At 63.6% G+C, this 46,279-nt stretch carries 44 protein-coding genes and 1 pseudogene; 11 read left to right on the top strand and 34 right to left on the bottom strand.

Annotation, left to right across the window (positions count from 1 at the left end):
* Together AB0323_RS22030 and AB0323_RS22025 are read left to right on the top strand one after the other, a co-directional pair.
* A pseudogene (locus AB0323_RS22030) lies at nucleotides 1–176 on the top strand (lipoyl synthase); the annotation flags it as partial.
* Between the two features lie 89 nt (nucleotides 177–265).
* A complete protein-coding gene (locus AB0323_RS22025; RefSeq protein WP_364538231.1) occupies nucleotides 266–1,030 on the top strand; it encodes a DUF4191 domain-containing protein in 765 nt (254 codons plus the stop codon).
* Nucleotides 1,031–1,094: 64 nt separating this feature from the next.
* Here AB0323_RS22025 and AB0323_RS22020 read toward each other — a convergent pair whose 3' ends face one another.
* On the bottom strand, nucleotides 1,095–1,532 hold the full coding sequence (locus tag AB0323_RS22020) for an RDD family protein (protein WP_236816955.1): 438 nt from the start codon (nucleotides 1,530–1,532) through the stop codon (nucleotides 1,095–1,097).
* Between the two features lie 318 nt (nucleotides 1,533–1,850).
* Between AB0323_RS22020 and glnA the strand changes: the two genes are divergently transcribed.
* Together glnA and AB0323_RS22010 are read left to right on the top strand one after the other, a co-directional pair.
* On the top strand, nucleotides 1,851–3,275 hold the full coding sequence (glnA, locus tag AB0323_RS22015; RefSeq protein WP_364538227.1) for a type I glutamate--ammonia ligase: 1,425 nt from the start codon (nucleotides 1,851–1,853) through the stop codon (nucleotides 3,273–3,275).
* A gap of 214 nt (nucleotides 3,276–3,489) precedes the next feature.
* Nucleotides 3,490–3,762 carry a hypothetical protein gene (locus AB0323_RS22010; RefSeq protein WP_366179227.1) on the top strand — a complete coding sequence of 91 codons (273 nt, stop codon included), beginning with the start codon at nucleotides 3,490–3,492 and terminating at the stop codon, nucleotides 3,760–3,762.
* 151 nt (nucleotides 3,763–3,913) lie between these two features.
* On the opposite strand, the gene AB0323_RS22005 is transcribed toward AB0323_RS22010, so the two are convergent.
* Both AB0323_RS22005 and AB0323_RS22000 read right to left on the bottom strand, forming a co-directional pair.
* Nucleotides 3,914–4,078, bottom strand: a complete 165-nt coding sequence (locus AB0323_RS22005) for a DUF2207 domain-containing protein (RefSeq protein WP_148667595.1) — start codon at nucleotides 4,076–4,078, stop codon at nucleotides 3,914–3,916.
* 92 nt (nucleotides 4,079–4,170) lie between these two features.
* Nucleotides 4,171–5,565, bottom strand: a complete 1,395-nt coding sequence (locus AB0323_RS22000) for a GAF domain-containing serine/threonine-protein kinase (RefSeq protein ID WP_366179226.1) — start codon at nucleotides 5,563–5,565, stop codon at nucleotides 4,171–4,173.
* Between the two features lie 181 nt (nucleotides 5,566–5,746).
* Between AB0323_RS22000 and AB0323_RS21995 the strand changes: the two genes are divergently transcribed.
* Complete coding sequence (locus AB0323_RS21995; RefSeq protein ID WP_364538221.1) at nucleotides 5,747–6,007, top strand: hypothetical protein; 261 nt, start codon at nucleotides 5,747–5,749, stop codon at nucleotides 6,005–6,007.
* A gap of 7 nt (nucleotides 6,008–6,014) precedes the next feature.
* On the opposite strand, the gene AB0323_RS21990 is transcribed toward AB0323_RS21995, so the two are convergent.
* The 3 genes from AB0323_RS21990 to AB0323_RS21980 form a co-directional block, all read right to left on the bottom strand.
* The gene (locus AB0323_RS21990; RefSeq protein ID WP_366179225.1) at nucleotides 6,015–6,536 is read right to left on the bottom strand and encodes a GNAT family N-acetyltransferase; all 522 of its coding nucleotides are present in this window, start codon (nucleotides 6,534–6,536) and stop codon (nucleotides 6,015–6,017) included.
* A 66-nt stretch (nucleotides 6,537–6,602) separates the two neighbouring features.
* On the bottom strand, nucleotides 6,603–9,614 hold the full coding sequence (locus AB0323_RS21985) for a bifunctional [glutamine synthetase] adenylyltransferase/[glutamine synthetase]-adenylyl-L-tyrosine phosphorylase (RefSeq protein ID WP_366179224.1): 3,012 nt from the start codon (nucleotides 9,612–9,614) through the stop codon (nucleotides 6,603–6,605).
* 9 nt (nucleotides 9,615–9,623) lie between these two features.
* Nucleotides 9,624–10,964: a glutamine synthetase family protein gene (locus tag AB0323_RS21980; RefSeq protein ID WP_284751784.1), complete on the bottom strand. Its 1,341-nt coding sequence runs from the start codon at nucleotides 10,962–10,964 to the stop codon at nucleotides 9,624–9,626.
* Between the two features lie 190 nt (nucleotides 10,965–11,154).
* Here AB0323_RS21980 and panB point away from each other — a divergent pair, with 190 nt between their 5' ends.
* Complete coding sequence (gene panB / locus AB0323_RS21975; RefSeq protein WP_364538215.1) at nucleotides 11,155–12,066, top strand: 3-methyl-2-oxobutanoate hydroxymethyltransferase; 912 nt, start codon at nucleotides 11,155–11,157, stop codon at nucleotides 12,064–12,066.
* Nucleotides 12,067–12,078: 12 nt separating this feature from the next.
* On the opposite strand, the gene AB0323_RS21970 is transcribed toward panB, so the two are convergent.
* On the bottom strand, nucleotides 12,079–12,243 hold the full coding sequence (locus tag AB0323_RS21970) for an SPOR domain-containing protein (protein WP_234753867.1): 165 nt from the start codon (nucleotides 12,241–12,243) through the stop codon (nucleotides 12,079–12,081).
* A 115-nt stretch (nucleotides 12,244–12,358) separates the two neighbouring features.
* Here AB0323_RS21970 and map point away from each other — a divergent pair, with 115 nt between their 5' ends.
* Together map and ppgK are read left to right on the top strand one after the other, a co-directional pair.
* Complete coding sequence (gene map / locus AB0323_RS21965) at nucleotides 12,359–13,237, top strand: type I methionyl aminopeptidase (protein ID WP_364538213.1); 879 nt, start codon at nucleotides 12,359–12,361, stop codon at nucleotides 13,235–13,237.
* A gap of 72 nt (nucleotides 13,238–13,309) precedes the next feature.
* Nucleotides 13,310–14,113 carry a polyphosphate--glucose phosphotransferase gene (gene ppgK, locus AB0323_RS21960; protein WP_364538321.1) on the top strand — a complete coding sequence of 268 codons (804 nt, stop codon included), beginning with the start codon at nucleotides 13,310–13,312 and terminating at the stop codon, nucleotides 14,111–14,113.
* Between the two features lie 65 nt (nucleotides 14,114–14,178).
* Here ppgK and nrdR read toward each other — a convergent pair whose 3' ends face one another.
* From nrdR to AB0323_RS21945, 3 genes are all read right to left on the bottom strand, one after another.
* A complete protein-coding gene (gene nrdR / locus AB0323_RS21955; RefSeq protein ID WP_364538211.1) occupies nucleotides 14,179–14,691 on the bottom strand; it encodes a transcriptional regulator NrdR in 513 nt (170 codons plus the stop codon).
* A 165-nt stretch (nucleotides 14,692–14,856) separates the two neighbouring features.
* Nucleotides 14,857–16,230, bottom strand: coding sequence for a histidinol dehydrogenase (gene hisD, locus AB0323_RS21950; RefSeq protein ID WP_366179223.1), 1,374 nt, complete (start codon nucleotides 16,228–16,230; stop codon nucleotides 14,857–14,859).
* A 9-nt stretch (nucleotides 16,231–16,239) separates the two neighbouring features.
* Nucleotides 16,240–16,785, bottom strand: a complete 546-nt coding sequence (locus tag AB0323_RS21945) for a hypothetical protein (RefSeq protein ID WP_366179222.1) — start codon at nucleotides 16,783–16,785, stop codon at nucleotides 16,240–16,242.
* Between the two features lie 116 nt (nucleotides 16,786–16,901).
* Between AB0323_RS21945 and AB0323_RS21940 the strand changes: the two genes are divergently transcribed.
* Nucleotides 16,902–17,402 (top strand): flavin reductase family protein, encoded by a 501-nt coding sequence (locus AB0323_RS21940; RefSeq protein WP_364538205.1) that lies wholly within the window; start codon nucleotides 16,902–16,904, stop codon nucleotides 17,400–17,402.
* Between the two features lie 22 nt (nucleotides 17,403–17,424).
* Here AB0323_RS21940 and dnaE read toward each other — a convergent pair whose 3' ends face one another.
* From dnaE to AB0323_RS21820, 24 genes are all read right to left on the bottom strand, one after another.
* On the bottom strand, nucleotides 17,425–20,982 hold the full coding sequence (gene dnaE, locus AB0323_RS21935) for a DNA polymerase III subunit alpha (RefSeq protein WP_366179221.1): 3,558 nt from the start codon (nucleotides 20,980–20,982) through the stop codon (nucleotides 17,425–17,427).
* A gap of 60 nt (nucleotides 20,983–21,042) precedes the next feature.
* Nucleotides 21,043–21,969 carry an RluA family pseudouridine synthase gene (locus tag AB0323_RS21930; RefSeq protein ID WP_364538201.1) on the bottom strand — a complete coding sequence of 309 codons (927 nt, stop codon included), beginning with the start codon at nucleotides 21,967–21,969 and terminating at the stop codon, nucleotides 21,043–21,045.
* Nucleotides 21,962–22,564, bottom strand: a complete 603-nt coding sequence (gene lspA / locus AB0323_RS21925) for a signal peptidase II (RefSeq protein ID WP_366179220.1) — start codon at nucleotides 22,562–22,564, stop codon at nucleotides 21,962–21,964. The genes AB0323_RS21930 and lspA overlap by 8 nt, the downstream gene beginning before the upstream one ends.
* A gap of 93 nt (nucleotides 22,565–22,657) precedes the next feature.
* A complete protein-coding gene (locus tag AB0323_RS21920; RefSeq protein ID WP_366179219.1) occupies nucleotides 22,658–23,335 on the bottom strand; it encodes a DivIVA domain-containing protein in 678 nt (225 codons plus the stop codon).
* Between the two features lie 166 nt (nucleotides 23,336–23,501).
* Entirely contained in the window at nucleotides 23,502–23,789 is a 288-nt protein-coding gene (locus AB0323_RS21915) for a YggT family protein (protein ID WP_284983860.1), read from the bottom strand.
* A 103-nt stretch (nucleotides 23,790–23,892) separates the two neighbouring features.
* Entirely contained in the window at nucleotides 23,893–24,423 is a 531-nt protein-coding gene (gene sepF, locus AB0323_RS21910; RefSeq protein WP_366179218.1) for a cell division protein SepF, read from the bottom strand.
* A gap of 88 nt (nucleotides 24,424–24,511) precedes the next feature.
* The gene (locus AB0323_RS21905; RefSeq protein WP_366179217.1) at nucleotides 24,512–25,261 is read right to left on the bottom strand and encodes a YggS family pyridoxal phosphate-dependent enzyme; all 750 of its coding nucleotides are present in this window, start codon (nucleotides 25,259–25,261) and stop codon (nucleotides 24,512–24,514) included.
* Complete coding sequence (locus AB0323_RS21900) at nucleotides 25,254–25,949, bottom strand: polyphenol oxidase family protein (RefSeq protein WP_366179216.1); 696 nt, start codon at nucleotides 25,947–25,949, stop codon at nucleotides 25,254–25,256. Before AB0323_RS21900 ends, AB0323_RS21905 begins: the two co-directional genes overlap by 8 nt.
* Nucleotides 25,950–25,988: 39 nt before the next feature.
* The gene (gene ftsZ / locus AB0323_RS21895; protein ID WP_366179215.1) at nucleotides 25,989–27,221 is read right to left on the bottom strand and encodes a cell division protein FtsZ; all 1,233 of its coding nucleotides are present in this window, start codon (nucleotides 27,219–27,221) and stop codon (nucleotides 25,989–25,991) included.
* 215 nt (nucleotides 27,222–27,436) lie between these two features.
* Entirely contained in the window at nucleotides 27,437–28,276 is an 840-nt protein-coding gene (locus AB0323_RS21890; RefSeq protein ID WP_366179214.1) for a cell division protein FtsQ/DivIB, read from the bottom strand.
* Nucleotides 28,269–29,642 carry a UDP-N-acetylmuramate--L-alanine ligase gene (murC, locus tag AB0323_RS21885; protein ID WP_366179213.1) on the bottom strand — a complete coding sequence of 458 codons (1,374 nt, stop codon included), beginning with the start codon at nucleotides 29,640–29,642 and terminating at the stop codon, nucleotides 28,269–28,271. Before murC ends, AB0323_RS21890 begins: the two co-directional genes overlap by 8 nt.
* Nucleotides 29,639–30,745, bottom strand: coding sequence for an undecaprenyldiphospho-muramoylpentapeptide beta-N-acetylglucosaminyltransferase (gene murG / locus AB0323_RS21880; RefSeq protein WP_366179212.1), 1,107 nt, complete (start codon nucleotides 30,743–30,745; stop codon nucleotides 29,639–29,641). The genes murC and murG overlap by 4 nt, the downstream gene beginning before the upstream one ends.
* Before the next feature lie 6 nt (nucleotides 30,746–30,751).
* The gene (gene ftsW / locus AB0323_RS21875; RefSeq protein ID WP_366179211.1) at nucleotides 30,752–32,056 is read right to left on the bottom strand and encodes a putative lipid II flippase FtsW; all 1,305 of its coding nucleotides are present in this window, start codon (nucleotides 32,054–32,056) and stop codon (nucleotides 30,752–30,754) included.
* A gap of 2 nt (nucleotides 32,057–32,058) precedes the next feature.
* On the bottom strand, nucleotides 32,059–33,660 hold the full coding sequence (gene murD / locus AB0323_RS21870; RefSeq protein ID WP_366179210.1) for a UDP-N-acetylmuramoyl-L-alanine--D-glutamate ligase: 1,602 nt from the start codon (nucleotides 33,658–33,660) through the stop codon (nucleotides 32,059–32,061).
* On the bottom strand, nucleotides 33,642–34,751 hold the full coding sequence (mraY, locus tag AB0323_RS21865) for a phospho-N-acetylmuramoyl-pentapeptide-transferase (RefSeq protein ID WP_364538177.1): 1,110 nt from the start codon (nucleotides 34,749–34,751) through the stop codon (nucleotides 33,642–33,644). Before mraY ends, murD begins: the two co-directional genes overlap by 19 nt.
* A complete protein-coding gene (murF, locus tag AB0323_RS21860) occupies nucleotides 34,748–36,238 on the bottom strand; it encodes a UDP-N-acetylmuramoyl-tripeptide--D-alanyl-D-alanine ligase (protein WP_366179209.1) in 1,491 nt (496 codons plus the stop codon). Before murF ends, mraY begins: the two co-directional genes overlap by 4 nt.
* 6 nt (nucleotides 36,239–36,244) lie before the next feature.
* Nucleotides 36,245–37,861, bottom strand: a complete 1,617-nt coding sequence (locus AB0323_RS21855; RefSeq protein WP_366179208.1) for a UDP-N-acetylmuramoyl-L-alanyl-D-glutamate--2,6-diaminopimelate ligase — start codon at nucleotides 37,859–37,861, stop codon at nucleotides 36,245–36,247.
* Between the two features lie 162 nt (nucleotides 37,862–38,023).
* Nucleotides 38,024–39,826, bottom strand: coding sequence for a penicillin-binding protein 2 (locus AB0323_RS21850; RefSeq protein ID WP_366179207.1), 1,803 nt, complete (start codon nucleotides 39,824–39,826; stop codon nucleotides 38,024–38,026).
* A gap of 54 nt (nucleotides 39,827–39,880) precedes the next feature.
* Nucleotides 39,881–40,546, bottom strand: a complete 666-nt coding sequence (locus tag AB0323_RS21845; RefSeq protein WP_366179206.1) for a hypothetical protein — start codon at nucleotides 40,544–40,546, stop codon at nucleotides 39,881–39,883.
* Complete coding sequence (gene rsmH, locus AB0323_RS21840) at nucleotides 40,543–41,541, bottom strand: 16S rRNA (cytosine(1402)-N(4))-methyltransferase RsmH (protein WP_366179205.1); 999 nt, start codon at nucleotides 41,539–41,541, stop codon at nucleotides 40,543–40,545. The genes AB0323_RS21845 and rsmH overlap by 4 nt, the downstream gene beginning before the upstream one ends.
* Before the next feature lie 185 nt (nucleotides 41,542–41,726).
* Nucleotides 41,727–42,158, bottom strand: coding sequence for a division/cell wall cluster transcriptional repressor MraZ (gene mraZ, locus AB0323_RS21835; RefSeq protein ID WP_059389147.1), 432 nt, complete (start codon nucleotides 42,156–42,158; stop codon nucleotides 41,727–41,729).
* Nucleotides 42,159–42,535: 377 nt separating this feature from the next.
* Nucleotides 42,536–42,901, bottom strand: a complete 366-nt coding sequence (locus AB0323_RS21830) for a DUF3040 domain-containing protein (RefSeq protein WP_364538166.1) — start codon at nucleotides 42,899–42,901, stop codon at nucleotides 42,536–42,538.
* Nucleotides 42,902–43,069: 168 nt separating this feature from the next.
* The gene (gene dinB / locus AB0323_RS21825; protein WP_366179228.1) at nucleotides 43,070–44,338 is read right to left on the bottom strand and encodes a DNA polymerase IV; all 1,269 of its coding nucleotides are present in this window, start codon (nucleotides 44,336–44,338) and stop codon (nucleotides 43,070–43,072) included.
* Between the two features lie 182 nt (nucleotides 44,339–44,520).
* Nucleotides 44,521–44,784 (bottom strand): hypothetical protein, encoded by a 264-nt coding sequence (locus AB0323_RS21820; RefSeq protein ID WP_366179204.1) that lies wholly within the window; start codon nucleotides 44,782–44,784, stop codon nucleotides 44,521–44,523.
* On the opposite strand from AB0323_RS21820, the gene AB0323_RS21815 reads away from it, so the two are divergent.
* A complete protein-coding gene (locus AB0323_RS21815; protein WP_366179203.1) occupies nucleotides 44,762–45,034 on the top strand; it encodes a hypothetical protein in 273 nt (90 codons plus the stop codon). The two genes, AB0323_RS21820 and AB0323_RS21815, sit on opposite strands and share 23 nt — an antisense overlap.
* Nucleotides 45,031–46,122 (top strand): polyprenyl synthetase family protein, encoded by a 1,092-nt coding sequence (locus AB0323_RS21810; RefSeq protein WP_366179202.1) that lies wholly within the window; start codon nucleotides 45,031–45,033, stop codon nucleotides 46,120–46,122. The genes AB0323_RS21815 and AB0323_RS21810 overlap by 4 nt, the downstream gene beginning before the upstream one ends.
* Nucleotides 46,123–46,279: the final 157 nt, after the last annotated feature.

The following is a 46,279-nucleotide window of genomic DNA, read 5'->3' as shown; positions in this document are numbered from 1 at the left end:
GCGTCATGTCCGGCCCCCTGGTCCGCTCCTCCTACCGCGCCGGACGCCTCTGGGCCACCGCGATGCGCAAGAAAGGCCGCGAAATCCCCGCGCACCTGGCCCACATCGCCGAAGGCATCCAGGACTCCGGCACCACCCGCCAGGAAGCCCGCACCCTCCTCGCACACCACGCATAGCACGTCGGCTAAAGCACGGTCAAAGGACCGGACCCCGGACAAGTCCGGCGTCCGGTCCTTTGGCATAAATCACGTAGAATTAAGGCACTATGGCGAAATCCCCTGATTCCAGCAACTCGACAACATCGGCTGCCGACGCTCCTAAGCGCGGCTTGTTTTCCCGCAAGCCCAAGGAAGCCAAGGCCAAGAAGCCGAGCCAGCTGAAGCAGATCGGCGAGGTCTTCAAGATGACCCGCCGCAATGACCCCATCGTCGTGTGGCTCATGCTGTTGGCGTTCTTTGGCGTCGTTGCTGTCAGCCTCGTCGTTGGGCTCCTCCTGAACAACTGGGTCACAGGCCTGATCATCGGCATCCCCTTGGGCCTGCTGGCAGCTGTCTTCATCCTCTCGCGCCGCGCGGAACGGGCTGCCTTCGCGCAGATCGAGAACCAGCCCGGAGCTTCCGGTGCGGCTTTGGGAACCCTGCGCCGCGGCTGGATCACTGAGGACCAGCCGGTCGCCGTCAACCCGCGTACCCAGGACGCTGTCTTCCGCGCCATCGGCCGTCCCGGCGTCGTGCTGGTCAGCGAAGGACCGTCGCACCGCGTCAAGCCGCTGGTCGACGCGGAGCGCAAGAAGCTCGCCCGCATCCTGCCGAACGTCACCATTCACGTGATCGAAAGCGGTCGCGGCGAAGGCCAAGTGCCCATCAGCCAAATCGCAAAGACCATGAACAAATACAAGAACGAGCTCACCAAGGTTGAGGTAGGAGCGGTCAGCAAGCGGATCTCTTCGCTAGGCAACCGCCTGCCGATCCCCAAGGGCATCGACCCCTACAAGGCACGCCCTGACCGCAAGGCAGCACGCGGACGCTAACCAACACGACAGCCGCCCGTTCCTGGACTTCCAGGAACGGGCGGCTTTTTTGTCCGCGTAAAAGTTACATCCGGATGAGGATGGTGTTCATGGCCCTGTCGTGGAGGCCACGCTGGTCGGGATCGAAAACAACCGCAGGAATCACCAGGCACAGGAGGATCGTCCTGACCAAGGCAGCCAAGGGTCCAGCCTGTGCTCCTCCGAGCCGCACCACGTGGATGCCGGCGACCCGGTGTCCGATGCTGTAGCCCAGCGTGCCGATGAGAAGGATCTGTTCCACCGCGAAGACGGCGAGCGTCGCCCACTGGTTGCCGCCGAAGGCAAAGTTGCTGATCACCAAGGCAATGACCCAGTCGATGCAGATTGCCAGGATGCGGCGGCCGGCCCGGGCCATGGAGCCGGGGCCGGACTCGGGCAGGCCGAGCCGCGCTCCCGGGTACTTGGAAATTCCGGACGTGTCCGGCCCTGTGAGCCATGAACCAATATCTTTGCGATCAACCACGCTTCAAGCTTACGGCTTCACCATCGGATGGTTGGCGGCGATGGTCGCAGGCAGTGGAACGTTCACAGTGTTCACAAGGAAACAGACACATAGGCGTAAGACATAGACTGGCACTGCAGTAGACCAGTAGCGTTTACACGGCAGGCAGTTCTGTAACCTGCCCGAAACAATACTGACACTCCGGGGAAATCCCATTTCCCTATGGTTGGAGAAGTTGCTAGCCGCCGCATCAGGGATACTTTTTTGTTTCCCTGCTTTCGGTTTGCGCTGGACCAGACGGCCCGAGGGCCTGTTACCTGTTATGCGTTAGGAGCATAGATGTTCAAGACTGCGGACGAAGTCCTCAAGTTCATCAAAGACGAAGACGTTAAATTCGTCGATATCCGCTTCACCGATCTTCCGGGCGTCCAGCAGCACTTCAATGTGCCGGCGAAGAGCGTTGACGCTGACTTTTTTGTCAACGGCCAGCTCTTTGACGGATCTTCCATCCGCGGTTTCCAGGGCATCGCCGAGTCCGACATGCAGCTTATTCCGGACGTCACCACGGCCTTCATCGACGCCTTCCGCGTCGAGAAGACCCTCGCGCTGAACTTCTCCATCGTGAACCCCCGCACGGGTGACCCCTACCACCGCGACCCGCGCGGCGTTGCCGAAAAGGCCGAAGCTTACCTGGCCTCCACTGGCATTGCTGACACGGCATTCTTTGCTCCCGAAGCCGAATTCTACGTCTTCGACAACGTCCAGTTCGAATCCTCCCCGCAGGGTTCCTTCTACAAGGTCGACTCGATTGAAGCCCCTTGGAACACGAGCAGCGAAGAAGAAGGCGGAAACCTCGGTTACAAGACCCCCTTCAAGGGCGGCTACTTCCCGGTATCCCCGGTTGACCACCAGGCCGACCTCCGCGACGCCATGTGCCTCGCCCTGGACGAAGCAGGCCTCGAAGTCGAGCGCTCGCACCACGAAGTCGGCGCCGCAGGCCAGGCTGAGATCAACTACAAGTTCACCACGCTGGTGCACGCTGCCGACGACCTGCAGAAGTTCAAGTACGTCATCAAAAACACCGCGTGGGAGTACGGCAAGTCCGTTACCTTCATGCCGAAGCCGATTTTCGGTGACAATGGCTCCGGTATGCACTGCCACCAGTCCCTCTGGAGCAACGGTGACCCGCTGTTCTACGACGAGAAGGGCTACGCCGGCCTGTCCGACACCGCGCGCTGGTACATCGGCGGCCTGCTGAAGCACTCCTCTGCCGTGCTCGCCTTCACCAACCCGACGGTCAACTCCTACCGCCGACTGGTCAAGGGCTTCGAAGCTCCGGTCAACATGGTCTACTCGCAGGGCAACCGCTCCGCCGGCATCCGCATCCCGATCACGGGCTCCAACCCGAAGGCCAAGCGCATCGAGTTCCGCGCTCCGGACGCCGCCTCCAACCCGTACCTGGCGTTCTCCGCCCAGCTCATGGCCGGTATCGACGGCATCCGCAACCGCATCGAGCCCCCGGCTCCGATCGACAAGGACCTGTACGAACTGCCTGCCGAGGAAGCCAAGGACATCCCCAAGGCTCCGGGCTCGCTTGAGGAAGCACTCGAGGCCCTGCGCGAGGACAACGAGTTCCTGCAGGCCGGCGGCGTCTTCACCCAGGACCTGATCGACACCTGGATCGAGTACAAGTACGAGAACGAGATCCGTCCGCTGTCGCTGCGCCCGAACCCGTACGAGTTCGAGCTCTACTACGGCGTCTAGCTGGATTGCAGGGCTAAACCGCCCTGGGCGCAAAGCGCCCCCTGCCCTTTCACCGGGCAGGGGGCGCTTGCGCTTTTAACCGCACCTCGCAATTGTGCGCGCCGCTGGGGGCCGTTGAAAGTTCGAGGCTCCCAGCCTCCGCAAAGGAGAATCCGACGCAGTTTTGACGCAACTGGGTCAGGTTTAAGAAATGAGGCTTTGGAAAAGACCCGTAGTGCACGCAATGGCGGCCCTCGCAGTGGTGCTCCTGGGCGCGGCCGGCGCATCGGGAGTTGACCGGATGGCAGCAGCCAACATACCTGCCCCTGCTTCGATCGGTTCGTCGGTTCCCGCGGCAGACGGACAGCCACCCTTGCGCCGCCTTGTCCTCCGCGGCCTCGCCGAGGGCTCGCTTCCCGGAGGCTTACCGTACGACGAACTTCGGGAAGAAGCGTACAACGAGAAACATCAAGAAAAAGACCACGTTGAGCCGGCCATCCTGGCCTAGCACTGATGCGCGCGGACCTCAACGCCGTCTGTTTACCGAATCGGAAATGTCCGCAGTAAAGTCCCGCACAAAAAAGAACGGCTGTGTCCGTTAAGACACAGCCGTCCTTTTGCAAAGGCCCCGGATCGCCGGGGCCGGACCCCCAATTTTCCTACACCCGCCGGCGCCCGCTAATCAACCTGAAGAGGAAGACGATAATCGCCAAGACGATCAGTATCGGGGCGATCCACAGAAGGAATCCAAGGGCCTTGACAGTTCCGCCAATGATAAAGAAAAGGATCGCGATGACCGCGACGATTCCGAGGATGACATTCATGATGTACCTTCCGTTTCAGTCGTAAACATTCTGATGATTGCCTTTATCGTTGTGCAAACCTGAGTAACCATACTGTAAGTAGGCTTACTAATCTAATCGACGTCGACCGGCACGCGCCCGGCTTGTGCCGAAAGCCGGATTTCGAGCCGAAGTTCCAGGTCGTTCATGACTACCGCGGCCAGGTCCTGCAGTGTGTCGATCTCCGCTGCGGACATCTTTCGCGGAGCGAAGTCGAGGATGCACAGGGTCCCTAGGTTGTAGCCCTCGCGGGTAGTCAGCGGGGCTCCCGCGTAGAAGCCGAGTCCGAACTCCCCCGCCACCAGCGGGTTCGAGAGCGCGCGGGGATCCTCAGGGGCGTTCTCGACAACCCACGTCCCTCCCTGAAGGATGGCCGAGGCGCAGAGACCGGGGTCCCTGTCGATCTGTTCCACCGCAGTTCCGTGGTGGGACTTGAACCATATCCGGTCATGGTCCACGACGCTGACGATTGCTATGGGAACATCGAATAGCCGGGCCGCCAGTGCGGTGATCCTGTCGAAGGCGCCGTCCGGCGGCGTATCGAGGATTTGGTATTGGTGCACCGCCGCCATTCTCTCGGCTTCGTCCGCCGGAATGATGGAACTGTCTACTTTGTGCTTGCCCCGGTCGGAGTGGGCCTGCTCGTACAGGGCCTCGGATATGTCCCGCGCTGTCGGTCGGGCTTGGGGATCGGCCGCCGTCATCGCGCCCAAGAGAGTCCGCCAGAACTCGTCAAGGTCGGCGGGGATCGGCGGGTCCTGGATCAGCCGGGCAAGCGCGCTTTGCAGGGGATCTCCGGGGAAAGCGATCCGCCCTGTAAGGCACTCCAGCAGCACCAGGCCGAGGGAGTACACGTCACTGGCCGGGCTCAAAGGCTCGGAACGCGCCTGCTCTGGGCTCAGGTATGCCGCTGTCCCGAAGACGCCGCCATCAGGCCCCTGCGGGGCTTCCGAGATCAGGGCGATGCCAAAGTCCGTCAGCTTCGCGCGCATCCTCGCCGAGCCCTGCTTGTAGTCGAAGAGCATGATGTTGCTTGGCTTCACATCCCTGTGAATGACGCCACTGCGATGGATGTATTCCAAAGCGTCCGCGAGATCATGGCCAAGGAGGGCCGCGTCTCGCGAAACAACGGGACCATCGGCCAGCCGCTGTTTCAAGTCCGGCCCCTCAACCAGCTCCATCACCAGGTAAACCTTGGGTCCTCCGGGCCCCTCCCGGTCGACACCGGCGTCAAGGAGGGTCACCAGGCCGGGATGACTCATGCGGGCGAGGATGGCCACCTCATCGTCCAGAGCGACGGGTCCGTCTGCGCTTGCGGGCCTGTTGATGATCTTGACCGCGACGTCGCGTCCGAGATACTCGTCCGAGGCCCGGTAGACGGTGGCCATGGAGCCGGAGGCGATGCGCTCGTGCACACGGTACCTGCCGCCAAGGAGAGTATCTGCAGGGCCTTCGTCCGGTCTATTCATTCAGTAAGCTTACTTTCTCGCTGGGCGAGAGCGATGCAGCACGATGAGCTTGTCGGGCAACCACCTCGAAAGCCTGTCGCCGCAGTGGACGCCGTGGTACGTTCAGCGTGATCAGGATGCTTGGAAGCGAGTCCTCATCCCGTCCGGCTCCTGGCGCAACTTCTGAAAGCGGAGGCATACGATGACAACCTTGATGATCTTCCATGAGGTCGACGACGTTGAGCACTGGCTCAGCTCACCAAAACGGGAAGAAATCTTCGGACCCATGGGCATTACGGTCCGAACGTTCGCAGACCCGGCAAAAACCAACCGTGTCGGCCTGATCGTCGAAGTCCCGGACATGGAAACATTCCAGCGGATCATGGAGTCCGAAGTTGCGGCCGACGCCATGAAATACGACGGCGTGCGCCCGGAAACAATCCTGACGCTCGTCGAGTCCTAGATACGGCCTAGCGGCCGAACCTCCGGTACATCGTCCATTGCGGACCGGAGGAACCACCCAGGTACCTGCCCGTCTGGAGAAAACCCGCCTTTGCGTACGCCGCCTGGGCGGCGGGATTGCGTTCGTTAACTGAGAGTACGACGCCGTCCTGGCCGCCACCCAGCTTCCCTGTCAGTTTCTGCGCTTCCCGGGCCGCAGCTGCAGCCGACAAGGAGCCCAGGCCCCTCCCCTGGCTCGTCTGGTCGATCAGGAACCCGCGCAGGAGCCACGCGGAATCGTCGTCGGGCCATCCCGCCAAGGTCGCGGCCCCGGCCTGCAAGGTGAAGACTCCGACGGCGGCACCGGCCGCTTCGATCACATACGGCAGGCGGCTTTCGTCTTCGAGACCCATGAGCATCATCGTGAACGGATCCCCGACGAAATCCTCCTGCCCCGCGGCCAATTCCATCGCCGCGACGTCGCCGAGCTTGATGGCGCGGGCATCGTCGTCGAGATCCTTCAAGGGAATGAGCCACACGGTTTCCAGCATCCTTCGAGCTTAGCCGCCTCCGCGCTCCGCAGGACGGCGGGACCGCGGGCCGGCAGGAGCGGGAGCTCACTGGCCGTAGAAGTCCTTCTCGAACACAGCCCGGGTCCGCCGGCTCAGGCGCAGATAATCTTCCTCGAACACCGCCGCTTGCCCGGGAGCGTAACCACACCATCTGGCAACTGCCTCGAGATCCCGGCGGGAGGCCGGGAGGAGATCGGAGGCACGTCCGGTGCAGATCACATTCGCCGATCGGATACGGCTCGCGAGCCGCCAGGCTTCGCGTAGCAACACAACGTCACTCCTGTCGATCAGGCCCAACGACTCAATGGCGTCGAGGGCCCGCAGCGTGGACGTCGTCCGGAGTTGCGGATGCTTCCCCGCGTGTTGGAGCTGCAGCAACTGCACAAGCCATTCGACGTCGCTGAGTCCGCCCCTGCCGAGCTTTACATGCCTGGCCGGATCCGCGCCTCTCGGGAGCCGTTCCGATTCGACCCGTGCCTTGACGCGTCGGATTTCGCGCACATCGGTCTCCGCGAGCGATTCCGGGTAGCGGATCGGGTTGATGAGCCTGAGGAACTCCGCGGCCAATTCGTCGTTCCCGGCCATTGGCTGTGCCCGCAACAGCGCCTGGGCTTCCCAGATGAGGGACCACCGCCGGTAATACTCCGCGTATGACTCGAGGGAACGGACCATGGCCCCGTTCTTCCCCTCCGGGCGGAGGTCGGCGTCGACGCTGAGGACCCGCTCCGCCAGGATGGCCGGCTTGAGGGGTTGGGTCAGCAAAGTGGAAATGTGCCCCACGATGGCAAGCGCTTGCTGCTGGGCTTCGGATTCACTCGCGCCGGGAAGAGCGCGATGGACGTACATGACGTCGGCGTCCGAACCGTAGCCGATCTCGCGTCCGCCTTGCCTGCCCATGGCAACCACCAGCACTTGCGTCTTGAGGAGACCCTCGGAAGCCACGATGGTCTCGGCGACGTGCAAGGCGCCCAGAACCGCTGCCCGGTCGGCATCGGCCAGTGCCGCGCCCACCGCGTCTTGTTCCAGGAGGCCGGAACTGTCCGCAATGGCGATCCGGAGGATTTCCCGGCGCCTGATGAGCCGGATGAGCCGCATCGCGTTCGCGGGATCGGCGTGGCGCGACATCTTGGACTGGATTTCCTGCCACTGCGCTTCGAAGCCAAGGGGCGTAAGTTCCTTGTCGGAACCAAGCCACGCAACGGACTCCGGGGAAACCTCCAGGAGATCGGCGATCAAACGTGAATTGGAGAGCACGTGGCAGAGCCGCTCAGCCGCCGCTTGGGAGTCCCGAAGCATCCCGAGATACCAATGGGTGGTCCCGAGGGCTTCGCTGACGCGGCGGAAGGCGAGCAGTCCGGCGTCGGGATCCACGCCTTCGGCGAGCCAGCCGAGAAGGATGGGGAGCAGTTGCCGCTGCAAGGCGGCGCGGCGGCTGACCCCTGCCGTCAGGGCCTCGATGTGGCGCATGGCGCCTTGCGGGTCACGGTAGCCGAGTGCAGCGAGCCGGCCTTGGGCGGCTTCCGGGGTGAGCCGGGCGTCTTCGGTGCTCAGCTTCGCGGCCGTGTTGAGCAGCGGCCGGTAGAAGATCCGGTCGTGTAGTTCGCGAACGGACCGTTTGGTTTTCTGCCAGGTTTCGATCAGGGCGTCCGGATGCGGCCTGCCCGTCGAAAAGGGCCCCAGGACGGCCTTTGCGAGGAAACGCAAGGACTCCTGGCTCGTAGGCATCAGGTGGGTACGGCGCATCTGGAACAACTGGATGCGGTGCTCAAGAACCCGCAGATAGCGGTAGGCGGCGTCGAAGGCCGCGGCGTCCACCCGGCCGATGTAGCCACCGGCGGACAGCGCGGCTATTGCCGACGTCGTATCCCGGCAACGGAGCGTTTCATCGGACTTTCCGTGGACGAGTTGCAGGAGCTGCACAGTGAACTCGACATCGCGCAGGCCGCCGGGACCGAGTTTGATCTGGCGCTGTTCTTCTGCCGGGGCGATGTTGTTCGTCACCCTGCGGCGCATCGCCTGCACCGATTCCACGAATCCTTCCCGGCCGGCCGAAGCCCACACGAGAGGTTGGACGGCCTGCTCGTAACGGGAGCCCAGATCCTTGTCCCCCGCGATCGTCCGGGCCTTGAGGAGCGCCTGGAACTCCCAGCTTTCAGCCCACTTCGCGTAGTAGCTCAAGTGCGAGGGCAACGTCCTGACCAGGGGACCCGATTTCCCCTCAGGCCGCAGATTCGCGTCGACCTCCCACAGCCCGGGTTCGGATCCCGTGGACGAAATGGCACGGGAGATCCCGGCGGCCAAGGCCGTACCGATGGTTGCGGCCTTGGCATCCTCCAGGTTCGGCGCCTCGATCACGTAGATGACGTCGACGTCGGAAATGTAGTTGAGCTCGCGGGCACCGCATTTGCCCATGCCGATGACAGCCAGCCCGACGCCGGCAATATCGGCGGGATCGAAAGTCGCCGCGGCTTCTGCCCTGGCAACCGCCAGGGCCGCTTCTATCGCCGCACCGGCGAGGTCGGCCAGTTCGGCGCCGACCGCCGGCATGAAGTCCTGGGGACTGGCGGCGCAGAGGTCCTTGATGGCCAGTTCGGTCAGCCCGCGCCGGTAAGCCGTCCGCAGGGCGGTGTAGGCGCTGGCTCCCGTCATCCCCGCAACGGGCCGGGGAGAGCTGGGGTCAGCCTTGACCGATCGGAGCAGCTTCGTCCGCAGCACACCGGCGTCGGCGGACAAGGGCTCCGGGCTGACGCGGACATCGAAGACGTCCAGATGTTCCGGGTGCCTGATCAGGAACTCCCCCAAGGCCTCGGATGCGCCCAGCAAACGGTAAAGCGGTTCGCTGCGATCAGGGTCCTCCCCCGCAAGCTCCCTGAGTGAGGGGTGCTTCTCAATCAAACGGACAAGCGACTGGAGCGCGGTGTCCGGGTTGGCGCTCAGGTGCAGGCCGGCAAAGATCGTCTCCTGGTCGATGCCGTCGAGTTCACGCGCGGCAAGGAACCGTTCACCCTTTTCAAGATCACTGAAACCGGCCGAGATGAGCCGGCGGGCCAGGCTCACACTCACAGCCTAGAGAATGCCGAGATTACGCTTGAGCTCGTAGGGCGTGACCTGGAGCCGGTAATCCTGCCATTCCGCACGCTTGTTGCGCAGGAAGTGGTCAAAGACCTGCTCGCCGAGGATGTCCGCGACGAGTTCGGAATCCTCCATGGCGCGGATGGCGTCGTGGAGGCTGGCCGGCAACGGCGTGTGACCCATCGCCTTGCGCTCGGCCGAGGTCAGCGACCAAACGTCGTCTTCCGCCGCGGCTGGAAGGTCGTAGCCTTCCTCGATGCCCTTGAGCCCGGCACCCAGCAACACGGCGTAGGCGAGGTACGGGTTGGTGGCGGAGTCGATCCCGCGGTACTCGATCCGTGCGGACTGGCCCTTGCCCGGCTTGTAGAGCGGCACACGAACCAGGGCGGAACGGTTGTTGTGGCCCCAACTCAGGTAGCTCGGCGCTTCGCCGCCGCCCCAGAGACGCTTGTACGAATTGACGAACTGGTTGGTGACGGCAGTGAATTCCGGCGCGTGCCGCAGGATACCGGCGATGAACTGGCGCGCGGTCTTGGACAACTGGAATTCGGCGCCGGCCTCGTAGAAGGCGTTGGTGTCGCCCTCGAACAGCGAGAAGTGCGTGTGCATGCCTGAACCCGGGTGGTCCGTGAACGGCTTGGGCATGAACGTGGCGTAGGTACCCTGCTGCAGGGCCACTTCCTTGATGACCGTGCGGAACGTCATGATGTTGTCCGCCGTCTGGAGGGCATCCGCGTAGCGGAGATCGATCTCGTTCTGGCCGGGTCCGCCCTCGTGGTGGCTGAACTCGACGGAGATGCCCACGGATTCGAGCATGGTGACGGCCGTGCGGCGGAAGTCCTGTGCCACACCGCCGGGCACGTGGTCGAAATAGCCGCCCTCGTCAACGGGTACAGGAACGCCGTTGGCGTCGAGGTCCTGGGACTTGAGGAGGTAGAACTCGATCTCAGGATGCGTGTAGCACGTGAAGCCCATGTCCGCCGCCTTGGCGAGGGTGCGCTTGAGCACGTTCCGGGGATCGGCAGCCGACGGCTCGCCGTCGGGGGTCAGGATGTCGCAGAACATCCTGGAGGTCTGCTCGGTTTCACCACGCCACGGAAGGATCTGGAACGTGGAGGGGTCCGGCTGGGCCAGCATGTCGGATTCGAAAACCCTGGCGAGGCCCTCGATCGCCGAGCCGTCGAAACCCAGGCCCTCCTCGAAGGCGCCTTCCACTTCTGCCGGTGCAAGTGCCACCGATTTCAGGGAACCGACGACGTCGGTAAACCACAAGCGTACGAAGCGCACATCACGCTCTTCGATAGTCCGCAGAACGAACTCTTGCTGGCGGTCCATGGGGCCTCATTTCCGGGTCAACGTCCATGCCGCGGGTTCGGGGTTCGAAGCCGACGACAACTCAGCATTCACTCTACTAAGCATTGGCCCGGAATGGCTGCACCCCCAGTTCGCGTAACACAGCGTTTACAAATGTGAGGCTCCTCATGCGCCGGTGGCTAGGACGGCCGGTACCGCATACGCTCTATTCATGGCCCCAAGCAACAGTTCCGATTCCAGCATGCCCGCCGAAGTTCCCGCGCCTTATGGAACCGGACCTGCCGCTGCAGGTTCCGGGGCTTCAGCGGAGGCTTCAACGCCGAAGCCCGCCGCCAGGATCCGCACCCATCACCTTCAACAGGCCAAGGCCAAGGGCGAGCGCTTTGCCATGTTGACTGCCTACGAGCAATACACGGCTGAAATCTTCGACCAGGCCGGCATCGAAGTCCTGCTGATAGGCGACTCGGCCTCCAACAACGTCTTCGGCAACGAAACCAGCCTCCCTGTGACCGTCGACGAACTCCTCCCCTTGTGCCGCGCGGTGGCCCGATCCGCCAAGCGTGCCTTGGTGGTGGCAGACCTTCCCTTTGGCAGCTACGAAGTGTCGCCGGAGCAGGCAGTGGCAACAGGTGTCCGCTTCCTGAAGGAAGGCCTGGCGCACGCCGTCAAGATCGAAGGCGGCGCGTTCTACGCGGGAACTGTCCGGGCCATGGTCCAGGCAGGCATACCCGTCATGGCCCACATCGGCTTCACGCCCCAGAGCGAACACTCCCTGGGCGGCTACCGCGTCCAGGGCCGGGGCGATGACGCCGCGCGCCTGGTCGAAGACGCCGTTGCCCTCGCAAATGCCGGAGCGTTCTGCGTGCTCATGGAGATGGTTCCCGCGGAAACCGCAGCCGCCGTCGACGCAGCCATCGACGTTCCGACAATCGGAATCGGTGCAGGCAACGCCACCACGGGACAGGTTCTGGTGTGGCAGGACATGGCCGGACTGCGCGGCGGCAAGATGGCCAAGTTCGTGAAGCAATATGCGGATCTGCGCACCACCTTGGGCGAAGCAGCGAAGGCGTACGCCGACGACGTCAGGTCCGGTCAGTTCCCCGGCCCGGAACACTCTTTCTAGGAGGACACAGCTTCAGTCCTCGTCGTCTTTGTCCCACGCTTCGTTGCGGGCCTTGACCTTTTCGAGGGCATGCTCGGCTTCCTCGCGGGTCTTGTAAGGACCGATCAGCTGGGACCAGTCGGACAACGCGTCCTCTTCGATTTGGTGTGTCTGAACGTTGTACCAGAACTCCGCCACGGTTTCTCCTTTGCGCATCCCGCCGTAACCCCGGCGGGGCCGGTTGCCCTTCGTCCGGGCCGATATTTAGCTACTTAGTTACTTGCGTCTCGTGCGTCCCTTATATGATCAATCTATGCCTTCTCCCGCTCTGACCGCACCCATCGGCACGCTCACCCGTGGAACCGTCAGCCCACAGCTGCCTGTACCGGCGTCCATCCCGCGCCCGGAGTATGTGGGCAAACCGGGACCCGCGAAGTTCACCGGTTCAGAGGTCAAATCGGCGGAAACCATCGAGAAGATCCGCATCGCCAGCAAAATTGCTGCCCAGGCGATCGTCGAAGTCGGCAAGCACGTCGAGCCTGGCGTCACGACGGACCAGTTGGACCGGATCGGCCACGAGTTCATTCTGGACCACCACGCCTACCCGTCAACGCTTGGCTACCGCGGCTTCCCCAAGTCCCTGTGTTCCTCGCTCAACGAGGTCATCTGCCACGGGATTCCCGACAGCACCGTCGTAGAAGACGGCGACATCCTGAACATCGACATCACGGCCTACATCAACGGCGTCCACGGTGACACCAACTACACCTTCCTGGTGGGGGACGTAGACGAAGAGTCCCGGCTCCTGGTTGAACGTACCCGCGAGTCCCTTAACCGGGCCATCAAGGCCGTAGCGCCGGGCCGCGAAATCAACGTGATCGGCCGGGCCATCGAGTCCTACGCGAAACGCTTCGGCTACGGCGTGGTCCGCGACTTCACCGGCCACGGCGTCGGCGAGGCCTTCCACACGGGCTTGATCATCCCCCACTACGACGCCGCGCCGGCCTACAACACCGTGATCGAAGCAGGCATGGTCTTTACGATTGAACCCATGCTCACCCTCGGAACGATCGAATGGGACATGTGGCCCGATGAATGGACGGTAGTCACCCGCGACCACAAGCGGACCGCACAATTCGAACACACCCTGTTGGTCACCGAGACCGGCGCCGAAATCCTGACTCTTCCGTAAGCTCTCCGGAAGGTCACCTGCAGCCGTTCGTGCTGCGACATGCCCACCCCTCCTGCCATGAACGGAAACGCATTGACCAAGAAGGATGAGAAGATCCACAAGAACGGCCCGCTGATCGGCATCGATGTCGGTGGCACCGGTATCAAGGGCGGCATCGTCGATCTCAAGAAGGGCAAGCTGCTCGGGGAGCGCCTCCGTATCCCCACGCCGCAGCCCGCCACCCCCGGAGCCGTCGCCGAAGTGATCGCACAGATCGTCGAAGAATTGTCGGCCCGCGAGGATGCTCCGGCCAAGGGTTCGCCCGTGGGAGTTACCTTCCCCGGAATCATCCAGCACGGCGTGGTCCGCTCTGCTGCCAATGTGGACAAGTCCTGGCTCGACACCGACATTGATACGCTGCTCACCAAGCGGCTGGACCGGCCCGTCGAGGTCATCAACGACGCCGACGCAGCCGGTCTCGCGGAAGCCCGCTACGGCGCAGGCGAAGGCGTCGACGGCACGGTCCTGGTCATCACGCTCGGCACAGGCATCGGCTCAGCCTTCATCTTCAACGGGCACCTCGTGCCCAACGCCGAGCTCGGCCACCTCGAAGTGGACGGCCACGACGCCGAAACGAAGGCATCCGCGGTCGCGCGTGAACGCGACGGCTTGAGCTGGGAAGAGTACAGCGTGCTGCTGCAGCGCTATCTCTCCCACGTCGAGTTCCTCTTCTCCCCCGAACTCTTCATCATCGGCGGCGGTATTTCAAAGCGTTCGGACGAGTACTTCCCGCATCTGAAGCTGCGGACCCGCATCGTCACCGCGGAGCTGAAGAACGACGCCGGAATCGTGGGGGCCGCGCTGGACGTCGCCCTCCACCACAAGCTCGCAAAGTAGCGCAGCAGCCTTCCGGATGGACGACGGCGTGCCCGCGGGTGCGCCGTCGTCTGCCACCGCCGGAGCTAAATAGGGCTCTTCTCGGAGCTCTTGCCCTTGGCGCCCTTTGCTGCACTTTCGGCCGCTGCGCTTTCGGCTTCGTGGCGAAGCAGCGAAATGGCCGACTCGAAGTCCTCAAGCGATTCGAAGGCCTGGTAGACGCTGGCAAACCGCAAGTAGGCGACTTCGTCCAGTTTCTGGAGTGGTCCAAGGATGGCCAGGCCGACCTCGTGGGCGTCGATTTCCGCCGCACCTGAAGAGCGGATGTTTTCCTCGACTTCCTGGGCCAGCATCGCAAGGTCGTCCTCAGTCACGGGACGCCCCTGGCAGGCCTTGCGAACGCCGTTGATGATCTTGATCCGGCTGAAGGGTTCGCCCACGCCTGAACGCTTGATGACGGAAAGGCTGGTGGTCTCCACGGTAGTGAAACGGCGCCCGCATTCGGGGCACTGGCGCCGCCGGCGGATGGCCGAGCCGTCGTCGGCCATCCGGCTGTCCACAACGCGTGAGTCGGGGTTCCGGCAGAACGGACAATACACGCTGGGCCTCCCCTGTTCGGTTCCGACCCCTGTCCTTGCGGCCTCGGCCGGGAACGCAAAAGGTGCCGGAAGTTTGACTTCCGGCACCAGTTTACGGCTACATAAGGCCTAATGACAAGACTGTAATTACTATATGTAGTGGTTGTGACCCATACATGTAGTGGTTCAGGTCTCCGCGAAACGAATCTTGACGGCGTCGCCGTGGCCGGGAAGGTCTTCGGCATCGGCGAGGCTCACGATGTGCCTGCTGACCTGTTCCAAGGCGGCCTTGTCGTAGTTGATCACCTGGACCGCGCGCAGGAATGTTGTCACGTTCAGTCCGGAAGAGAAGGCTGCGGTACCGCTCGTGGGCAATACGTGGTTGGAGCCTGCGCAGTAGTCTCCGAGGCTGACCGGGCTGTAGTCTCCCACGAATATCGCGCCCGCGTTGCGGATCCTTGCGGCGACCGCGGCTGCGGCCTCCGTCATGATTTCCAGGTGCTCTGCCGCGTACGCATCGCAGACCGCGATGCCCTGCTCGATATCGTCCACCAGCACCACGCCTGACTGCGGGCCCGACAATGCCGTGGTGACCCGCTCGCCGTGCTTCGTGGTTCCTGCCTGGACCGCGAGTTCCCGTTGCACGGCCGTGGCGAGTTCCTCGGAGTCGGTGATCAGGACAGATGCCGCCTTGGGGTCGTGCTCTGCCTGGCTGATGAGGTCCGCGGCCACGAGCGCAGGGCGGGCGGAAGCATCAGCCAGGATGGCGATCTCGGTGGTGCCGGCCTCGGAGTCGATCCCCACGACGCCTTTCACAAGCCGCTTGGCGGTGGCCACGAAGATGTTTCCGGGGCCGGTCACAACGTCCACGGGCTCGATGGGCTGATCATCGCCGGCCCCGGGGATGCCGTAGGCAAAGGAAACAATCGCCTGCGCACCTCCGATGGCATAGACCTCGTCGATCCCGAGCAAAGCGGCTGCGGCCAGGATGGTGGGGTGGGGCAAGCCGCCGAAGTCCTTCTGGGGCGGGGAAGCCAAAGCGATCGATGCGACCCCGGCAGCCAGCGCCGGAACAACATTCATGATCACCGAGGACGGGTAGACGGCCAGGCCCCCGGGAACATACAGTCCCACGCGGCCCACGGGTACCCAGTTCTGGCTGACGACGGCGCCGTCCCCCAGTTCCACATCGACGTTCGCGGGCCGTTGGCCATCGGCAAAGCGCCGGGCACGGCTGATGGATTCCTCCAGTGCCGCGCGGACTGACGGGTCCAGGTTTTCAAGGGCTTCGGCAAGTGCGGTGGCGGGCACGCGGGGGTGGGACTGTTCCACGCCGTCGAACGCCAACGCGAACTCCCCAAGCGCCTCGAAGCCGCGCGAACGGACGGCCGCCATGATGTCCAGGACTTTTTGCTCTGCGTCCGCCATGGTCTGATGCTTCGCCCGGGGCACCACGGCGCGCAGTTCCGCCAAGGTCAGGGACCGTCCGCGCAAGTCAATGCGACGGAAGTCCAGGGACTGGGCGGCGGTTTCGGCAGGATTCTCCGGAGAAATGGTCACCAGATCATTTTACGGGGCGAGCGGCGGTGCCTCCGGCTGCTTTCCCATCAAGCTGAAAAGAGTCAGGAGGAATGTCACAAGGGCCGTCGACCCCGGCCACAGCAGGAGTGCCGTCGCCGCCCGCAAGGTGAAGCCTTCACTTCCGTTTGCGGCCGGACCCCACCACTGTGCGGCCAGCAACCCTGTCTGCCAGGCCACCAAAGCCCCTGCCGCTCCACCAAGGACTGCCAGGAACGTGCGGATGCCGTGTCCCGGCTTCCGGACCTTGCTATCGAGCAGGACCGCCGTGAAGCAGCCGGAAAGCAGCAGAAGCGCGGCCAGGACCAAGTCCCTCGGAAGCCGCCCGGCCGAGGCTGCGGGATCGGCGAGGGCAGGTTTTCCGGAGATCACGTTGAGGCCGCCCGGGGCCAGCAGCCACCATGCGAGACCCAGCCCGATGCCCGAGGCTGCAGGCACGGCGAGCCACAGCCACCATGTGCGGGCCCGCGTGCCCATGTCCGGGTCCGTGTCCCTCGTGGGACCGGAGTCGAGAAGGTTCGATGTCGGCTTGGTCATGACACAAACATTAACAAACGTTTCTGGACGCTCAACGAGCAAGCGTCCGGGCGAGCAGCGGAATACGCTGAATCCACCAGCGTTATTACCAATAGCTCACGCAGGAGATCGGTAAAGTGGCTTCGGACAATCCGGCTTTTGAAGCAACCTTCAAGCAAATGTTCCGCCGGCATGCCGCCGGCGTGGCCATCATCACTGCCGACCTCCACGGCAAGCCTTTCGGCTTCACTGCGACCTCCGTGGCTTCCCTGTCCGCGGAGCCGCCACGCTTCACGTTCAACATGTCCCGCAGCTCCAGTTCCTGGCCCGCAGTGGCGAATTCGACATATATCGGCCTGCACATGCTCGGCCTTGAGAACCAGGCCCTCGCTGACCGCTTCGCCCGCACCCAGGAACGGTTTGAGGGCGACCACTGGGAACCGGGCCCGTTCGATGTCCCCATCCTCAAGAACGTCGCCGGCTGGTTGATCGGCAAGATCCAGATGCGCCTGTCTTTCGAAAACAACGCGATCGTCGTGGTGGAGGTAGTCGACGGACTGGTCGGCGAGGACGATACTCCCCTGCTTTACCATTCCGGCTCGTACGGCCAGCCCGTCCCGCTTGACTATGAGATCTAGTTAGCTGTCCCGGGAGATCTAGTTAGCTGTCCAGGCAGGTCGGGCCGAGAAGTACCTTGAGGTCACCGAAAAGTGATGGAGTGGGATTCACGCGCATGTGCACGGGCAGGCCCATGACCTCGACCTTGGAGTCGCCCTGCAAGTGGAGCCTGACCTCGGAATTTCCCCGGTGGGTGGTCAAAACATCGCGAAGATCAGTCACGACGGCCTCGGTTGCCTTGTAGGTGGGCATCGTGATGACGAGGGGACCGTTGGTGCTTTCGCTCAGGTCCGGAACCGAGAGCTCCATGCAGTTCAAGGTGACCGCACCGTCGTCGCGCCGCTGCAGGCGGCCCTTGACCACCACGATCAGGTCCTCCGCGAGGACCGAAGCGATGGGGCCGTAGACCTGGCCGAAGAACATGACCTCGATGGAACCGCCCAGGTCTTCGATCTCCGCCCGGGCGTAGGCGTTGCCGCTTGCCTTGGCGATCCTGCGGCTGAGCGAGGTGATCATGCCCGCAATGGTGACGATGGCGCCGTCGTGCGGTCCGTCTTCTCCCAGGATCGACGTGATCGACTGCTCGGCATGCTGGCTCAGCACGCCCTCAAGCCCTTGCAAGGGGTGGTCCGAGACATAGAGTCCAAGCATGTCCCGTTCGAAGGCGAGCTTGTCTTTCTTCTCCCATTCGGGCAGGTCCGGGATCTCCGTGCTGAGTGAGGCCTGCGGCTCCTGGTCCTCGAATCCGGCGAAAAGATCGAACTGGCCGATCGCCTCATTGCGTTTGAGGGTGATGACGGAGTCGATCGCTTCTTCGTGGACCATGGCCAACGCCCGGCGGTGATGGCCGAGGGAGTCGAACGCCCCTGCCTTGATGAGGGACTCGATGGTGCGCTTGTTGCAGACGACCGCCGGAACCTTCATGAGGAAGTCCTTGAAGGAGGTGTAGGCACCCTCGCTCGCCCGGGCCGCCACCATGGCTTCCACCACGTTGACGCCAACGTTGCGGATGGCCCCCATTCCGAAGCGGATATCGGATCCGACCGGGGTGAAGTTGAGGCTTGACTCGTTGACGTCCGGCGGCAGGACAGTAATGCCCATGCGGCGGCATTCGTTGAGGTAGATCGCCGATTTGTCCTTGTCGTCGCCCACGGAAGTGAGCAGGGCGGCCATGTATTCGGGAGCGTAGTGGGCCTTGAGGTAGGCAGTCCAGTAGGAGATGACTCCGTACGCGGCGGAGTGCGCCTTGTTGAAGGCGTAGTCGGAGAACGGGAGCAAGATGTCCCACAAGGTCTTGACGGCATCCATGGAGTAGCCGTTGTCCTGCATGCCTTGGGAGAAGCCGGCGAACTGCTTGTCCAGTTCTGATTTCTTCTTCTTGCCCATGGCCCGGCGCAGGATGTCGGCTTGACCCAGCGAGTAGCCGGCCAGCTTCTGCGCCACGGCCATGACCTGCTCCTGGTACACGATGAGGCCGTACGTTCCGCCGAGGATTTCGGCGAGCGGTTCCTCGAGCTCCGGGTGGATCGGGATGACCTCTTGGATCTTGTTTTTGCGCAGCGCGTAGTCCGTGTGCGCGTTGGCGCCCATGGGACCTGGCCGGTACAGCGCCAACACGGCGGAGATGTCTTCGAAGTTGTCAGGCTTCATGAGCTTGAGCAGCGAGCGCATGGGCCCGCCGTCGAGCTGGAAGACGCCCAAGGTGTCCCCGCGCGCCAGCAGCTCGTACGACGCCGTGTCGTCCAGCGCCAAATGCTCAAGATCGAGGTCGATGCCTCGGTTCATCTTGATGTTCTCCAGGGCGTCGGAAATGATCGTCAGGTTCCTCAGGCCGAGGAAGTCCATCTTGATCAGGCCGAGGCCTTCGGACGTCGGGTAGTCGAACTGCGTGATGACCTGGCCGTCCTGGATGCGGCGCATGACGGGAATGACGTCGATGATGGGGTCCGAAGACATGATGACACCGGCGGCATGCACGCCCCACTGCCGCTTCAGCCCTTCAATGCCCAGCGCGGTCTCGAAGACCTTGGCGGCCTCCGGGTCGGTGCTGATCAGCTGGCGGAAGTCTCCGGCCTCGCCGTAGCGCTTGGCCTCCGGGTTCTGGATGTCCGACAGGGGGATGTCCTTGGCCATCACGGCCGGCGGCAGGGCCTTGGTGAGCTGTTCACCCATGCTGAACGGGTAGCCGAGCACGCGGGAGGAGTCCTTGAGCGCCTGCTTGGTCTTGATGGTGCCGTAGGTGACGATCATGGCCACGCGCTCGTCGCCGTACTTCCGGGTGACGTAGTCGATGACCTCGGAGCGGCGACGATCATCGAAGTCGACGTCGAAGTCGGGCATGGACACACGGTCCGGGTTGAGGAAGCGCTCGAAAATCAGGCCGTGTTCGAGCGGGTCGAGGTCGGTGATGCGCATGGCGTAAGCCACCATGGAGCCCGCACCCGAACCACGCCCCGGGCCTACCCTGATCCCGTTGTTCTTGGCCCAGTTGATGAAGTCGGCCACCACCAGGAAGTATCCGGGGAAGCCCATGGATGTGATGACGTCAAGCTCGTAGTCGGCTTGCTTGCGCACCTTGTCCGGGACGCCGTTAGGGTAGCGGTAATCGAGTCCCGCGGCTACTTCCTTGACGAGCCAGGAGGTCTCGTCCTCGCCGGGAGGGCAGGGGAACCGCGGCATGTAGTTCGCGCCCGTGTTGAAGGACACGTCGCAACGCTCTGCGATCAGCAAGGTGTTGTCGCAGGCTTCGGGATGGTCGCGGAACAGCTCGCGCATCTCCTGCGGGGACTTCAGGTAGTAGCCGCTGCCGGAGAAGGCGAATCGGGAGCCGCCGTTGTCATAGGTGGGCTCGAGCAGGGTGGAGCCCGACTGGATCGCCAACAAGGCCTCATGGGCCTTCGCGTCATGCTCATGCGTGTAGTGGAGGTCGTTGGTGGCCACCAGGGGAAGCTTCAGCTCCTTGGCCAAACGCAGCAGATCGCCGGTGACCCGCCGCTCGATGTCCAGGCCGTGGTCCATGAGTTCGCAGAAGTAGTTTTCCGCTCCGAAGATGTCGCGGAACTCGGAAGCCGCAGCCAGTGCCTCGCGGTATTGCCCGAGCCGAAGGCGGGTCTGGATTTCACCGGAAGGGCACCCGGTGGTGGCGATCAGGCCTTCGGAATAGGTGTTCAGCAGCTCCCGGTCCAAGCGGGGCCATTTGCCGAATACCGAGTCGAGGGAAGCAATCGAGGATGCCCGGAACAGATTGCGCATGCCGACGTTGTTGTAGCTCAACAGCGTCATATGGGTGTAGGAACCACCACCTGAGACGTCATCCTTGCGCTGGCTCTCGTCGCCCCACCGGACGCGTTCCTTGTCGCCGCGCGCCGTGCCCGGCGTGACATAGGCTTCGACGCCGATGATCGGCTTGATGCCTTTGTCCGTGGCCTTCTTCCAGAAATCGAAGGCACCGAACAGGTATCCATGGTCCGTGGTGGCCAACGCGGGCATTCCCAGCCGCTCGGTCTCGTCGAACAACTCGGTGAGACGGGCTGCTCCATCCAGCATGGAGTATTCGGTGTGGGTGTGCAGATGGACGAACGAGTCATTGCTGGAAGTCACCACGACAGTCTACCGGCAGGGCCCGCGCAGTTGCAGTGGCGCGCTGGAGGCGTGGATCCCCTAAGCGTTGCCGCTTTCAAGAAGTTCCAGCGCATACTGCAGGTCCGCCGGGTACTGGCTGGTGACTTCCACCCATTCGCCGGTCCGGGGGTGGTTGAAGCCAAGCCGCCGCGCGTGCAGCCACTGCCGGGTCAGTCCCAGGTTGGCAGCCAGGCGCGGGTCCGCCCCGTAGGTCAGATCGCCCGCACAGGGGTGCCTGAGGGCCGAGAAATGAACCCGGATCTGGTGTGTCCTGCCTGTCTCGAGGTGGATTTCCACGAGGGTCGCCTTGCCGTAGGCCTCGAGGACTTCGTAGTGCGTTACAGAGGGACGGCCATCCTCGATCACCGCGAAACGCCAATCATGCCCCGGGTGGCGCCCGATGGGCGCGTCTATGGTGCCCTCCAAGGGATCCGGCAGGCCCTGGACCACTGCGTGGTACACCTTGTCCACTGTGCGTTCCTTGAAGGCCCGCTTGAGTACCGTGTAGGCCTGCTCGCTCTTGGCCACGACCATGACGCCGGAGGTTCCGACGTCGAGACGGTGGACGATGCCGGCACGTTCAGGCGCGCCGGACGTTGAGATCCGGTATCCCGCGCCGGCAAGGCCACCCACCACGGTAGGGCCGACCCAACCCGGAGACGGGTGCGCCGCCACGCCTACGGGCTTGTCGATGACGACAAAGTCGTCATCGTCCAACAGGATATTCAGGCCTTCCACGACTTCCTCCACGACTTCCAAGGGATCCCTGCGTTCGGGAACGGTGACTTCCAGCACGGACCCGGCAACGAGTTTCGCCGATTTACCCACTGGGTTCGCGGCGATGGTGACGTTGCCCTCGGCGATCAGCAATGCGGCGGCGGAGCGGGAGACGTCCATCAGTTTCGCCAAGCCCGCGTCGGCCCTGGCCCCGCCCAGCTCTTCGGGCACCACGAATTGCTCAGACATCGCCCGGATCCCCGTCCTCCGGCGTGGCGGCCTTGGCCGGCGCGGAACCGGCGGAGTGGTGGCGGGAGCCGTCGAGGCCGATCCCCCGCAAGGTCAGCAGGCAGATGATCACGACGCTGGAAACCACCGCCGAGTCTGCGATGTTGAAAATAGCGAAGTTGGGCAACTGGATGAAGTCCACCACGTGGCCCATGGCGAAGGAAGGTTCGCGGAAGAGGCGGTCCGTGAGGTTTCCTAGTGCGCCGCCCAGCAGCAGGCCGAGTGCCAGCGACCACCAGACCGAGCCCAATCGACGCACTTGGAACAGGATCACCACTGAAACGGCCGCCATGACGATCGTGAAGACCCAGGTGACGTTTTCACCGATGGAGAACGCAGCGCCCGAGTTCCGGATGTAGTACCAGTGCAGGAGCGGAGGAAGGACAGGGATCCGCTCGCCTTCGACCATGGTGCTGGTGACCCAGAGTTTGGTCAGTTGGTCGAAGGCGTACGCGAACGCGGCGAAGCCTGCAAAGACCCAAAGCAGTGCGGGACGCCACGTGTGGGCTTTGATGCGGACCGGCTCCGTGGTGCCGTCAGTTTGTTCGTCGCTCATAGTACTTTCATTCGGTAACCGTTGCTTCTGGCGCCTTAACAGGCGAAAGCCGGCGGCCGAGGAATCCCCAGCCACCGGCTTTCAGAATACTTGCTAGACCTCTGCGGCGGCTTCGCCGACCTCAGGAGCCGCAACTGAGCCGCGGGCATCCAGGTCACGCAGCTGGCCTTCGATGTAGGCCTTCAGGCGGGCGCGGTAGTCGCGCTCGAAGCCGCGGAGCTGCTCGACCTTGCGTTCGAGAACGCTGCGCTGCTGCTCAAGGGCACCGAGGATCTTGCGGGACTTGTCCTGCGCGTCGTTGACGAGGGTGGAGGCTTCGATCTGTGCCTCGGCAATGATCTTTTCCTTCTGCTGCTCACCATCGGCCACGTGCTTGTCGTGCATCTGCTGGGCCATGGCGAGGAGGCCGGCTGCGGACTCGGCGGACGGAGAGCCGGCCGAAGGTGCGGACGGAGCGGCGGCAACGGCCGGCTCCTTCCTCTTCTCGGCTTCGGCAGCTTTCGCTTCGGCTTCTGCCTTGGCCTGCGCGTCCTTGTCAGCCTTCCCCGGGGCGGGCACCTTCTCGACCACGGGTGCCGATGCTGCGTTGGCAGGGACCGGGTTTCCGCTTTCGCTGAGCTTCTTGCGCAGCTCGTCGTTCTCTTGGTTCAAGCGCCTCAGCTCGACGACGATTTCGTCGAGAAAGTCGTCGACCTCGTCCTGGTCGTAGCCTTCGCGGAACTTGGTCGGCTGAAAGCGCTTGTTGACAACGTCTTCTGGCGTCAAAGCCATCTGGTCACCTCGTTGGTCTAGTTAGTCAGTAGGCCTTCCGGCCGTTCAAAACTACGGTACCTAAATATCATCTGATTCCCCCAATTCAACACCATCGTGTTGGGTCGGAGGATTGCAGCCCGCCAGCCGAAGAAAACAGATCGACGGCAAGCGGCCTGCGGAAAAGCTACGCCAGCGTGTAGACGAATCCCATCGCGATGCTGACGACAATAAACACGATCAGAAAGGCCAGGTCAAGGGATACCCCGCCAAGCTGCAGTGGTGGAATCAGCCGGCGGATCCTTTTCAAGGGCGGATCAGTCACGGAATACACCACGTGCGCGGCCACCAAGGCAGCGCCGCGGGGGCGCCACTGGCGCGCGAACATCTGCACCAGGTCGAAGACGAGCCTGATGATGAGGGTGACCAGGAACAGCAGCAATGCAATGTACAAAAGGCCGAAAACTATGCCCACGGGTTAGCTCAGATCTCCTAGTTCGCCACTTTTCTCGGTCAGTCCCTCTATTGCAACACAGATGCCAGGCAGATCGCTCTGCCTGGCATCCTTGGTGACTGTGCTAGCTCTGGTTGAAGAACGTTGCTTGGGCTTCGCTGACCTTCTTGTCGTCGCCCAGGACTTCCACGTACGACGGCGACAACAGGAAAACCTTGCTGGTGACGCGTTCAATGCTGCCATGGAGTCCGAAGACCAACCCGGCGGAAAAGTCGACGAGGCGCTTGGCGTCTCCCTCGCCCATGTCGGTGACGTTCATGATCACGGGGATGCCGTCCCGGAAACTTTCGCCGATGACTTTGGCGTCGTTGTAGGAGCGGGGATGGACGGTGGTGATCTGCCTCAGTCCGGAGGCGTCTTCGCGGCTTGATGCCGCACGCTTGATAGGTGTCACGGGTGCGCGGTATTCCTCTTCGGCGACAGGGGGGACTTCACGGACTACTTCACGTACAGGTGCAGCGACGCGGCGCTCTTCACGATTGTGGTCGACAGACCGTTCCTCGTCCGTGTGCTGCACGTGCTGCTCAGACTCGTAGTGTTCATCGCCATCGGCGAGCCCAAGATAAACCATTGTCTTGCGCAGTGCGCCAGCCATGCTGGACTCCTATCGTGTCTGCAGTAGGCGGGCCGCCCATGACTTGACATCGCTGAAATCCCGGCCCGTCGCTTCCAATACTTTGACGCTACCCCACCCGCGGACGCGAACCGAGAATATCCGAGCCTATCCGCAGGTGTGTCGCGCCAAATTGAACGGCGGCTTCGAGGTCCTGGCTCATCCCCGCGGATATCCCCGCGGCATCCGGATGCAGTCTGCGCAGATCCCGCGATATGGCGGCGAGTTTTTCGAATGCTTCCTCCGGGGGCGCGCCGAGCGGCGCGACGGCCATCACGCCGGCCAGGCGCAGTCCGGTGGCGGAAGCAATGGATTCGGCGAGGCGCTCGACGTCGGACGGAGCGGCACCGCCGCGGTGGGCGCCGGCGTCGTGCTCAAGACTGACCTGGATGTAGCAGTCGAGGTCCGGCCTGCCGGACTCGGACTGTTGCCGGGCAACAGCCTTGGCGAGGGCCTCGGCGAGTTGCGGACGGTCGATCGAATGCACGGAAAACGCGTACTTCGCCACGGACTTGGCCTTGTTGCTTTGCAGTTGACCGATGAAGTGCCAACGCACCGGGAGTCCGGCGAGCTCGGCGGACTTCGCGGCCGCTTCCTGGTCGCGGTTCTCACCGACGTCCGTCACGCCGAGCGCCGCCAGCCGGGCGACGTCCGCTGCGGGATGGAACTTGCTGACGACTATCAGTTGCGGCTCTTCGCTTCGCCCCGCCGCCACGGTTGCCGCCGAAATCCGCTGGCGGACCGCGGCGAGCCGTTCGCGCAGCTCGGCCGTCCGAGGATCGCCTTCAGCGCTTTCCGCTGTGGGGAAATTCTCACTCATGCGTCCACGCCAAACCTGCGAAGCGGCCTGTGTGCTGGTTGCGCCTGTAAGAGTAGAGCCGGGGGGTCTCCAGCGTGCACTCCCCCGAGTACTCGATCGTGACGTCGAGGGCTTTCAGCTGGGCACGCACACCGGCGGGCAGATCCAGAGCGGGCGTACCCCATGAGGTTGTTGACCAGGTTTCAGGGACCACGGCGGCTACGTCCGCCCGCAACTGTTCGGGAACTTCGTAGCATTGACCGCAGATGGAAGGGCCCACCCATGCGCTGATGGTCGCCGCACCGTGGTTTCGCATGTTCGCCACTGTGACCGAAACGATGTCCGCTGCGACGCCGGGCCGGCCTGCATGGACCACGGCAAGGACCGGATCGATTTCTTCCGGCACTTCGCCCAACAGCACGACCGGGACGCAGTCGGCCACCATGACGGCGAGAGGCTGTCCCCTCGACACCATGGCGTCAGCGGTTGGCCCGTCGCCGTGCGCGGCGATGAATTCAACGGCTTTTCCGTGGACCTGGTTCATGTACTGGAAATGCCGTTCGCCAAGCCCCGCTGCTGCTTCCAGCCGGGCCCGGCGCGCCATGACATCGTCAGGATTGTCCGCTACGTGCAGTGCAAGGTTGCCCGCATGGTCATCGGAGAAGGCGACCGAAATTCCGGGCCGCACTTCTTTTTGCCACCAAAACACTACTGGCTGACTCTCCTGGGTGGGTCTGAACGGAACGGGCTACTTCAGGAAGTCCGGAACATCGAGGTCGTCGGTGCGGCTTCCCGAAAGGTCCGGTTCGACGACGGCGGGAAGGTCGACGTCGAAGCCGGAGTCGGCCGGCAAAGCCGATGGGCGCTGCTGGCCCCAGTTGCTCAGGCCGGAAGCGCCGACGCCAGCGGCGACGTGCTGCGGCGCGGAGTAGGCCGGGGCAGCCGAAGGCGCGGCGGGGCGGTCCGGGGCCGCAGGGGCCTGGTGCTGACCTGGCTGCTGGGAAACGGACTGGTTCATCGACGGCGACGTGGCCTTGACGTCGTCAAAACCGGCGGCGATGACCGTGACGCGTGCTTCGTCACCCAGGGCGTCGTCAATGACGGCACCGAAGATGATGTTGGCTTCGGGGTGGGCCACTTCCTGCACGAGCCTGGCGGCTTCGTTGATTTCGAACAGGCCAAGGTCCGAACCGCCCTGGATGGAGAGCAGGACGCCGTGGGCGCCATCGATCGACGCTTCCAGCAGCGGTGAGGCGATGGCGAGCTCTGCGGCCTTGACGGCGCGGTCTTCGCCTCGGGCCGAGCCGATACCCATCAGAGCGGAGCCTGCACCCTGCATGACCGACTTGACGTCGGCGAAGTCGAGGTTGATCAGGCCGGGGGTGGTGATGAGGTCCGTGATGCCCTGGACACCGGAGAGGAGCACTTGGTCAGCGGAACGGAAAGCGTCCAGGACGGAGACGTTACGGTCGCTGATGGACAGGAGGCGGTCGTTGGGAATGACGATGAGGGTGTCGACTTCATCGCGCAGGGCGTCGATTCCAGCCTCGGCGGAACCGGCGCGCCGGCGGCCTTCGAAGGTGAAGGGCCGCGTGACGACACCGATGGTCAGGGCGCCGAGCGAGCGTGCGATCCGGGCCACGACGGGGGCGCCGCCGGTTCCGGTGCCGCCGCCTTCGCCTGCGGTGACGAAGACCATGTCGGCTCCGCGGATGACCTCTTCGATCTCATCGGCGTGGTCCTCGGCGGCCTGGCGTCCGACGTCGGGATTGGCGCCGGCTCCCAGACCGCGGGTGAGCTCGCGTCCGACGTCAAGCTTGACGTCCGCATCGCTCATGAGGAGAGCCTGGGCATCGGTGTTGATGGCGATGAACTCGACGCCGCGAAGGCCGACTTCGATCATTCGGTTAACTGCATTCACGCCACCGCCGCCGATGCCGACGACCTTGATGACGGCCAAGTAATTCTGCGGTGCTGCCACGTTTCGTGCCCCTTGCTTGTGTCCTATAGCGAAACAGATCGAGTCCAACTTGAATCCTTGGACCTTAACCCTCTAGTTGAAGGTTATAGTTATGTCAAGTAACTCTTAAGTGACCGTATGGGCTATGAATCCGACATTCAATGACCGCCTCCGCGTGTCGTGTGAAAGTCCGAAAAATAGCCCCGTACACCGGCGAAGTTACTTCGTGGAATGGCCTATTTGGTAAACGGGTGCCTCGGTGCGCTGACATCGTAGACATTCACCGGAACTTTTGGATTGGCGGGAGCCTTAAGCAACGCCTCAAGGACCCGCGCCTTGAGCTCCTTCTCGTCCGCATTCCCCCACACAACGATTTTGCCGTCCGTGAGCTTGAGCTGGACGGCGTCCGGCGACGAGGCCGACGCGCTGGCCATCTTCGCCAGGACATCCGCCGGCAGCGTCGCAAGAACGGCCGTGATCGCCTTGAAGAGATTCTGATTGGCGCCCAGCCCGTCGATGAGGGGCAAGGCGACCGATGCGGGGTCGGCGGTTGACCCAAGCTGGACGCCGTCGACGTCGACGAGTGAATAGTTGTCGCCGCTCTTGACCAGCGCCACGGGCACCCGCTCCACGACGTGGACCAGAAGTTCCGACGGCGGGCGGGCCTCGGTACTGACGGAACGCACCTGGACGAGGGGCTTGAGCAGCGCGGCGATCTCGGCGTCGTTGATTTGCGGAAGAGGTTTTCCCTTCACCGGTTCGAGGGCCTTCTGGACGCTCGCCGCGGGGAGCAGCTTGGTGCCGTCAACCGTCACCGTGCGCACAGCAAACGCCGGCGAGTAGACCGCCGCAACGATAATTCCCGCGACCAGGGCGACGACGATGGCCAACACCGTGAGCACTGTCCGCCGCTGCTTGCGTCCCTTGGGCTCCGGAAAGGCCAGCACGTTGCTGTCCTTGCCGCTGGCGGCGTCCGACGGACCCCCGACGGGATCGTCGAGGCTGCGTTCAGCACTGATGACTCCGGGCCGGGTGCCGGCCTTCGGCTTGAAAGTGGGCTTCCGGGTATCAGCCACCCAACAGCTCCACGATCCTGGGTCCGTAGGCCGTCACGTCGCCGGCTCCGACGGTCAGCACGATGTCGCCCTCGCGGGCCGCGGAGAGCACCGCGTCCAGCGCCTCCTGGCCGCCGGCCACGAGCCTGCCGCTCTTGAGGCGCCCCGTGATCAAGGCACTCGTGACTCCGGGGATGGGATCCTCGCGGGCAGGGTAGATGTCCAGGACGAGGGCTGTATCCGCCTCGCCAAGCGCCTCCGCAAACTGTTCCGCGAATTCGCGGGTGCGCGAAAACAGGTGCGGCTGGAAGAGCACATGCACCTTGTTGCCGCCTGCCACGGAGCGGGCAGCGGACAAGGCGGCCCGGACCTCCGTGGGGTGGTGGGCGTAGTCGTCGTAGACCCGCACGCCCCTCCCCTGTCCCTTGAACTCGAATCGCCGCGATGCGCCGGTGAAATGGCCGAGGGCAGCCGCGGCGGCCCCGGGCGCCACGCCGAGCTCGACTGCGACGCCGAACGCAGCCGCCGCGTTCAAGGCGTTGTGCCGCCCGGGTACTTTGAGCTCAAGCTGGTATCCCTGTCCGTCGATGGACACCCGGACGTCGCCGGGCCCCCCATCGTGCAGGCGGATGTCGGCGTCCTCCGCGGTGCCGTAGCTCAGCACCCGCGTATTGCCCGCGGCGCGGGTCCGTTCCGCGAGGGCCCGGGCGCCGTCGTCGTCCGCGCAGGCAAAAAGCACGCCGTTGGCGGGCAGCAGTGCCGCGAAACTGTCGAAGGAGGCGTAGACAGCCTCAGGCGTGCCGTAATAGTCCAGGTGGTCTGCCTCGACGTTCGTGACGACGGCAATGAGCGGCCGGTAGTTCAGGAAGGAACCGTCCGATTCATCGGCTTCGGCGACGAAGATGTCCGAGGTGCCGTGCGCCGCGTTGACACCGAGAGCGGGTACGTTGGCGCCGATGGCGAAGGACGGGTCCAGTCCGGCTTCCTTGAGCAACACAGCAACCATTGAGGTGGTCGTCGACTTGCCATGCGTGCCTGCCACGGTCACCACGCGGTCTGTACTCATGGTTGCCGCGAGGGCCTCCGAGCGGTGGAGCACCGGAAGGCCGGCCGCCCGGGCTGCCTCCAACTCCGGATTGTCAGCCCTGATGGCCGAACCCGCAACGACGGTCTGCGCGTCACGAAGGTTTTCCGCGGCGTAGCCAACGGCGATCTGCGCCCCGGCGGACTGGAGGTCCTGCATGACGGGCAGGTCCTTGGCGTCCGAACCGCTCACCGGAACGCCCCTGGCCACCATGATGCGTGCGACGGCAGACATGCCCACGCCCCCGATGCCGATGAAGTGGACCCGGCCGAGGGAATCGACGTCTGCGAGGGGCCGGGTCATTCGCTTACCGCTTCCAAGACGAGATCAGCCATCCGCTGATCAGCATTTCTGATGCCAAGTTCCCTTGCCTTGCTGGCCATCTCCTCGAGGCGGGCCTGATCCGTGAGCAAAGGAATCAACTCGGCTTTGAGCCATTCCGCAGTCAGGGCCCGGTCGTCGACCAAAAGCGCAGCCCCGGCCTTGACCAGCGCGGATGCGTTCATTGCCTGCTCGCCGTTTCCGATGGGCAGCGGGACGAATACCGCGGGGAGCCCGACGGCGGCCACCTCACTGACGGTTGCCGCGCCGGATCGGGCGAGGAGAACGTCGGCGGCCGCGTACACGTTTTCCATGCCGTCGACGTATTCCACCTGGTGGTAGCCGTCGACAGCCAGGGGGGCGCCGTCGTCGTTAGTCACTGCCTTGCCGCGGCCGGTGATGTGCAGCGTCTGGATACCGGCTTCCGCCAAAGCGGCGACAGCACCGGCAATGGTGCGGTTGATGCTCAGCGCGCCGGAAGAGCCGCCCGTCACGATGAGTGCGGGCTTTCCGGCGTCGAGGCCAAGCGACTGCCTGGCATCCGCGCGCCAAGCCGCCCGGTCCAAACCGGCGATGGCCTTGCGCATGGGCATCCCCACGTGGCGGGCGTGCCTTAGCCGGGTCTCGGGGAAGGCCACGCCCACGTGCTTGGTGAACATCGCGCCGACCCGGTTGGCAAGCCCGGCGCGCGTGTTGGCCTCGTGGATGACGATGGGAATCCTGCGACGCCACGCCGCGAGGTACATGGGAGTGCAGACATAGCCGCCGACGCCGAGGAGGACGTCGGCCTGCGCGTCGTCCAGGATGCGCCCGGCTTGTTTGACTGCCGCAGCGAGCCTGCGGGGCAGTTTGAGCAGATCCGCGGAAGGCTTCCGGGGAAAGGGAACCCGGTCGATGGTGGCCAACTCGTAGCCTGCAGCCGGAACGAGGCGCGTTTCCATGCCGTTGGGTGTGCCGACGGCAAGGATCCTGGCATCCGGCCGCAGTGACTTGATGGCATCGGCAATGGCGAGCAAGGGGCTGATGTGTCCGGCGGTCCCGCCGCCGGCGAGGACCACGGAGAGGGGTTTGGGCTGGGAATTCATGGAGTGCTATGTACGCTTTCGTGCAGTTTTTCCAAGTCGCCAGCGCGGCTTGGAACGGCTGGCAGGAGCCATTTGGGCGCGGGCCAAAGACAACACTACGCCCACGCCGCACAGCGACATCACCAACGCTGAACCACCGTAGGAAATGAAAGGCAGGGGAACGCCGATCACGGGCAGCAGTCCCGCCACCATGGCCATGTTGATCGCGGCCTGTCCAAGCATCCACGCCATGATCGATCCGCCGAGCACCCGGGCGAACAAGTCTTCCTGGTGGCTGACGACGCGGTAGATGGCAACGGCGAGCAGCGCAAAAAGCACCAGGACCACGATGGTGCCCACAAGCCCGAGTTCCTCCCCGATGACAGCGAAGATGAAGTCGTTGTGGGCTTCGGGAATCCACTGGTATTTTTGCCGGCTCTGGCCAAGTCCGACACCAAGCCAGCCTCCCGAAGCCAGGGCGCTGAGCCCCTGTTCGCTTTGGAAGCCGATGTCGCTCGCCCCGGCGCAACTCTGTCCCATCCACGAGGTGATCCGGCACATCCGGTTTCCGCTCGTGAACGCCAGAATCAGCGCGGCAGCGGCGGCGACACCACCGGCAGCAGCGAAGAGCTTCAGGTTGACGCCGCCGAAAAACAAGCCCGCAGCCATGATGAGCATGACCACCAGCGAGGTGCCGAGGTCATGCCCCAGGACAATGAGGGTAATGATGACGCCGGAGACCGGGACGATAGGGATCAGCGCGTGCGTCCACTTGTCGAGAAGTTTTGCCTTGACGGAAAGCACCGTGGCCATCCAGAGCACCAAGGCGAACTTGGCGTATTCCGATGGCTGGAAGGTGAAGCCACCGATCTCGATCCAGTTCTGGTTGCCCAGCACACGCTTGCCGATCACGAGTACCAGCACCAGCAAGGCGCAGGCAAGAATGATTGAAGGCCAGGCGAACCTTTTCAGCCAGACGACGTTGACCCGTGAAAGCACCAGCATCGCAACGACGCCGATGCCTGCGAACATGCCCTGCTTGGTGGCGATGGAGTACGGGGATTCGCCGGCCGCAATCGCCTCGACGCTGGACGCCGACAGGACCATGATGATCCCGATGGCCGTGAGCGCAAGCGAAGCGCCAAGAATCAAGTAGTAGGTTGACCCGCCGCTCGATTTACCGCTTCCCTCCAGAGTTGCCCAGAACCCGGAAATCCCCGAGCGGATGCGGGACGGCAGCGAGGCTCGGGCAACGCCTGCCGCGCGTCCAGCGGGGTCTGGCTTGCCGGCCCGGGTCCGCCCGGGCCCGCTGCGCGTGGGCGTGCTGACCATTGTTACTCCTCGGTGGTCTGTGCCTGGCCTTCCACAAGCTCGCGCACTGCCCGGATGAAAGCATCGCCACGGTGAGCGTAGGAAGAGAACTGGTCCATGGAAGCAGCCGCCGGGGCCATCAGCACGGTATCGCCGGGCTCGGCGACACGTGCTGCCGACTCGACAGCATGGGCCATGACGGTGTCGCCGAAGATCGGAGACGGTTCCGCGGCGGCACCAGCTGAATCGGCGGACTGCACCTTTTCAGTGTCGCCCTTGGGCTGCCCGATTACGGGCACATCCGCTGCGTGTCGCTTGAGGGAGGCTTCCAGGTCCGCGGTGTCGGAGCCGATCAGCACCACCGCCTTGAGCCTGTGCGCGTTGCTTTTGACCAGGTCGTCATAGTTGACGCCCTTGGACAAACCGCCTGCGATCCAGACGACCTTGTCGAACGCGGACAGGGCGGCAGAAGCTGCGTGCGGATTGGTCGCTTTGGAGTCGTTGACCCAGAGCACGCCGTTCTGCTTGGCCACAGGCTGGATGCGGTGGTCTCCCGGGAGATAGTTCCGGAGCCCCTCGCGCACTGCAGCCGGTTCGACGCCGTAAGCGCGCACGAGTGCGGCGGCGGCCAGCGCGTTGGCGACCATGTGTCGGGGCGCAGGCTGGCCCAGATCCGCCAGGGACGCGAGTTCCTCTGCTGAACTCTTGCGCTCTTCAATGAACGCACGGTCCACGAGCAACCCCTCGACGACACCGAGCATGCTGACAGCCGGGGTCGAGGTGGTGAAGCCGATCGCCCGGCAACCCTCCACCACGTCGGCGTTTTCCACCATGCGTTCGGTCTCGATCTGCTCGGCGTTGTAGATACACGCCTTCTGGGTGTGCTCGAAGATTTTTGCTTTGTCCGCGAGGTAGGACTCGTAGGAGCCGTGCCAGTCGACGTGGTCCTCGGCGACATTGAGGCAGACGCTTGCAACCGGGGAGAGCGATTCGATCCAGTGCAATTGGAAGCTGGAAAGCTCGACCGCGAAGGCGTCGTACTCCACTGGGTCACGGAGGGCATCCAGGATGGGAGTACCTACGTTCCCCACGGCGATTGCCTTGAGCCCCGCTGCCTGCAGCATGGCTTCAGTCATGCCCACCGTGGTGGTCTTGCCGTTGGTACCGGTGATCGTGAGCCAGTCCGCCGTCTTGCGGCCTTTGCGTTCGCGTACCCGCCAGGCGAGTTCGACGTCGCCCCACACCGGTACGTGGGCCCGTTTGGCAGCTGCCAGGAGGGACTGGTCCGGCCGCCAGCCCGGCGATGTCACGACGAGTTCGGCCTTTTCGCCGTCCACGCGGGGCAGCGTCTTGACGGCGTCCTGGCCGAGGAGGACGTCGGCTGCGCCGACGATCTTCAAGGTGTCCGCCTGGGCGAGGGCTTTGGCGCTCGTGGCAGCGTCAACCACCACTACCCGTGCGCCGAGTTCGATCAAGGTGTCGGCGGCCGCGAAACCGGAGACACCGATGCCGGTCACGACGACGCGCAGGCCCTTCCAGTCGGAATCCCAACTGACGAGGTTACCTAGCCGGTCGTTGGCAGAAGGCTTGGTTTGAGGACTTGAGCTCACAGCAGCACCACCCATTCAGCATAGAAAATCCCAAGGCCGGCGGCCACGAAGAGGCCGCAAAGAATCCAGAATCGGACAACCACCGTGATCTCGGCCCAGCCCTTGAGTTCGAAATGATGCTGAAGGGGGGCCATCTTGAAGACCCGCTTCCCCTTGGTGACCTTGAAGTAGCCCACCTGGATGATGACCGACAGCGTGATGAGGACGAAAAGGCCGCCGATGATGCCCAAAAGAAGCTCGGTGCGGGAGAGGATCGCAAAGCCCGCCACCGCGCCGCCGATGGCCAGGGAACCGGTGTCTCCCATGAAGATCTTCGCCGGGGACGTGTTCCACCAGAGGAAGCCCACCAGAGCGGCACTGCAGATAGCGGCCAGGAGCGCCAGATCGAGCGGGTCGCGGACCGAGTAGCAGCCGCTGCCCGCCTCGCGGGGTGAACCGCAGGCCTGGTTGTTCTGCCAGATTCCCATCAGCGTGTAGGCTCCGAAGACCATGATGGAGGCGCCGGCGGCAAGGCCGTCCAGACCGTCCGTCAGGTTGACGCCGTTGGTTGCCGCAGTGACGATCAGGTTCGACCAGATGACAAACAGGATGGCCCCGAGGACGGTGCCTCCGAAGGCCAGGTTCAGCCAGGGAATGTCCCGGACAAGGGAAATATGGGTGGAGGCCGGGGTGATCCCCTGCGCGTCGGGGAAGTTCAGGACGAGCACTGCGAAGACAATGCCGACGAACGCCTGAAGGATCAGCTTGGCTTTGGCATTGAGTCCGAGGCTGCGTTGCTTGGAGATCTTGATGAAATCGTCGAGGAAGCCAACGAATCCCATGCCGACCATGAGGAACAACAGGAGCAGGCCCGAAGCCGATGGGCCCGGTGATCGCGGGTTCATCATCCACATGATCAGGTGGGTCAGCCCGTAGCTGACGAGCACGGCGGCCACCACGACGGTCCCGCCCATGGTGGGAGTGCCGCGCTTGGTGTGGTGGGAGGTAGGTCCGTCGTCGCGGATGAACTGGCCGTATCCCTTGGTGACGAGGAACCGGATGAAGAGCGGCGTTCCGACCAAAGCCACCAGGAGGGCGACGCCCGCGCCGATCAACAGTGCAATCACAGCAGCTCGTTCCCTTCATTGGCGGCGGTTGCAGCCGTTGTGTTCGCACTCGTACCGGCTTGTGGGGGTAATGCTATCCGATCCCCTAAATGCCTTAGGCCCACCCCGTTCGAGGACTTGAAAAGCACCAAGTCGCCTGGTTTGAGCTCGGCCTGCAGCAGTTCGTAGGCTTCGTCGGCCGTTTCCGCGAAACTGCACTCGTCGCCCCAGGAGCCTTCCTGGATCGCGGAAATGTACAGCGCCCGGGCTTCGCGGCCAACCACTACGAGCCTGGAAATGTTCAAGCGGACCACTTGCGTCCCCACGGCGGTGTGTTCGCGGATGGAGTCTTCGCCAAGCTCCAGCATCGCCCCCAGCACCGCCCACGTGCGGCGTCCGTGGCCCAGGTCGGCGAGGGTGCGCAGGGCTGCCCTCATGGATTCCGGATTCGCGTTGTACGCGTCGTTGATGATGGTGACCCCGTCCGGGCGCTCAGTGCGTTCCATTCGCCACCGGCTGGCCGGCGACTGCTCGCTCAGCGACTCGGCGATCCCGGCGGCGGGGATGCCGGCCGCGAACGCGGCGGCAGCGGCCGCAAGAAGGTTGGTGACGTGGTGCGCACCGATGAGCTTGCTGTGGACGGGATGCGGGATCCCGCCGTCGGGGAGGAAGAGTTCGAATTCCGGGTGGCCGTCTTCGTCGATATCGGCGTTCCTGGCTTCGACTGCGGAGCCGGAAATGCCGGTGGCGGTGGTTCCGAGCACTTTGGCCCGGGTGCGGGAGACCATGGCCGCGACCCGCGCGTCGTCGAGGTTGATGACGGCGGTTCCGTCCTGCCCCAGCGCCTCGACGAGTTCGCCCTTGGCCTTGGCTATGTTCTCGACGCCACCGAACTCGCCTGCGTGGGCGGTGCCGACGCAAAGAACGACGCCGATATCCGGTTGGACCATCTCGGCGAGGTATTTGATGTGGCCGACGCCGGTGGCGCCCATTTCGATCACGAGGTAGCGGGTGCCCGCATCGGCTCGGAAAACGGTGAGCGGCACGCCGACTTCCCCGTTGTACGAACCCTGAGGCGCCACTGTGGCGCCGGCGCGGGAAAGAATGCCCGCGAGCAGGTCCTTGGTAGTGGTCTTGCCCGCCGAGCCTGTGATGCCGATGACGGTGAAGGGCTCCCCCTGTGCGGCCCGGGCGGCGCGGATTCGGCGCACGGACTCTGCAGCCAGGGCACCCATGGCGATCACGGCGTCATCGACGACGACGGCTGGGTACGGCCGGCCGTCGTTGTCGGAAACGTCGCGCTCGGTCAGCGCCAGGACAGCCCCGCGCTCGAAAGCGGCGCCTACATAGGCATGGCCGTCAGCGTTCTCTCCTGGCTTGGCCACGTACAACGATCCAGCGGCCGCCTCACGGGAGTCGGTAACAACGGACGCCGGGACAATGTCCGGGTCCGCTGCCAATCGGCCGTTGGTAATATCGGCGATCTCCGCCGCAGTAAGTGCAATCATCTCGGTCTAGGACTCTATCCGCTCGTCCGTTGAAACTTTGAATCCCCTGGCTGTCAAGGCCGCCCGTAGTTCCACCCGGTCGTCGAGGGCAAGGTTGACGCCCTTCACTTCCTGCCAGACCTCGTGGCCGCGGCCGGCGACCAGGATGGTGTCTTTCTCGGTGGCCAGTTCCACGGCTTGGCGGATGGCGGCGTCCCGCGGGTACGCTTCCACGATCTCGCAGTCCAGGTTCTCCGACTCGCGGGCGGCACGGGCGCCGGCGATGACTTCCGAACGGATCGCCGCTGCGTCTTCGTCATGGGGATCGTCGTCGCTGACGATGACGACGTCGGCGAGCCGGGCGGCTATGGCGCCCATGGTCGGCCGCTTGCCCTGGTCGCGCTGTCCTGTTGCGCCGAAAACAACAATCACGCGCGATCCCGGGGATTGCGGGCGTACGGCCTTGAGGGCCCTCGCCAGCGCGTCCGGGTTGTGCGCGAAATCGACAACGGAGGCAGGGGCATCCGAGATCAGCTGCATCCGGCCGGGTACGGAAACGGTGAAGGGATCGTGCGTGTCCAGCGCCGCCTGGAGTGCCGCCGGCTCGATGCCGGAGTCGAGGACCATAATGGTGGCCAGCGCCGCGTTGGCGACGTTGAAGTCCCCCGGCAATCCGGTATGGACGCGCAGGGCCGTTCCGTCGCGGTGGCGCAATTCGAAGTCCGTTCCGAGCCCGCGTGGCTTGGCTGACTCCACCGTCCAGTCAGCGTCGCTCCCCTCCGTGGCCGACAGCGTGGTCACGGGAATTCCCGCCTCATCGGCCAGCAAGCGCCCCCACGGGTCGTCAACGGTCACCACGGCCCGCCTTGCGCGCGCGCTGGTGAACAGCTCCGCCTTGGTCCGGTAGTACTCCTCCATGCTTCCGTGGAGATCTAGGTGGTCCTGTGTCAGGTTGGTGAAGCCGGCAACGTCGAACGTCACGGAGTCGACCCTGTGGAAGGACAGGGCATGGGAGGAAACCTCCATGGAAGCAGCCTCCAGCCCGCGTTCACGCATGAGGGCGAGCAAGGCGTGGACGTCCGTCGACTCCGGCGTGGTCAGCAGGCTCGGAATGGCTTCGCCCCCCGCAAGAATCTCGATCGTCCCGATCAGTCCAGGATTCATGCCCAGGGCGCGGAGCAGGGAGTTGATGAAATACGTCGTTGTCGTTTTGCCGTTTGTACCGGTCACCCCGAAAAGCGTGGGCGAACCGCCGTCGAGGGGCTGGCTTCGATAAATGAGGGCAGCGAGGGACCCGACGGCGGCACGGGGATTGCTGACGATCAGCACGGGAACAGCGAGGTCCTCAAGTGCCAATTGACGCGCGCCGTCTTCATCGGTTAAGACGGCCACAGCACCGGCTGCCACCGCTTGGGTGACGAAGTCGGCGCCATGGCGTGTGGCACCGGGCAGCGCCAGGTACAAGTCTCCCGGCTCGACCGTGCGCGAGTTGAGGGACACACCAGTCACCGACGTATCTCCGGAGTCCGGGGGCAGCGCGATTCCGAGGGACGATGCGATGGCCTCAAGGGGAACAGGCGCCACGACGGCTGGACGGAAGCCTGGTTTGTCCGTAGCCGACGGGTTCCCTGTAGGGATCGACACGGCATCATTCTGCTCTGACAAGGTGGTCTCCGTTGGTACTCGTAAAACTGGCCGCGCGGGAACCCGGGGGCTACCGCAAACGGCATGGGTGGATCGTAATGTGGCCGGACAGATGCCCACTAAGCTTACTTGGCAAAACTGGGCTGCCTGCCGTGATGGCCCCTATTTGCCGTATTGGGGAAGCCGCGCTGGAGTGCCCGTGGACGGCGGGACGTTGTAGGTACGCAGGACCTGGCCCATGACCGAGCGGAAAATCGGCCCCTGGGTGATGCCGTAAATGCTGCCCTTGGGCCGCTGGATTACAACCTCTACGATGAAGCGCGGATTGTCCATGGGCGCCATGCCCACGATCGAGGCGGTATAGCCATCGAACCCAGGCAGGCCATCTTCACGGGGCGCCTGGGACGTGCCCGTCTTGGCGCCCACCCGGTATCCATCGATCGCGGCATCCTTCACTTCGCCCATGGTGACGTTGCTCTCCAGGATGTCCCGCACCTGCTGCGCGGTGTCTTTGGTCACGACTTGCCGGGAATCCTTGGCAGGCACTTTCTCCTCCACCCCGTCAGCTCCGACGTAGCCGTCAATCAGCCGCGGTTGCAGCATCACGCCGTCGTTGGCCACGCTTTGGTACGCCCGGACGGTCTGCAGCGTGGACTGGGAAACACCTTGGCCGAACAGCACGGTGTACTGCTGGCGGTCATCCCATTGATCGGGCTTGGCCAGGATGCCTGAGGTTTCGGCGGGAAGGCCAATGTCCGGAGCTTGGCCGATACCGAAGCGCGTCAGGTAGTCGTAGCGCTGTTGCTTGCTCAGGCGGCTGCCGATCATCACGGTACCCGTGTTCATCGAATAGCCAAGGATGCCGGCAAGGGTCCTCTGCTCGGTTCCATGGTCGAACGCATCGGTGAAAGTCTGACCGTCGATGGTCAAAGCCGGTGGAATGGTGACGGTGTCCAATGGGCTGGACTTTCCCTCATTGATCGCAGCGGACGCCGTGATCATCTTCTCCACCGAGCCGGGCTCGTAGGCAGCCGTCACGGACCGTACGCCGCGGTCCGCAGCCGCTACCTTGCCGGGGTCGTTGGGATCCGGTGCGTTGGTGTCCGCCATCGCGATGAGGTTCCCGGTTTTGATGTCCTCGACGACGATTGATCCCCACTCGGCATTGAGCTGGTTGACCTGGGTCTGGATGGCCTGCTGCGCAAAGTACTGGATGTCCGTGTTCAGCGTCAGCTTGACGTCTTTGCCGTTGACGGCCGGGGTCAGCAGGTCGGTTGCCACGGGGATACGAAGACCGTCGGCGCCGATCTCAAAAACGCGCTTGCCGTCTTTGCCGCGGAGCAGCTCGTCCTGGGTCTGCTCAAGGCCTGCCTGGCCCGTGGTGCCGTCTTTAAGGAAGCCGACTATCCCACCGGCCACGCTGCCGTTGGGATAGACGCGCTTGCTGATTCCCTCCGAGACGATACCCGGGATGTGCAGTTGGGCTATCCGGTCCTCGACGTCCGGCTTCACTTCCTTGGCCACGATGTTGTACTTCTTCACGCCGGTCACGGCTTGTGTGACCTGCCCGACGTCCATCCCGAGGGCGCTGGCAAGCTCTGCTATCCCCTGGGACCTGGAGATCGTATCGATAACTTGGGTCTGGGAGTTGAAACGAGGAAACTGATCGGTATTGGTGTTGACCGTTTGGTCCACCACGATGTTGTAGCGGATCACGCTGCTTGCGAGAACGGTGCCGTTGGCGTCAAGGATCTTGCCTCGTTCGGCCGGCAGGATCGTGGTTGTCAGCCGGTTGTTGTAGGCCGCCTCGGCCAGGCCACCGACGTCCAGCCCCTGGACGAGGAACAACTTGCCCCCGACCACCAGCAATAGCGTCAGCATGACTCCGAGGCCGAGGCCGAGGCGCAGGCGCTTCTTCGCCGCCGGCGTTCTCTTGTTCTTCGATTTGCCGGTTTTCTGCACCACGTCGATTCCTTGCTGCTTGCCTTGCTGGTCACCTGAAATCAGGTCGGCTGGACGTTACTGCCCTGGTACCTTCTGCTGTGGAGCGGGGACCGAACCACCGTGGAGATCCACAGCCGGCGGCTTGGGTGCCGCAGGAACCGCGGGCGCCTGCGGTTTGGCCGGTGTCGAGTCGGCGGCCACGTTCGGCTTGCGGCTGTCCAGTGAATCATTCTTGGCGGGTGCGGACGGAGCGACGCTGGATTGGCCTGCAACCGCAGGAGGAGCGATGACGGCACCGGGATTCTGTCCCTTGGTTGCCGGCGTGGCTTTTCCTGTGACCGTCAGGTTGTCCAGATCGATCTGGCCCGTGGCAGTGGAAGCTACCATGCCCAATTCTGCGGCCTTGGCGGCAAGATTCTGGGGAGCTTGGTAGTTCTGGACCTGCTGTGTCAGGTCCTGGTTCTGCTTGGTCAAGGACGCAGCGTCGTTCCTGAGCTTCACAAGGTCGTATTGGGCCGTGGAAACGGAGATGTTGAGCACCAGGACAGTCAGCAAGGCGGCGGCCAGCACGCCGAAGCAAAAGACGACGAACGGAGTCCGTCGTCGTCCGGGAACACTTTGTACGAGCGAGAGCGGCGTCCGCGCCTTGCGGGTCGTGTCGCGCTCCGGTCCCCGGGCGGGCAGGGCACGCGCAGTGTTCCCCACTGTGGTCGGCAGGATCTTCGCGGCAGCGGTGCTCATGCTGTTCTCCTCGCTTTGATGCGTTCCACGGCCCGCAGGCGGGCAGATGCCGCACGCGGGTTTTCGGCGATTTCTTCAGGGGTAGGCACTTCGGTGCCCTTGGTCAGGATCTTGAATTCCGGCTTATGTTCTTCCAGCTCCACAGGGAAGCCGAGCGGTGCCGAGGACTTGGACCGGGACTGGAAGACCGACTTGACGATCTTGTCTTCGAGTGAGTGGTACGACATGACCACTACCCGTCCGCCCATTGCCGAGGCTGCGAGGGCCGCAGGCACTGCCCTCTCCAGGACATCGAGTTCCTCGTTGACTTCGATGCGCAGGGCCTGGAAAGTCCGCTTTGCCGGATGTCCACCGGACTTTGCAGCCGCAGCGGGAACAACGCCCCGGATCTGCTCGACGAGTTCCCCGGTGGTGGCGAATGGCTTGGTGACCCTCGCCGTGACGATGCGGTTCGCGATCCTGCCGGCAAACTTTTCCTCGCCCCACTTGCGGATAATCCGCACGAGGTCTTCTTCGGAATAGTTGTTGACTACGTCGGCGGCAGTCTGGCCGCGGCTGGTGTCCATCCGCATATCCAGCGGCGCGTCGTAGGAGTAGGCAAAGCCGCGCTCCCGCTCGTCCAGTTGGAGGGAAGAGACACCCAGATCCATGAGGATGCCGTGCACCTCCGGGATGCCCAAGTCGGCAAGCACATCTTCGATTTCGTCATAAACGGCATGTACCAGGTCAGTGCGGGCCGCGAACGGTTGCAGGCGCTCTCCAGCGAGGGCCAGGGCCTCTTCGTCCCGGTCGATACCAACGAGGTGCAGATCGGGGAACCGCTGCAGCATCGCTTCGGAGTGGCCACCCATTCCCAATGTGGCGTCGATGACGACGGGCGTTTCGCCACGGCTGCGGGCGGCCTCAAAACCTGGTGCCAACAAATTGATGCACCGGTCCTTCAGGACCGGTACATGTCGCTCCGAGGTTGGTTTTGGCGCGTCTTGCTCCTCCATGCGGCCTCCTCAGAGCTGAATTGTTCATCTGTCAGTTTCGTGCTGAGCGGTCGCTTCTTGGGCCGGATCCCCATCCGCGCCTATCGCAGCGTCTGCCTGGCTCCGGGGAAGGTGAGCCAGGAAAACAATGTGATGGGCGGCTGGAGATCCCGTCCAAGAAGCATTGCTGCTTCCTGTGCCGGTTTCTAAATGAAACCGGGAAGGTTGTCGTCGTCGGTCTCCGAGAAGGCGGCTTCCTTCTCGGCCAGGTACTCATCCCAAGCCTGGGCGTCCCAGATCTCTGCGCGGGTTCCGGCGCCGATGACCGCCAATTCCCGCTCAAGACCTGCGTAGCTCCGGAGCGCCGGCGGAATTGTCACGCGCCCCTGCTTGTCAGGCACCTCGTCAGAGGCTCCGGACAGGAAAACCCTGATGTAGTCACGTGACTGCTTGGAGGAGATGGGGGCCTCCCGCATGGATTCGTGAATACGTTCGAATTCCCGCTGGCTGAAGACGTAGATGCAACGTTCCTGGCCCCTTGTGAGGACCAAGCCGTCAGCAAGTTCCTCGCGGAACTTGGCGGGAAGGATGATCCGGCCCTTTTCGTCCAGACGCGGTGAATGCGTGCCAAGAAACACTGGCCCACCGCCCCATCTGTAAAGGTGCCCGTACCTGCCCCACGCCGCCACTACCCTCTTACTTGCTCCACTTTACTCCACAAGCCCCCACAGTCAACGCAATCCGGCGTGTTTCTGCCCCACTTTCGTATGCGGGAGCCTGAAAACATGCGGCTCCCGGGGGTGGTTGGTGGTGGAGGAGACTTTGCGGCGGCGCTCCAAGGAGGCGCACGACGGCGGCTCGCCAGCCCCGCCTACAGGCTCGCGAGGTGCGGCGAACGTGGCGTTAAATGCGAAAAGACCCGAGATTCGGGTCTTTTCGCAATCAGGTCAGAGCCTGGTGGTGCAATGTGGAGGACTCGGCATCCGTTTGGAGGACAAGCCCCTGGATGGAGCGTTCAGCTCTCCTCGCCGCGGCGGCGCTCGTCCCAGCGTTCCTCAAGGTTGCTCATGAATGAGTTCCTTGCCTTGCCCGGCTTGGCACTCTTCGACTTCCCGCCGGCTGCCCGTCTCAGGGTGGCGAAGTAAACGCCGGCGCCCATCACGATGAAGCCCAGCACCCCAAGGAAGATGTTCTGCAGGGACACACCTACCAACAACAAGAGAATCCCGACGATAGTGCCGAGAACGCCAATAACGATGTGCCTGGTCGACCATGAGCGAATGGGGTCAGAGCCCATTGAATTGGCAAACTTTGGATCGTCCTCATGCAGTTGCTTCTCGAGTTGCTCGAGTAGCTTCTGTTCGTGCTCCGAGAGGGGCATCGCGACCTCCTTTAGTCGGCCAGCGTCTGGATACGCTGCGGCCGTTGCCTCTGTTCCTTGAACGGACAAACCCAAAAAAGGGTTCCCGAAGACCGGGTCTTGTGAACACGGTCTCACGGAACAGACGCAACATGGCAATTTATCCAGACGGTCTAAATCTGTGTATCTCTAGGATAGTTTGTTGTCCGCTGTTCTGAAAGACACGCCGGAGGGCATGCGAGGGCTCTTCGAAGCCAAGGTAGGGCCCGGCCCGTCCGGCTGCGCATGCGGCTCCAAAAGCGTCGCAGGAAGGACGGTCTTGCTGCCGAATCGCTCGATGACACGGTCAAGCGCCTGTTCAGCCGCCCGCCAGTTGTCGTCCCGGCGGTCGAAGCTTAACTGCAGCGAGGTGTGTTCCGCCGGTTCGAGCTGCTCAGCCCGGACTCCTACAAGGCGCACGCTCATGGGGCGCTCCCCCAAGGACGCCAGCAACTGGCTTGCCACCTGGTAGATCATCTGGGCGCTGTCCACCGGCGTGTGCATTGTCTTGCTTCGGCTGATTGTCGAAAAATCCGCATAACGCAGCTTCAGCGCGATGGTCCGGGCCAGCATTCCCGCCGTCCGCAGCCGTGAAGCGGTTCGGTGGGAGAGCCTGAGCAACTCGCGGTGCAGGAGCGCGTCATCCGGGGTGTCAATAGCGAACGTTTCCTCGGAACCAATGCTCTTTTCGAGGCGGGTGGGCGTGACCGGCCGCGGATCCAGGCCCATCGACAATCGGTGGACGTGTTCGCCTGAGGCCCCAAGGACCTTTTTCAAGGAAGAAAGCGGGGTGGCCGCCACATCGGCCACGGTACGGATCCCCAGCCTTGCGAGGACATCGGCGGTCTTGGCCCCGACTCCCCACAACGCGTTCACGGGCAGGCTGTGCAAATAGGCTACGGTCTGCCCTTCCTCAATGAGGAGCAGTCCGTCGGGTTTGCAGCGCGTAGAAGCAATTTTGGCAACGAACTTGTTGGCGGCTATTCCGACAGAGGCAGTGATTCCCAGCTCCGACTCAACACGGCGCCGGATCAAACGGCCGATCTGGAGGGGCGGACCAAGTCTCCTGATGGCGCCTCCCACATCAAGGAAAGCCTCGTCGACGCTCAAGGGCTCCACGAGTTCCGTTATCGATTCGAAAATGCCCATCAATTGCGCGGACACCTCGTAGTAGAGGCTGTGGCGGGGCTCGATGATGACCGCGTTGGGACACATCCGCATGGCGTTGGCCATGGGCATGGCGGACTTCACGCCCAACGCGCGCGCTTCGTAGGAGGCGGACAGCACAACCGAGCGATCCACCGGGAAGCCCACAATGACGGGTTTTCCCTTGAGTTCGGGCCGCGTGCGCAATTCCACCGAGACAAAGAAGGCATCCATGTCCACGTGGAGGATGCTGGTGCGCCGCAGTTCCCGCAGAGCATCGGGATCCGGGGCGAATTCCTGTCCGGGGCCCCGCCCGTTGTTCTCTGCTTGTGGTCTCACAAGGAAATCCTATGCCGCGGGACTGGTTACTGGTGCCAGCGTCCGGCGCCCTAAACTGGAGGCAGCATCCGGCGTCGTCCCCAGGAGGAAATCCCTGTGAAGCTCTTTGGAAAGCCTCAACCCGTCAGCCTGGCCTTGTTGGCCACGGGCGTCGCGTTGACCATCTCGGCGTGCGGGTCGTCCCCGGCAAGCATGGCATCCCAAGGGGCGGCGCCAACACCGTCCGGGACGGCCACTGCCTCGGCAAGTCCGGCGCCGGGCGCAACTTCCACGGGGTCCGCGGGAGCTTCGGCGGCGGTCGGCGCCTTGGTTCCGGGATTCCCCCAGCAACTGATTCCAGTGATGCCCAAGGCAGCCGTGGAATCCAGCAGTTTCGACAAGAACTCCTCTCCGGCGTCGGTGGCCCTTGTCGGGAACATTGCGTCGCCGTCGGACGAAGTAGTGGCCTTTTATACCTCCGCGCTCACGGCGCAGGGCTTTAAGGAAGTCCCCGGCAGCACTGTCGGAAGTATCAAATCAAAGGATTTCCTCCGCGGCGACAATGAAACGGTGAATATCTCGGTGGTGGAAACCGCAGGCAAATCCACGTTCACCATCGGTGCCAACGTGGCCGCCGGGTCAATCAAGTGACCACGGAGAGCTTGGGTTCGGAACAGAGCCGTTTTGTGGCCGATGTCGCCGCCAAACTTAACGGTTTCCTTGGGGTGCAACAAGAAACCATGGCCACCATCTCCCCCGATGTCGCCCCGCTCATGGGCTCAATCACAAGCCTCGTGACAGGTGGCAAACGGCTCAGGGCCCTGATGTGCTACTGGGGTTGGCGAGGTGCCGGAGGCGAGTCCGCACACCCCGACATCATCACCGCCGGTTGCGCTTTGGAACTCTTCCAGGCTGCAGCCCTGATTCACGACGACATCATCGACCGCTCCGACACACGGCGCGGCGGCCCGAGCGTCCACAAGCGGTTCAGCCAGCTCCATGAGGGCCAAGGCTGGGCCCTCGACAGCGAACGCTTCGGGCATGCGGCCGCTATTCTCACGGGAGACCTTTGCTTGTCCTTCAGCGAGGAGGCGTTCACGGAGATTGGCGGCAGGGCCGCTTCCGGCACAACCGCACGGCGGATCTTCAACCTGATGCGGGCGGAGGTCATGGCCGGCCAATACCTGGACATCCTGGAGGAAGTTGCGGGCCCGGTGCGGGACCGCGCGGGTGCCGTCCACCGCGCCCAGTCCATCATCCGTTTCAAGTCGGCGAAGTATTCAACGGAACACCCCTTGGCCCTGGGGGGCGCCCTGGCCGGTGCCAGCGAAGAGCTCCTGCAAGGCTATTCCGCCTTCGCGTTGCCCCTCGGCGAGGCATTCCAGTTGCGCGACGACGTTCTGGGAGTGTTCGGAGACCCGGGGACCACAGGAAAACCCGCGGGAGATGACCTCCGCGAAGGCAAGCGGACCGTGCTGGTGGGCTTCGCCATCAACCAGGCGGGGACTGCTGATTCGAGCTACATCGATACCATGCTCGGAAGGCCGGACCTTGGCGAGGCCGAGGTTGCCGAGATCCGGCGGATCATCGTGGATTGCGGTGCGCTCGAAGCCACGGAATCGATGATCGAGGAACTCAGCAATGAGGCTTTCGAGGCCTTGGAACGCCTCCCCCTGGCTGAACTCCCGCTTGCCGCGCTCAGGCAGCTGGCCGAAGCCGCCGTCAGCCGCGCCGCGTGAACTCTTGGATAAATCCGGGTTAAGGGCAGTCTAAATACCTGCTTAAATACGGTGGTGGCGATCAGCATTGCTGATCGGTCCCGTGGCAGTGATGACGCGACGGCTGGGCAGCCGCACGGTACTGGTCTGTGCATTGCTGTTCTCGATCACGGGCAAC

This window comes from Arthrobacter sp. NPDC080031, assembly GCF_040702485.1.
Taxonomy (GTDB): Bacteria; Actinomycetota; Actinomycetes; order Actinomycetales; family Micrococcaceae; genus Arthrobacter.
This window is presented reverse-complemented; position numbering and strand designations above follow the sequence as displayed.

Coding starts and splice junctions, on each gene's coding strand:
- AB0323_RS22025 (WP_364538231.1), top strand. CDS start 266: ATGGCGAAATCCCCTGATTCCAGCAACTCGACAACATCGGCTGCCGAC.
- glnA (WP_364538227.1), top strand. CDS start 1,851: ATGTTCAAGACTGCGGACGAAGTCCTCAAGTTCATCAAAGACGAAGAC.
- AB0323_RS22005 (WP_148667595.1), bottom strand. CDS start 4,078: ATGAATGTCATCCTCGGAATCGTCGCGGTCATCGCGATCCTTTTCTTT.
- AB0323_RS22000 (WP_366179226.1), bottom strand. CDS start 5,565: ATGAATAGACCGGACGAAGGCCCTGCAGATACTCTCCTTGGCGGCAGG.
- AB0323_RS21995 (WP_364538221.1), top strand. CDS start 5,747: ATGACAACCTTGATGATCTTCCATGAGGTCGACGACGTTGAGCACTGG.
- AB0323_RS21990 (WP_366179225.1), bottom strand. CDS start 6,536: ATGCTGGAAACCGTGTGGCTCATTCCCTTGAAGGATCTCGACGACGAT.
- AB0323_RS21980 (WP_284751784.1), bottom strand. CDS start 10,964: ATGGACCGCCAGCAAGAGTTCGTTCTGCGGACTATCGAAGAGCGTGAT.
- panB (WP_364538215.1), top strand. CDS start 11,155: ATGGCCCCAAGCAACAGTTCCGATTCCAGCATGCCCGCCGAAGTTCCC.
- map (WP_364538213.1), top strand. CDS start 12,359: ATGCCTTCTCCCGCTCTGACCGCACCCATCGGCACGCTCACCCGTGGA.
- AB0323_RS21945 (WP_366179222.1), bottom strand. CDS start 16,785: ATGACCAAGCCGACATCGAACCTTCTCGACTCCGGTCCCACGAGGGAC.
- AB0323_RS21930 (WP_364538201.1), bottom strand. CDS start 21,969: ATGTCTGAGCAATTCGTGGTGCCCGAAGAGCTGGGCGGGGCCAGGGCC.
- lspA (WP_366179220.1), bottom strand. CDS start 22,564: ATGAGCGACGAACAAACTGACGGCACCACGGAGCCGGTCCGCATCAAA.
- AB0323_RS21920 (WP_366179219.1), bottom strand. CDS start 23,335: ATGGCTTTGACGCCAGAAGACGTTGTCAACAAGCGCTTTCAGCCGACC.
- sepF (WP_366179218.1), bottom strand. CDS start 24,423: ATGGCTGGCGCACTGCGCAAGACAATGGTTTATCTTGGGCTCGCCGAT.
- AB0323_RS21905 (WP_366179217.1), bottom strand. CDS start 25,261: ATGAGTGAGAATTTCCCCACAGCGGAAAGCGCTGAAGGCGATCCTCGG.
- murC (WP_366179213.1), bottom strand. CDS start 29,642: ATGACCCGGCCCCTCGCAGACGTCGATTCCCTCGGCCGGGTCCACTTC.
- murG (WP_366179212.1), bottom strand. CDS start 30,745: ATGAATTCCCAGCCCAAACCCCTCTCCGTGGTCCTCGCCGGCGGCGGG.
- ftsW (WP_366179211.1), bottom strand. CDS start 32,056: ATGGTCAGCACGCCCACGCGCAGCGGGCCCGGGCGGACCCGGGCCGGC.
- murD (WP_366179210.1), bottom strand. CDS start 33,660: ATGGGTGGTGCTGCTGTGAGCTCAAGTCCTCAAACCAAGCCTTCTGCC.
- murF (WP_366179209.1), bottom strand. CDS start 36,238: ATGATTGCACTTACTGCGGCGGAGATCGCCGATATTACCAACGGCCGA.
- AB0323_RS21845 (WP_366179206.1), bottom strand. CDS start 40,546: ATGAGCACCGCTGCCGCGAAGATCCTGCCGACCACAGTGGGGAACACT.
- rsmH (WP_366179205.1), bottom strand. CDS start 41,541: ATGGAGGAGCAAGACGCGCCAAAACCAACCTCGGAGCGACATGTACCG.
- AB0323_RS21830 (WP_364538166.1), bottom strand. CDS start 42,901: ATGCCCCTCTCGGAGCACGAACAGAAGCTACTCGAGCAACTCGAGAAG.